This window comes from Centipeda artemidis DSM 19719 (genome assembly GCF_000426665.1).
In the GTDB taxonomy this organism is placed as follows: Bacteria; Bacillota; Negativicutes; order Selenomonadales; family Selenomonadaceae; genus Centipeda; species Centipeda artemidis.
The window spans coordinates 1-56552 of the sequence record NZ_AUFU01000015.1 but is presented as its reverse complement, the minus strand read 5'-3'; the positions used below and the strand labels follow the sequence as shown (position 1 = coordinate 56552).

General features: G+C 49.3%; 66 protein-coding genes and 2 pseudogenes. 59 read left to right on the top strand and 9 right to left on the bottom strand.

All coding sequences use genetic code 11. The annotated features are described in order from the left end of the window. Nucleotides 1-153: 153 nt before the first annotated feature. From K341_RS11775 to K341_RS0108970, 8 genes and pseudogenes are all read left to right on the top strand, one after another. Nucleotides 154-428: pseudogene (locus K341_RS11775) on the top strand (magnesium chelatase domain-containing protein); the annotation flags it as partial. Nucleotides 429-466: 38 nt separating this feature from the next. Next, nucleotides 467-2443 carry a DEAD/DEAH box helicase gene (locus K341_RS11770; protein ID WP_037349563.1) on the top strand — a complete coding sequence of 659 codons (1977 nt, stop codon included), beginning with the start codon at nucleotides 467-469 and terminating at the stop codon, nucleotides 2441-2443. A gap of 57 nt (nucleotides 2444-2500) precedes the next feature. Further along, the gene (locus tag K341_RS12940; RefSeq protein ID WP_037349561.1) at nucleotides 2501-2749 is read left to right on the top strand and encodes an HNH endonuclease; all 249 of its coding nucleotides are present in this window, start codon (nucleotides 2501-2503) and stop codon (nucleotides 2747-2749) included. Next, complete coding sequence (locus K341_RS0108985; RefSeq protein WP_021684428.1) at nucleotides 2749-3276, top strand: hypothetical protein; 528 nt, start codon at nucleotides 2749-2751, stop codon at nucleotides 3274-3276. The genes K341_RS12940 and K341_RS0108985 overlap by 1 nt, the downstream gene beginning before the upstream one ends. A gap of 160 nt (nucleotides 3277-3436) precedes the next feature. Next, nucleotides 3437-4534 carry a YifB family Mg chelatase-like AAA ATPase gene (locus K341_RS11760; RefSeq protein ID WP_081657295.1) on the top strand — a complete coding sequence of 366 codons (1098 nt, stop codon included), beginning with the start codon at nucleotides 3437-3439 and terminating at the stop codon, nucleotides 4532-4534. Between the two features lie 41 nt (nucleotides 4535-4575). Continuing rightward, nucleotides 4576-5484: a bacteriophage abortive infection AbiH family protein gene (locus K341_RS0108975; RefSeq protein WP_026762569.1), complete on the top strand. Its 909-nt coding sequence runs from the start codon at nucleotides 4576-4578 to the stop codon at nucleotides 5482-5484. 208 nt (nucleotides 5485-5692) lie between these two features. Beyond that, nucleotides 5693-5881 (top strand): hypothetical protein, encoded by a 189-nt coding sequence (locus K341_RS11755; protein WP_037349554.1) that lies wholly within the window; start codon nucleotides 5693-5695, stop codon nucleotides 5879-5881. Next, nucleotides 5878-7896, top strand: a complete 2019-nt coding sequence (locus tag K341_RS0108970; protein ID WP_211221213.1) for a site-specific DNA-methyltransferase — start codon at nucleotides 5878-5880, stop codon at nucleotides 7894-7896. Before K341_RS11755 ends, K341_RS0108970 begins: the two co-directional genes overlap by 4 nt. A gap of 225 nt (nucleotides 7897-8121) precedes the next feature. On the opposite strand, the gene K341_RS0108965 is transcribed toward K341_RS0108970, so the two are convergent. Beyond that, nucleotides 8122-8853, bottom strand: a complete 732-nt coding sequence (locus K341_RS0108965) for an MvaI/BcnI family restriction endonuclease (RefSeq protein WP_026762567.1) — start codon at nucleotides 8851-8853, stop codon at nucleotides 8122-8124. A 487-nt stretch (nucleotides 8854-9340) separates the two neighbouring features. Here K341_RS0108965 and K341_RS0108960 point away from each other — a divergent pair, with 487 nt between their 5' ends. From K341_RS0108960 to K341_RS0108930, 7 genes are all read left to right on the top strand, one after another. Then, nucleotides 9341-10147 carry a helix-turn-helix domain-containing protein gene (locus tag K341_RS0108960; RefSeq protein ID WP_026762566.1) on the top strand — a complete coding sequence of 269 codons (807 nt, stop codon included), beginning with the start codon at nucleotides 9341-9343 and terminating at the stop codon, nucleotides 10145-10147. A 15-nt stretch (nucleotides 10148-10162) separates the two neighbouring features. Continuing rightward, the gene (locus K341_RS0108955; RefSeq protein WP_037349552.1) at nucleotides 10163-10369 is read left to right on the top strand and encodes a hypothetical protein; all 207 of its coding nucleotides are present in this window, start codon (nucleotides 10163-10165) and stop codon (nucleotides 10367-10369) included. A gap of 386 nt (nucleotides 10370-10755) precedes the next feature. Continuing rightward, nucleotides 10756-11391 (top strand): sigma-70 RNA polymerase sigma factor region 4 domain-containing protein, encoded by a 636-nt coding sequence (locus K341_RS12090; protein WP_051217788.1) that lies wholly within the window; start codon nucleotides 10756-10758, stop codon nucleotides 11389-11391. A 38-nt stretch (nucleotides 11392-11429) separates the two neighbouring features. Continuing rightward, nucleotides 11430-11678, top strand: coding sequence for a hypothetical protein (locus K341_RS0108945; RefSeq protein ID WP_248676898.1), 249 nt, complete (start codon nucleotides 11430-11432; stop codon nucleotides 11676-11678). After that, nucleotides 11678-12805, top strand: a complete 1128-nt coding sequence (locus K341_RS0108940) for a DUF2800 domain-containing protein (RefSeq protein ID WP_026762563.1) — start codon at nucleotides 11678-11680, stop codon at nucleotides 12803-12805. The genes K341_RS0108945 and K341_RS0108940 overlap by 1 nt, the downstream gene beginning before the upstream one ends. A 1-nt stretch (nucleotide 12806) precedes the next feature. Beyond that, complete coding sequence (locus K341_RS0108935; protein ID WP_026762562.1) at nucleotides 12807-13364, top strand: DUF2815 family protein; 558 nt, start codon at nucleotides 12807-12809, stop codon at nucleotides 13362-13364. A 65-nt stretch (nucleotides 13365-13429) separates the two neighbouring features. Then, nucleotides 13430-15367 (top strand): DNA polymerase, encoded by a 1938-nt coding sequence (locus tag K341_RS0108930; RefSeq protein WP_026762561.1) that lies wholly within the window; start codon nucleotides 13430-13432, stop codon nucleotides 15365-15367. A 46-nt stretch (nucleotides 15368-15413) separates the two neighbouring features. Here the strand turns inward: K341_RS0108930 and K341_RS0108925 are convergent, their stop codons facing one another. The 3 genes from K341_RS0108925 to K341_RS0108915 form a co-directional block, all read right to left on the bottom strand. After that, nucleotides 15414-16250 (bottom strand): nucleotidyl transferase AbiEii/AbiGii toxin family protein, encoded by an 837-nt coding sequence (locus K341_RS0108925; protein ID WP_026762560.1) that lies wholly within the window; start codon nucleotides 16248-16250, stop codon nucleotides 15414-15416. Beyond that, on the bottom strand, nucleotides 16247-16840 hold the full coding sequence (locus K341_RS0108920; RefSeq protein ID WP_026762559.1) for a type IV toxin-antitoxin system AbiEi family antitoxin domain-containing protein: 594 nt from the start codon (nucleotides 16838-16840) through the stop codon (nucleotides 16247-16249). The genes K341_RS0108925 and K341_RS0108920 overlap by 4 nt, the downstream gene beginning before the upstream one ends. A 124-nt stretch (nucleotides 16841-16964) precedes the next feature. Beyond that, the gene (locus K341_RS0108915; protein WP_026762558.1) at nucleotides 16965-17378 is read right to left on the bottom strand and encodes a peptide deformylase; all 414 of its coding nucleotides are present in this window, start codon (nucleotides 17376-17378) and stop codon (nucleotides 16965-16967) included. Nucleotides 17379-17534: 156 nt separating this feature from the next. Between K341_RS0108915 and K341_RS0108910 the strand changes: the two genes are divergently transcribed. The 18 genes and pseudogenes from K341_RS0108910 to K341_RS12625 all read left to right on the top strand — a co-directional run bounded on the left by K341_RS0108910 (nucleotide 17535) and on the right by K341_RS12625 (nucleotide 29322). Further along, a complete protein-coding gene (locus K341_RS0108910; protein WP_026762557.1) occupies nucleotides 17535-18215 on the top strand; it encodes an ORF6N domain-containing protein in 681 nt (226 codons plus the stop codon). A gap of 83 nt (nucleotides 18216-18298) precedes the next feature. Beyond that, on the top strand, nucleotides 18299-18706 hold the full coding sequence (locus tag K341_RS0108905; RefSeq protein WP_037349550.1) for a DUF7768 domain-containing protein: 408 nt from the start codon (nucleotides 18299-18301) through the stop codon (nucleotides 18704-18706). After that, nucleotides 18697-20982 (top strand): phage/plasmid primase, P4 family, encoded by a 2286-nt coding sequence (locus K341_RS0108900; RefSeq protein ID WP_026762555.1) that lies wholly within the window; start codon nucleotides 18697-18699, stop codon nucleotides 20980-20982. Before K341_RS0108905 ends, K341_RS0108900 begins: the two co-directional genes overlap by 10 nt. 328 nt (nucleotides 20983-21310) lie before the next feature. Continuing rightward, entirely contained in the window at nucleotides 21311-21490 is a 180-nt protein-coding gene (locus K341_RS0108895; RefSeq protein WP_428829699.1) for a VRR-NUC domain-containing protein, read from the top strand. Beyond that, a complete protein-coding gene (locus K341_RS11745; RefSeq protein ID WP_037349546.1) occupies nucleotides 21480-22844 on the top strand; it encodes a DEAD/DEAH box helicase in 1365 nt (454 codons plus the stop codon). Before K341_RS0108895 ends, K341_RS11745 begins: the two co-directional genes overlap by 11 nt. After that, nucleotides 22834-23046 carry a hypothetical protein gene (locus K341_RS0108880; protein WP_026762552.1) on the top strand — a complete coding sequence of 71 codons (213 nt, stop codon included), beginning with the start codon at nucleotides 22834-22836 and terminating at the stop codon, nucleotides 23044-23046. Before K341_RS11745 ends, K341_RS0108880 begins: the two co-directional genes overlap by 11 nt. After that, the gene (locus K341_RS0108875; RefSeq protein WP_026762551.1) at nucleotides 23043-23483 is read left to right on the top strand and encodes a hypothetical protein; all 441 of its coding nucleotides are present in this window, start codon (nucleotides 23043-23045) and stop codon (nucleotides 23481-23483) included. The genes K341_RS0108880 and K341_RS0108875 overlap by 4 nt, the downstream gene beginning before the upstream one ends. 107 nt (nucleotides 23484-23590) lie before the next feature. Continuing rightward, nucleotides 23591-23947: an HNH endonuclease signature motif containing protein gene (locus K341_RS0108870; protein WP_026762550.1), complete on the top strand. Its 357-nt coding sequence runs from the start codon at nucleotides 23591-23593 to the stop codon at nucleotides 23945-23947. Between the two features lie 111 nt (nucleotides 23948-24058). Beyond that, nucleotides 24059-24619 (top strand): P27 family phage terminase small subunit, encoded by a 561-nt coding sequence (locus K341_RS0108865; protein WP_026762549.1) that lies wholly within the window; start codon nucleotides 24059-24061, stop codon nucleotides 24617-24619. A gap of 13 nt (nucleotides 24620-24632) precedes the next feature. Then, nucleotides 24633-25898 (top strand): site-specific DNA-methyltransferase, encoded by a 1266-nt coding sequence (locus K341_RS0108860; protein WP_026762548.1) that lies wholly within the window; start codon nucleotides 24633-24635, stop codon nucleotides 25896-25898. After that, nucleotides 25898-26437: an N-acetylmuramoyl-L-alanine amidase family protein gene (locus tag K341_RS0108855; protein ID WP_026762547.1), complete on the top strand. Its 540-nt coding sequence runs from the start codon at nucleotides 25898-25900 to the stop codon at nucleotides 26435-26437. The genes K341_RS0108860 and K341_RS0108855 overlap by 1 nt, the downstream gene beginning before the upstream one ends. Nucleotides 26438-26439: 2 nt before the next feature. Further along, entirely contained in the window at nucleotides 26440-26721 is a 282-nt protein-coding gene (locus K341_RS0108850) for a hypothetical protein (protein ID WP_026762546.1), read from the top strand. A 117-nt stretch (nucleotides 26722-26838) separates the two neighbouring features. Beyond that, on the top strand, nucleotides 26839-27666 hold the full coding sequence (locus K341_RS0108845) for a hypothetical protein (RefSeq protein WP_026762545.1): 828 nt from the start codon (nucleotides 26839-26841) through the stop codon (nucleotides 27664-27666). Further along, nucleotides 27650-27886 carry a DUF4314 domain-containing protein gene (locus K341_RS0108840; RefSeq protein WP_026762544.1) on the top strand — a complete coding sequence of 79 codons (237 nt, stop codon included), beginning with the start codon at nucleotides 27650-27652 and terminating at the stop codon, nucleotides 27884-27886. The genes K341_RS0108845 and K341_RS0108840 overlap by 17 nt, the downstream gene beginning before the upstream one ends. Beyond that, nucleotides 27883-28059 carry a DUF5049 domain-containing protein gene (locus K341_RS0108835; RefSeq protein ID WP_026762543.1) on the top strand — a complete coding sequence of 59 codons (177 nt, stop codon included), beginning with the start codon at nucleotides 27883-27885 and terminating at the stop codon, nucleotides 28057-28059. The genes K341_RS0108840 and K341_RS0108835 overlap by 4 nt, the downstream gene beginning before the upstream one ends. A 158-nt stretch (nucleotides 28060-28217) precedes the next feature. Beyond that, on the top strand, nucleotides 28218-28496 hold the full coding sequence (locus tag K341_RS0108830; protein WP_026762542.1) for an Nmad4 family putative nucleotide modification protein: 279 nt from the start codon (nucleotides 28218-28220) through the stop codon (nucleotides 28494-28496). Nucleotides 28497-28590: 94 nt separating this feature from the next. After that, a pseudogene (locus tag K341_RS12630) lies at nucleotides 28591-28833 on the top strand (terminase large subunit); the annotation flags it as partial. 57 nt (nucleotides 28834-28890) lie between these two features. After that, entirely contained in the window at nucleotides 28891-29322 is a 432-nt protein-coding gene (locus tag K341_RS12625) for a hypothetical protein (protein ID WP_026762540.1), read from the top strand. Nucleotides 29323-29376: 54 nt separating this feature from the next. Here K341_RS12625 and K341_RS0108815 read toward each other — a convergent pair whose 3' ends face one another. Next, nucleotides 29377-30774, bottom strand: coding sequence for an HNH endonuclease (locus K341_RS0108815; RefSeq protein WP_037349543.1), 1398 nt, complete (start codon nucleotides 30772-30774; stop codon nucleotides 29377-29379). Between the two features lie 258 nt (nucleotides 30775-31032). On the opposite strand from K341_RS0108815, the gene K341_RS0108810 reads away from it, so the two are divergent. Next, entirely contained in the window at nucleotides 31033-32634 is a 1602-nt protein-coding gene (locus K341_RS0108810) for a terminase large subunit (RefSeq protein ID WP_026762538.1), read from the top strand. Here K341_RS0108810 and K341_RS0108805 read toward each other — a convergent pair. Further along, a complete protein-coding gene (locus K341_RS0108805; RefSeq protein WP_026762537.1) occupies nucleotides 32631-32996 on the bottom strand; it encodes an ACT domain-containing protein in 366 nt (121 codons plus the stop codon). The genes K341_RS0108810 and K341_RS0108805 overlap by 4 nt on opposite strands. A 37-nt stretch (nucleotides 32997-33033) precedes the next feature. On the opposite strand from K341_RS0108805, the gene K341_RS0108800 reads away from it, so the two are divergent. The 20 genes from K341_RS0108800 to K341_RS0108705 all read left to right on the top strand — a co-directional run bounded on the left by K341_RS0108800 (nucleotide 33034) and on the right by K341_RS0108705 (nucleotide 49691). Next, nucleotides 33034-34287: a phage portal protein gene (locus tag K341_RS0108800; RefSeq protein ID WP_026762536.1), complete on the top strand. Its 1254-nt coding sequence runs from the start codon at nucleotides 33034-33036 to the stop codon at nucleotides 34285-34287. Next, nucleotides 34277-34966 (top strand): head maturation protease, ClpP-related, encoded by a 690-nt coding sequence (locus K341_RS0108795; protein WP_026762535.1) that lies wholly within the window; start codon nucleotides 34277-34279, stop codon nucleotides 34964-34966. The genes K341_RS0108800 and K341_RS0108795 overlap by 11 nt, the downstream gene beginning before the upstream one ends. Nucleotides 34967-34989: 23 nt before the next feature. Continuing rightward, nucleotides 34990-36165 carry a phage major capsid protein gene (locus tag K341_RS0108790; protein WP_026762534.1) on the top strand — a complete coding sequence of 392 codons (1176 nt, stop codon included), beginning with the start codon at nucleotides 34990-34992 and terminating at the stop codon, nucleotides 36163-36165. A 69-nt stretch (nucleotides 36166-36234) separates the two neighbouring features. Further along, nucleotides 36235-36510, top strand: coding sequence for a head-tail connector protein (locus tag K341_RS0108785; protein ID WP_026762533.1), 276 nt, complete (start codon nucleotides 36235-36237; stop codon nucleotides 36508-36510). Then, entirely contained in the window at nucleotides 36511-36849 is a 339-nt protein-coding gene (locus tag K341_RS0108780) for a phage head closure protein (protein WP_026762532.1), read from the top strand. Then, the gene (locus K341_RS0108775; protein WP_026762531.1) at nucleotides 36842-37240 is read left to right on the top strand and encodes an HK97 gp10 family phage protein; all 399 of its coding nucleotides are present in this window, start codon (nucleotides 36842-36844) and stop codon (nucleotides 37238-37240) included. Before K341_RS0108780 ends, K341_RS0108775 begins: the two co-directional genes overlap by 8 nt. Next, on the top strand, nucleotides 37237-37599 hold the full coding sequence (gene gp17 / locus K341_RS0108770) for a tail completion protein gp17 (protein ID WP_026762530.1): 363 nt from the start codon (nucleotides 37237-37239) through the stop codon (nucleotides 37597-37599). The genes K341_RS0108775 and gp17 overlap by 4 nt, the downstream gene beginning before the upstream one ends. Before the next feature lies 1 nt (nucleotide 37600). Then, nucleotides 37601-38206: a major tail protein gene (locus tag K341_RS0108765; protein WP_026762529.1), complete on the top strand. Its 606-nt coding sequence runs from the start codon at nucleotides 37601-37603 to the stop codon at nucleotides 38204-38206. An 11-nt stretch (nucleotides 38207-38217) separates the two neighbouring features. Then, the gene (locus K341_RS0108760) at nucleotides 38218-38532 is read left to right on the top strand and encodes a hypothetical protein (protein WP_026762528.1); all 315 of its coding nucleotides are present in this window, start codon (nucleotides 38218-38220) and stop codon (nucleotides 38530-38532) included. 185 nt (nucleotides 38533-38717) lie between these two features. Then, nucleotides 38718-41270 (top strand): hypothetical protein, encoded by a 2553-nt coding sequence (locus K341_RS0108750; RefSeq protein WP_026762527.1) that lies wholly within the window; start codon nucleotides 38718-38720, stop codon nucleotides 41268-41270. Continuing rightward, nucleotides 41242-41583, top strand: a complete 342-nt coding sequence (locus tag K341_RS0108745) for a hypothetical protein (RefSeq protein WP_026762526.1) — start codon at nucleotides 41242-41244, stop codon at nucleotides 41581-41583. The genes K341_RS0108750 and K341_RS0108745 overlap by 29 nt, the downstream gene beginning before the upstream one ends. A gap of 2 nt (nucleotides 41584-41585) precedes the next feature. Then, nucleotides 41586-41999: a hypothetical protein gene (locus K341_RS0108740; RefSeq protein WP_026762525.1), complete on the top strand. Its 414-nt coding sequence runs from the start codon at nucleotides 41586-41588 to the stop codon at nucleotides 41997-41999. A gap of 10 nt (nucleotides 42000-42009) precedes the next feature. After that, complete coding sequence (locus K341_RS0108735) at nucleotides 42010-42927, top strand: hypothetical protein (protein WP_026762524.1); 918 nt, start codon at nucleotides 42010-42012, stop codon at nucleotides 42925-42927. Further along, complete coding sequence (locus tag K341_RS0108730) at nucleotides 42924-44618, top strand: hypothetical protein (protein WP_026762523.1); 1695 nt, start codon at nucleotides 42924-42926, stop codon at nucleotides 44616-44618. The genes K341_RS0108735 and K341_RS0108730 overlap by 4 nt, the downstream gene beginning before the upstream one ends. Continuing rightward, on the top strand, nucleotides 44615-44836 hold the full coding sequence (locus K341_RS12365; protein ID WP_071604418.1) for a hypothetical protein: 222 nt from the start codon (nucleotides 44615-44617) through the stop codon (nucleotides 44834-44836). The genes K341_RS0108730 and K341_RS12365 overlap by 4 nt, the downstream gene beginning before the upstream one ends. 5 nt (nucleotides 44837-44841) lie before the next feature. Continuing rightward, nucleotides 44842-45915, top strand: a complete 1074-nt coding sequence (locus K341_RS0108725) for a hypothetical protein (protein ID WP_026762522.1) — start codon at nucleotides 44842-44844, stop codon at nucleotides 45913-45915. A gap of 2 nt (nucleotides 45916-45917) precedes the next feature. Continuing rightward, nucleotides 45918-46310 carry a phage holin family protein gene (locus K341_RS0108720; protein ID WP_026762521.1) on the top strand — a complete coding sequence of 131 codons (393 nt, stop codon included), beginning with the start codon at nucleotides 45918-45920 and terminating at the stop codon, nucleotides 46308-46310. Between the two features lie 111 nt (nucleotides 46311-46421). Then, on the top strand, nucleotides 46422-46607 hold the full coding sequence (locus K341_RS0108715; RefSeq protein ID WP_026762520.1) for an SHOCT domain-containing protein: 186 nt from the start codon (nucleotides 46422-46424) through the stop codon (nucleotides 46605-46607). Between the two features lie 34 nt (nucleotides 46608-46641). After that, the gene (locus K341_RS0108710) at nucleotides 46642-48135 is read left to right on the top strand and encodes a recombinase family protein (protein WP_026762519.1); all 1494 of its coding nucleotides are present in this window, start codon (nucleotides 46642-46644) and stop codon (nucleotides 48133-48135) included. Continuing rightward, nucleotides 48120-49691: a recombinase family protein gene (locus K341_RS0108705; RefSeq protein WP_026762518.1), complete on the top strand. Its 1572-nt coding sequence runs from the start codon at nucleotides 48120-48122 to the stop codon at nucleotides 49689-49691. Before K341_RS0108710 ends, K341_RS0108705 begins: the two co-directional genes overlap by 16 nt. 141 nt (nucleotides 49692-49832) lie before the next feature. On the opposite strand, the gene K341_RS0108700 is transcribed toward K341_RS0108705, so the two are convergent. Then, on the bottom strand, nucleotides 49833-50252 hold the full coding sequence (locus K341_RS0108700) for a pyridoxamine 5'-phosphate oxidase family protein (RefSeq protein ID WP_026762517.1): 420 nt from the start codon (nucleotides 50250-50252) through the stop codon (nucleotides 49833-49835). An 82-nt stretch (nucleotides 50253-50334) separates the two neighbouring features. Here K341_RS0108700 and K341_RS0108695 point away from each other — a divergent pair, with 82 nt between their 5' ends. Next, nucleotides 50335-51273, top strand: a complete 939-nt coding sequence (locus K341_RS0108695) for a helix-turn-helix transcriptional regulator (protein ID WP_026762516.1) — start codon at nucleotides 50335-50337, stop codon at nucleotides 51271-51273. On the opposite strand, the gene K341_RS0108690 is transcribed toward K341_RS0108695, so the two are convergent. Then, nucleotides 51274-52071 (bottom strand): SDR family NAD(P)-dependent oxidoreductase, encoded by a 798-nt coding sequence (locus K341_RS0108690; RefSeq protein WP_026762515.1) that lies wholly within the window; start codon nucleotides 52069-52071, stop codon nucleotides 51274-51276. It lies immediately after the preceding gene. A 66-nt stretch (nucleotides 52072-52137) separates the two neighbouring features. On the opposite strand from K341_RS0108690, the gene K341_RS0108685 reads away from it, so the two are divergent. The 4 genes from K341_RS0108685 to K341_RS0108665 all read left to right on the top strand — a co-directional run bounded on the left by K341_RS0108685 (nucleotide 52138) and on the right by K341_RS0108665 (nucleotide 56191). Then, a complete protein-coding gene (locus tag K341_RS0108685; RefSeq protein ID WP_026762514.1) occupies nucleotides 52138-52509 on the top strand; it encodes a MerR family transcriptional regulator in 372 nt (123 codons plus the stop codon). 199 nt (nucleotides 52510-52708) lie between these two features. Beyond that, complete coding sequence (locus K341_RS0108675; protein ID WP_026762513.1) at nucleotides 52709-53725, top strand: HNH endonuclease; 1017 nt, start codon at nucleotides 52709-52711, stop codon at nucleotides 53723-53725. Between the two features lie 155 nt (nucleotides 53726-53880). Further along, complete coding sequence (locus K341_RS11740; RefSeq protein ID WP_081657294.1) at nucleotides 53881-55026, top strand: YifB family Mg chelatase-like AAA ATPase; 1146 nt, start codon at nucleotides 53881-53883, stop codon at nucleotides 55024-55026. 49 nt (nucleotides 55027-55075) lie between these two features. After that, nucleotides 55076-56191, top strand: a complete 1116-nt coding sequence (locus K341_RS0108665; RefSeq protein WP_026762512.1) for an AbiH family protein — start codon at nucleotides 55076-55078, stop codon at nucleotides 56189-56191. Between the two features lie 97 nt (nucleotides 56192-56288). Here the strand turns inward: K341_RS0108665 and K341_RS11735 are convergent. Next, nucleotides 56289-56552: transposase (locus tag K341_RS11735; RefSeq protein ID WP_037349540.1), on the bottom strand; the 264-nt coding region annotated here is incomplete at its 5' end.

Genomic DNA, 56552 nt, shown 5'->3' with positions numbered 1-56552 from the left:
TATAAGGGAAATAATTGCGCTGCGATAGTCCCCCGTGTGTTTTCAATCAAAATATGATATAGGAATCTCTTTTTTGTTGCAAAGAATCATTAGGCAACATACCCTATCCTGTGTTATAATTTTCTTATATTTAAAACGTGGGAGGGAAGGCCGTTGTTTGCAAAGACTTATGGTGCGACGACCCTCGGGATAGATGGACGGATTATCGACGTTGAGGTGGATGTGTCTCCGGGGCTGCCGGGCTTTGAACTCGTAGGGCTTCCCGATACGTCGGCGAAGGAGTCGAAGGAGCGCGTACGTAGGCGATTCGCAATTCGGGCTTTCAGCTGCGGCAGGAGCGCGTGACGGTGAATCTTGCTCCTGCCGATGTGCGAAAGGACAGCGCGGGGCTTGATCTGCCGATGGCGGTCGGTCTCCTTGCATCCTATTGGAATTAAACTAAAATTGAAAGGCGGAACAACAAAACATGGCGCAAGAATATGTCGAATTTCCAGCAGCAGGAGAAGTGCATCCAATTCCCGGGAGTAATACTCGGTATCCATATCAACATCAGCTGGATGCGATCCGTGCCCTTGACCATATGGACGAAGAATATGCCAGTTATAGTACTCTTGTGGTACTTCCCACAGGTGGGGGAAAAACGTATACAGCTTCCACTTGGCTGCTTCGTCATGCGCTTGACAAAAGGAAAAAGATTCTCTGGCTTGCCCATCGTCAGACGCTTCTTGACCAAGCTGCTGAATCCTTTCAGAAATTTGCCTATTCCACAGAAATCCCCCACATATCGTTCTTCCGCTATCGCATTGTGTCCGGCTCATCGAATCATGATAAAACAGTCAACATTGATCCGAAGGATGATTTGCTTATCATAAGTAAGGACAGTATTGGCAGGAAGTCCAATCTGGAGCGTCTTGAGCCGTGGCTTGCTGGAGAGAAAGAAATTTTCCTCATAGTGGATGAAGCCCATCACTCGACGGCAAGAACATATCGGAGAGTCATTGATTTCGTCAAGGAAAAGGTGGAGCATGTTAAACTGATTGGTCTCACGGCTACACCTTTTCGTACTGCTAAGAATGAGCAGGGGCTTTTAGCGCATATCTATAAAGATGGCATGTCGGATGGCAAATCGAAGAAAAATGACATAGGCATTGTCTACAAAGTTGACCTCAAGGAGCTCATCAATCGGCAAATTCTCTCTCATCCTCATTTTGAAACATACTATACGGATGAGGAATATGGCAGAGATTTGGGGCTTGAAGCATGGGAAAGCATCCAGCATCTTGACACACTGTCTCCTGAACTGTCTCAAAGCATCGCGGAGAGCGGCCCACGCAACAAACTGATTGTGGATACCTATTTGAAGAAGGCTAACGAATATGGGAAGACCATTGTCTTTGCCGTCAGCGTTAACCATGCGATTGCTCTTGCAAAACTGTTCAACAAGGCGGGCATTAAGTCAGAGTACATCGTCTCTTCCATCAAGGATATGGGAACGGGTGCGACCATCAGCGCCAAGGAAAATGATCGTAAACTGGAAGCATTTCGTGCCAGTGATGTGCAGGTTTTGGTGAATGTAAATATTCTCATAGAGGGCGTTGATTTGCCTATGACGAAAACGGTGTTCCTCGCTCGCCCAACAGTATCTACTATACTTATGACACAGATGATCGGCCGTGCTCTTCGTGGCGAAAAAGCAGGCGGAACCAATATGGCCTACATTGTCTCTTTTGTTGACAACTGGAATGAACATATTGCATGGGTAAGCCCAGATACTATTTTTGTTGGAGACAGTGAATGGCCGTTAAAAGATAGTCCGGAGTATAAAAAGCAACAAATTCGATGGATTGCGATTTCCAAAATTGAGGAGTTTGCCGCCATCCTAAACGATGCCATTGACACGGAACAGCTTGAGGCGGTTCCTTTCTGGGAGCGTATTCCTGTGGGTATGTATGCGTTCCAATACATCAACGAGGAAGGGATCGACTTCTCTTATCAGGTCATGGTATATAACAGCACCCAAGACGCCTATGAGAAAATGATGCAGGCGCTTCCAGCTTTGTTTGAGGGCATCGATACCGATGACGAATATCTCTCCGACGACGTGCTGGGCAAATTGGAGTTGGCGTGCAAACAACGGTTTTTTAATCGCGAAATGGTGCCACCCTATGACCCCAGAGATGTGCGGCATATCTTGAAATATTACGCACAGAAGGAATCTGAGCCGAAATTCTATACGTTCGACCAAGTGGACAGAAGCAAGTTGGATGTTCCTGCGATTGCCAAGTATGTTTGGGATGAGGATCTTGGCCCAAAGAAGAAAAAGGACTATCTTGATACACTTTGGGAAGGCGTAGACGACAATCTTCTGCAGCTGTTCTTTTGTAAAAAGATCTATTTCCTTCGCATGGTGGATATTGAGCTTCTGAAACTTTCTGATCCGTAAATTTATGAGGCAGAGACAAATGTGACTTACGATAAAAGAACCTTGGAGTGCCTTCCTTTGGATAAAATCAAGGAAGTAGACCCGGCATTGGAAGAAGAGTTGCGGGAGGGGGCTTTTGCCAAGGCGAAATTTGATTCCGGCTATGTTTGTGCTCATTGTGGAAAAGTATTTTCCAATCGGCAATACCTTAATGTAGACCATATTATCCCCATGAACAAGGGTGGACGCTCTGTGCTCGAGAATTTGCAGATCCTTTGCCGTAGCTGCAACGGAAAGAAGGGCGATCAATCGGAAGGGGAATACTGATGGAGGAACTCCTATACACTGCCTTGGATGTAGCCTGCATTATTGCTATGGAGGGATTATCTACCAAGGAAGCGATCCAACTTGCTCATCGGATGCACACAGAGGATAAATCCTTTTTGTCGATGGAATATCGGCAAAACTATCGAAAATGGCTGTTGGACATCCTGTATTGGTCGGACTATATGCAGGATAAAATCATTCTTGATGCCGAGTTCCCGTCAGTGCAGAATCTATCTGACGGAAATTTGGATGTATCTGCATTGATGTATGATGATTTTAATACAGATCTCTTTTTCAAGAAACTGCGTGTGCAAATTCTTTATCTTGGAAAAAAAGATTACGCCCGCATGAAACTCAGGACGTTAATGGCGGAATATGGATATCAACGCCGCTCGAAGGAGTTTATACGCTTCCTAAAAATTCGGCTCGTTTTTTACCATATTCAAACGGCACTTCGAGGGAATGAGATCTGCGATGTGGAGACGATGGACTGCCTTGATGATATGATTACATTCCGTGTGATATAACGAGAGGGGCATTGTAGTATACTCCCGTAAACTCATACAACAGAGATTCCATTCGTCACCTCTGACGTTTGGAATCTTTTCTTTTGCAAAGAATCATTAGGCAACATACCCTATCCTGTGTTATAATTTTCTTATATTTGAAACGTAGGAGGGAAGGCCGTTGTTTGCAAAGACCTATGGTGCGACGACCCTCGGGATAGATGGACGGATTATCGATGTGGAGGTTGACGCTTCTTTTGGTTTGCCCGGATTTGAGCTGGTGGGGCTGCCCGATACGTCGGTGAAGGAATCGAAGGAGCGCGTGCGCACTGCGATTCGCAACTCCGGCTTTCAGCTCCGGCAGGAGCGCGTGACGGTGAATCTTGCGCCTGCCGACGTGCGAAAGGACAGCTCCGGACTTGACCTTCCGATGGCGGTGGGACTGCTCGTCGCCTATGGACTGGTGCCGGCAGAGTCTGTGGAGCACGCGCTCTTTTCCGCGGAGCTTTCGCTCGATGGGAACTGCCGTCCCGTGAGCGGCGTTCTGCCGATGGCGATTACAGCGCGGGAGCGGGGGCTGACGGATTTTTATGTTGCAGGCAAAAACGTGGACGAGGCGCTTCTCATCGACGGACTGCGCGTCTATGCCGTGGAAAATCTCGCACAGCTCATTCGCCATCTCACAGGGGAAGTCACACTGACGCCCGCCGTTCCCACACAAACGAAGCAGTCGGAAGACCCCATCTTTGCAGATGACTTCGCGGATGTGCAGGGACAGTATCAGGCAAAGCGCGCCTTGGAGATTGCGGCGGCAGGGGGTCATAACGTCCTCATGGTCGGTGTGCCGGGCTCGGGCAAGACAATGCTTGCACGTCGCATGAGTTCAATTCTGCCGGAGATGACGAAGGAAGAGGCCATCGAGGTCACGAAGATCTACAGCATCTCGGGGCTGCTCGGGAAGGAGGCGGGACTCGTCACGCACCGCCCGTTCCGCAGCCCGCATCACACCTCGTCAACGGTTGCAATGATTGGCGGCGGGAGCGTGCCGCGCCCCGGCGAGGTGACGCTCGCACATCACGGCGTTCTGTTCCTCGACGAGCTGCCCGAGTTTAGCAAGAAGACGCTCGAGGTACTGAGAGAGCCGATTGAGGACAGAACCATCACCGTAGCGCGCGCGAACGCAACGCTTTCATTCCCGTCGAGTATCATCCTCATTGTGGCGATGAACGACGTAACATCAATAACGATACAATGTAATGAGATTGGGAGAGTAGCTTGATCTCTTATGTGAAGCTGTGACATTTGTAGTATGGAGAGAAGATGAGTAATTTATTTATTATAGGGAATGGGTTTGATTTGTCACATGGTATAAAAAGCTCCTATAAAGATTTTCGTGAATATCTGAAGAGGAAATATGCTCCAACAGAACATGAAATATATGATATCCCAACGATTAATTTGGAGCATATCTATGATTATAGTGATATAGCAGATTTTTGGTTTAATGTTTTTGATGCAAATAATGATATAGAATGGAGCAAGTTTGAGGACTCTTTATATGGACAGTATTATGGTGATTGTTTCTCTGAAATGGTCATGGATAGAGATGGGGAAGAGAATCTCTTAAAGACTGCAGGAAACAATGAGCCATTATCGAAGTCAATAGTTAAGATTGTTCCTTTTATAAATCAATTCTTTACAGAGTGGATAAACCAAGTAGTAATTGATAATGTAAAGCCTAGAAAAGAATTTCAGGAGCTCATTGATCACAATAAAGATATCTTCTTTTCCACAAATTATACGCTCACGTTGGAGAATGTTTACAATATAAGAAAAGTATGTCATATTCATGGAAAACTTGGAGAAGATTTCATATTTGGTCATGGAGAAGATGATTCGCTTTACGAAAAATATGAGCAAGAAAATATTGGAACGGAGGGGTATCTTTCTGATATTGATAGGATGCTTAGAAAAAACGTACAGAACGCATTGAAAACTCATCATAGTTTTTTTGAGTTCCTTGGCAAAACTCCTGTTGAAAAGATATATTCGTATGGTTTTTCATATGGAAAAGCTGACTTAATATATGTGCAGGAGATAGCGAAGTCATTGAGTAGAAACGTAGTATGGTATTTAAATAGTTTTGATGATACAAATGGTCGCAATAGCACATTTGAATACTCCATAAGAGCGTGTGGATTTAGAGGAGGTTTCGATAGATTCGGTTGATGAGGGAGAATCCGAACTGTTACCCGGGGGAATTCGCCATAAATGTGCGAGTCCCCCTCGTTTTTTGTAAAAAACAGTGAATGAAGTATAGAATGTGTTCATAAGGGACTAGACCATCTACATTATGGAAATGTGTATGCTAACTAATTTGACGATAGACTAGTATTGTGCTATTATCAGACTAAAAATAGTCTGGAGGTAAATACTTATGGATCATAATCTTATTTATTTAGATACATATATTCTTCAACAGGATATGCGTATTAGAATGCCAAAGAGCATATTATCAAATTTAAATGTTGAAAAAGGGAAGTCAAAATTCAATATATTTTTTGATAAAAAAAACTCCTGTCTTGTACTAAAAGTGGATGAAGTGACCACAGAGGATAATAAATGAAAAAGGTGAATGATACTCATAATATACGAATTGAACGAATATGGTCTATGCCCAATAAGAATACCTTTGAAATGACGCCTATTAAAAAACTGCTGTCTGAAGAAGTTGACTTGACAAAAATGTGGGTAGACCCTTTTGCCAATCAAAACAAGATAGCAAGTATCACCAATGATCTAAGCAAAGAATATGATACAGATTATCATATGGATGCCTTGGATTTTCTCAATATGTTTGATTCCGAGTCTGTTGATGGTGTTCTTTATGATCCTCCATATTCTCCGCGTCAAGTCAGTGAATGTTATAATAGTGTCGGGTACAATGTCACATGGGATACAACCAAAGCTTCTTTTTGGGGAAATCATAAAAGAGCGATTTCTCGTATAGTTAAGCTTGGAGGAAAAGTTATTACATTTGGATGGAACAGTGGTGGAATAGGGTACAAATATGGTTTTGAGATAGAAAGAATATTACTTATTCCTCACGGTGGTTGGCACAATGATACTATTTGTACTGTGGAAATTAAAACCCATAAAGGTGACTATAGTGCTGTTGTAAAACCAGAAGACAAACAAATGAAGGCGGTTCCCATGCTTACATCACAGGACATGCAGCTAATTGAAGTTCTTCAAAAACTTCCGGCTAACTATTGGGATTTCAAGGAAGAAGACACAAAAACGTACACACATGGCATTCATAATTATCCTGCTATGATGGTTAGTCCGATCAGTAGAAATATCATAAAAATAGTACGTAATATTCAATCTGTAAAATCTATATTTGATCCTTTTGCTGGTTCGGGAACTGTACTCGTTGAAGGAATGCTGAGTGGTATGGATCTAGTTGCTGGTAATGATATAAATCCATTTGCATTGCTCCTTTGTAAGGTCAAAACGACTAGGTTAGATTATCCAAAGCTAAAGAGATCGTGTGAATTACTATTGGAAAATGTACATAATAGGCTATGCGCTAACAAAGAGGCCTTAGAAAAAGTCGATACATACATTTCTGAAACTCTTGAGCTTGATATTTCTGCAAAAAAGGGATGGGCTGACGATGCGCCATCATTACTGCTTGAATTTTGTAATATAAATAAACTGGATATCCAAATCCCCGACTTCAAAAATATTGGATATTGGTTTAGACCGCGTGTTATTTTAGAGCTGGCAATTATCAAATCGGAAATCCATAGAGTCGCTGATTTTGACATTAGAGACTTTATGTTTGTCGCTATGAGTGAATCCATACGTCTTGTATCAAATCGCCGCAATGGTGAATTTAAAATGTTCAGGATGCCAGCTCCAAAAGTGCTAACGTTCAAACCGGATGCTTATACCGAGTTTTCCTCTATTCTCTTACGCAATGTAGAAAAAATGAAAGATTTTTGCGATGCTTTAGACAAAAATGCAGTTGTACCGAAAACAACAATTTACAGTAACAATACTTGTACTTTAGAAGATGTTCCTGATAATTCATTTGACTTAGTAATAACCTCTCCTCCATACGGTGATAGTAGAACTACTGTCGCATATGGTGAGTATAGTCGGCTCTCGCTACAATGGATAAACCTACATAATCTTTCTGAGAAAGATATTATGGGGTTAGATAAAACATTGATGGGGGGAAATAAGTATCGAAATGGTTTTGAGTTTTCACTTCAAAGTGAAACACTGCGAGCATCTCTCTCAAAAATAAAAGACCTCGATATTGAACGAGCCGGTGATGTATACAGCTTTTATAAAGATTTAGATGCTTCGATAAAGAGCGTTGCAGTGAAAACTAAATCCGGTGGCTATCAGTTTTGGGTAGTAGGCAATCGTACTGTAAAAAATGAATTGCTAGAAACAGATGTTATCATTACAGAGCTAGCTTCACAGTATGGTCTAGTTCCTATTTATATAATAAACAGAAATATACCAAACAAAATTATGCCTTCGCGAAATTCGCCTACGAACGAAATAGGGAAGACCCATACGACTATGACCAAGGAGCATATTGTTATCCTTCGAAAAGAATAACCACTATCTCCTTGCTGTTTGAGCATACTGGACCCTAATTGAGATAATGGGAAGAGAAAAAGCCCTCTTGTCGTAAATTCAAGAACGAAACAAGAGGGCTATATTATGTCATGTCTAGTACTAAGTTTTATGGACTCAGCAAATCATAAATCAATCACTTAATGATGGGATATCTCCTGCAAAGGAGGCCACATTGGCCTCAGAAGGGGAGAATACGGACTATTTTTATACGATTCTGTTGTTGTTTTTAAATAACAGAGAATGATCATTTTCTTTGATTCGGAACGCCGTTCCATGATCATGAGTTTGTCCGTCTTTTTGATCATCGTGATATTGTCCTATTCTTAGATCTACGTATATTTTTCCTTGCTCAAGCAAAGTAACAAAAGAGTCATAGTTAAACCCAGAAACCTCATATGCCTCTACAAATTTAAACTCTTCATCTTTCCCAGAACCTTGTGCTTGTGCCTTAGCATAAATAAATTTATTCTTATACTTCTTTTGGAAGGCCGTTCTCAACGCCTCCCTTGTCCAGTACGCATGTTCTGTTTCGGCTCCGTCTATAATTGATATTTGGGTTGGGCTGCAAGAGATTTTAAGACTATGCCCCGTGTTTGCGATTGAGGTAAATCCAGCTGCAGATAGCGTTGCATGAAGAACCTTTTCGTCGTTATTATACGCATCACTTGAGTATCCGAATGTCATTCGCAAAGTATTAATTGCTCCTCGGGGTTGAGGTGTTTTTGTGAAGATAGTAAGCATACTATTAGATCCAAGACGACATGACTTAAGTTCATAGTCACCGAAGTCTGGACCATCGATGTTGTTTTCCTGAATTCCAAGGAGATCCTCTAATGTTTTTCCGATTCCCGTAGGTCCAGATCGGTGGGTTCGAATCCATCCCATATTGCAAATTTTATTATATTCACGAATAAAATCATCCAATGTATGAATCATTTATGATCGTTCCTTTCAGTTAACATCAACAATAACATCAACAACTATTAATGAATTTTCACATTACACATTAGAAGTATTCGACATTTACAGCCTTAGCTCCTGCATATTGATTTTTGTCATTTTTAGTATAGCCTTATCATCATCTCAAAAGAGGAGTTCTACATAGTAAGCCGCTCTCATGTCATGTCTTGATGACACGGGAGCGGATCCTTTATAGGATAAAAATGATCAGAATGAAATACAAATCGGATTATATTCGAATATTATGGGGAGAAATTTTCAACTTTATTGACATGACATCAGATATTTAATGAATATGAGTAGGGATATTACTTATAGGGGCATCTTAGGTGATAATATAGAAAATATTGTAGAGTTAATCATGCGACAAAGATTATTGATGAAAATATAAAAGCAATAAAAATAGTTGACGAGTACATAAATATTTGATAAAATGAGACCATACTTGAAAGAGGTGACAAAAATGCCAACAGATTTCGATAGAACCTTGTTTTTTGACAATATCTCCTATTTGATAAAGAAGCATGATCTAAAAATAGGTGAGATTGAGAACAGTGCAGGAGTTAGTGCCGGATATATTTCTCGTGCCAGCAAGGACGAAAAGTCAAAGCCGGGGGTCGAGTTTGTAATGAAGATCGCAGAGTTGCTGCAGATCAATGTCGACACTTTACTGCGGGCAGATTTGACAAATGCTACGCCGACCGAGAAGTATCTTATGTCGTTCTTGGGCAAGCTCAATAGTGATACCATCACAGATAGTCTTGACTGGATACGGGAATCGAAGGAGGAATTAAATCGGCTGCAGGAAAATCAGTATGGTGATACTGGGCATCCATTATTCAAATTACGTACGTACGATGCATCAAATGATTACGATGAATCAGTCGGAGAAGTTACTCAGGTTGTGTTCGCGTCTCATAACTTTGATTGCAATACGGGGGTGCATAAGGATTGTTATTCCTTACGAATGAAGAACGGTACACTTCTACATCTAATGAATATCTGTAAAACATACTCATCTTTTTCAGATCCTGATACCTTTGCCATAGAAATCTGGATGACCTCGCCGGGACAGGAACCTCAGTTCCTTTGCGATAATAAGGGAGAAGCTACGATTTCTCGCCTTATTGATGGCTTATATACAACCGTCAGTGAGAATATGAGGCATCCAAAAATTGACAAGAACATACGATACGTCATTGATGCATTTATGAAGAATGACTTGGAAGATGATCCACCGGTATTTGACGCAGATGATATCCCATTTTGAGGAGGTTCCTTGTGTATGAAGATACAAATTCGTAGCCTATGCAGCGACTGTGCCAATCCTCCACGCTTCTGCGATGCAATCCTTGAAGAGGATGAGCAAATTTATCTGGTTCGCAAGGATCAGAAAACAAATCGGTATGTCAAAATCCTTTGGGAAGATGTCGTTTACCAAGTGAATAAATTGAAACCACGAAACATGAAGCTACCGCAACATGCCCCGTAAATAACGTGGAGCTAACCGCCGGAGTTATCTGATTCAGCCATAAGGCTAAATGGATAACTCCGGCGGTTTTTTATTTGTCAAAAACTCGCGGCCTTCAATTGTAATTAAGCTAGGAGAGGGGAAGTCTTTTTGAGGAGGGGAAAATAATGAGGTCGTAAATTCTTATATCAAGTGATTCAGTTTAAAACCTCAAAGCCTTGAGATGGCCATTAAAGGCGGCGGGAACATACGAAGACCACATTGCAAAAAAATGCAATGAATACGGCACTTCGATGTCCCACCGTTTACCGCTATGTCCATTTTTAGGTAATTGCGGCCGGTGTACGTCAAGTGCATCGGCCTTCGTTGTATCCCGCTGACCTTGTCTTGTCAGAAAGGATACGACGATGAAGCAGTATTTCATTCCAATGGAAGTTACCTCCGAGACGATCAGGGATTTCGAGATTGATCCCCAAGATATCGAATGGTGGTGGATCGGCAATCGACGGGAAAGCGTTGTGAAGATTCCGGTGACGGAAGAGGTATACCGCGAATATATGCGCCCAATATGGCGTGAACAAAAGGAAGCAACGCGAGCGAAGAAGCTTTGTGTGAATCAGAGCCGTAAGGATGCATGCAACCATGACTGCGATCATTGCACACAGCCTGTGTTCAGGGAATCCTCTATTGACATGATGCCCGAGGAGGCGGTTTCTTCGATGAGCCTCGAGGATTTCTGCATCCAGAAACTCATGATAGAGCAGCTCCTTGAGGCGATGGAAGATCTCGCCCCGGAAGATCGACTGCTTCTCCAACTGATCGGAGAAGGCGAATCCGAGCGTACGATCGCCGACATTCTTGGTAAATCCAAGACCGCTGTTCACAAGCGAAAAGATAAGCTTTTTGCGATACTCCGAAATTTTTTTGAAAATACGGTGACCGTTTCGCCGGTTTCTGTCCGCTCTCCTGTGAAAGGAGGGAAGAGGAATGCGAAGCAAGGAAATCGCAGCCGTTCTCATGGTAATCAGTCTGATTGCCCGTAATGTCGCAAAGAAAATCTTGATGAAAGGAACTGATGGACATGGTTGATCTGAAAGATCTCCCCCAAATGCTGCGCGACGCAGCCGAAGCACTGGAAGCAATACAGTCTGGACAGACAGACGAAAAAGCCGTCTCACTTGAAGCTGTACGCGCTGTTCTCGTGCGTAAGAGTACGGAGGGAAAGCGTGAGGCGGTCAAGGCACTCATTACGAAGTATGGTGCGGATCGATTGAGTAACATCCCCGTCGATGCCTACGCCGGCATGTTGAAAGAAGCGGAGGATCTCTGATGGGGACACACGCATTGTTGTCGCCTTCGGCGGCACATCGGTGGATGAACTGTCCACCGTCCGCTTGCCTTGAACGTGAATTTCCATCTTCATCGAGTGAAGTAGCCGCCGAAGGAACAGCAGCGCACGCGCTCTGTGAGCATAAGCTGCGTAAACTTCTGAAGCTCCGCTGCAAGCGCCCGCACTCGGATTTTGAAGATGATGAGATGGATCGCTGTTCCGATGACTATGTTTCGTTCGTTCAGGAACAGATGGGAGAAATTCCTTCGCCGATGGTGCTTGTCGAGCAGCGTCTTGACCTCACACGTTATGTGCCGGAGGCGTTCGGAACGGCAGACTGCATCATCGTTGGTGGAGACAGGCTCCACATTGTTGACTTCAAATACGGTATGGGCGTACTCGTGGAGGCGGAACACAATCCCCAGATGATGCTCTACGCGCTCGGTGCATTGGATCTCCTCGACGGGATCTATGACATCCAGACAATCTCCATGAGCATCTTCCAGCCCCGCAGGGAAAATGTGTGCACATGGTCGCTCACAAAAGAAGACCTCATCCGATGGGCAAGGGACGACCTTGTGGAGAAAGCGCGTCTCGCTTATGCGGGCGAGGGCGCGTTCTGTGCGGGAGAATGGTGTACGTTCTGCCGTGCCGCTGTCCGCTGCAGAGCCCGTGCGGAGGAGAAACTTCGCCTTGCGAGGGAGGAGTTCAAACTCCCGCCGCTCATTACGGACGAGGAGATCGAAGAAGTCCTCGGCGAGATTCCTGACCTAATCAAGTGGGCAAATGCAATCCTCGTCTACGCAACGGATGCTGCCGTCAATCACGGTAAGGCTTGGAAAGGCTTCAAAGTGGTGGAAGGCCGCTCCGTCCGAAAGTACAAAGATGAAGATGCCGTTGTAAGGGAGGCGAAAGCGGCAGGTTATACGGACATCTTCGATAAGAAACTCATTCCACTGACGCAAATGGAGAAACTCATGGGAAAAGAAATGTTTGCAAAAACACTTGGCGGTCTTATTGAAAAGCCGCCCGGCAAGCCGACGCTCGTTCCGCTTTCAGACAAGCGTCCGGCGATTCACACAGGTAATGTCCGGTCAGAATTCAAAGCTATTACGGAGGTACAGTAAAATGGCAACAAAGAACAAAAACACGAAGGTCATCACGGGCAAGGTTCGTCTCTCCTATGCACATGTCTGGGAGCCAATATCCATCAACGAGGGCGAGGAGAAATACTCCGTCAGCCTCATCATTCCCAAGTCGGATACCAAGACCGTCAAGGATATCAATGCAGCGGTGGATGCGGCAATCGAAGCGGGCATCGGTAAGTTCGGCGGGAAGAAGCCGAACAAGGGAGCGATCAAGCTACCACTGCGCGATGGTGATGTCGAGCGTCCCGATGACGAGGACTACAAAGATGCCTACTTCATCAACGCAAACTCTCGGACGGCTCCGCAGATCGTGAACCGCAAGGTTCAGCCGATTTTGGATCGCGATGAGGTGTACTCCGGGTGCTATGCGCGTGTGAGCATTACGCTCTATGCATTCAACACCAACGGGAACAAGGGCATCGCATGCGGACTCGGGAACATCCAGAAACTCGAGGATGGCGAACCCCTCGGCGGGCGTTCATCGGCAGCATCGGATTTTGAGAGCCTTGACGGCGAGGATGAGGATTTCCTCAGCTGACCAATCGGAATTTGCAGGAATGGGCGGCGGCGCAAGCCGTCGCCTGTTTTTATGGGAGAACAGATATGAAGTCAATCAGTATCGATATTGAGACATTTTCAAGCGTCCCACTTGCAAAGGCGGGCGTATATAAATATGCGGAGGCAGAGGATTTTGAAATCTTGCTGTTCGGATATTCTGTGGATGGAGGAGAAGTGCAGGTTGTGGATCTGGCGAATGGGGAAGAGATCCCGAAAGAGATTCTTGCGGCACTAACGGATGAGACTGTCACAAAATGGGCGTTCAACGCCATGTTTGAGCGCGTATGCCTTTCACGGCATCTAGGCATTCACCTAAAACCGAACGCATGGCGTTGCTCCATGATCTGGGCGGCAACGCTTGGGCTGCCATTATCCCTAAAAGACGTAGGAACGGTGCTGCGTCTTGATCGTCAAAAAATGGAGGAGGGGAAAGACCTCATACGGTATTTCTGCGTTCCCTGCAAGGCCTCCAAAAGCAACGGGGGCAGGACGCGCAATCTTCCTGCGGATGCTCCCGAAAAATGGAAACTATTCACGGAATACAACAAGCGGGATGTGGAAACGGAGATGGCCATTCAAGCGCGGCTGAAGAAATTTCCTGTGCCGGAGAGTGAGTGGGAGAACTACGTCATCGACCAAGAAATCAATGACTGTGGGATTTTGGTAGATACAGTGTTTGTAGCACAGGCGATTCGTTGCGATGAGCGCAGCAAGGCGGTCTGCCTTGAACGGGCACAGAATCTCACGGATCTTGAGAACCCGAACTCTCCGCTTCAGCTTATGGACTGGCTGCACGGGAAAGGACTCTCGGTGGAATCTCTTGCAAAGAGTGAAGTGACCAAAATGCTTAAAACAGCAACGGGAGATGTGCGGGAGATATTGGAACTGCGGCAGCAACTATCCAAGACAAGCGTCAAGAAGTATATGGCAATGGAAGCGGTCACGGGAGCGGATCACCGTGCGCGTGGATTGTTCCAGTTTTACGGTGCAAACAGAACGGGGCGCTTCGCGGGGCGACTTATTCAATTACAGAATCTGCCCCAAAACCATCTCACGAAGCTGAAGGAGGTTCGCACGCTTGTCAAAGACGGTGATTTCGACCTTCTGGATATGCTCTATGACAGTACCTCGGATGTTCTCTCGCAGCTCATCCGCACCTCATTTGTGCCACGCCCCGGCTGCCGCTTCCTTGTCGCCGACTACGCTGCCATCGAAGCAAGAGTTCTCGCGTGGCTTGCGGGAGAGCAGTGGGTACTCGATGTGTTTCAAAAGAACGGAGACATCTACTGCGAAACGGCATCCCGCATGTTCCATTGCACTGTCGAAAAGCACGGCGAGAATGCGGAACTACGGCAGAAAGGGAAGCAGGCGGTTTTGAGCTGTGGATACGGCGGCTCCGTCGGCGCATTGATTGCGATGGGCGCGGTCGAGTCCGGCATGAAGGAGGAGGAACTTCAACCGCTCGTGGATTTGTGGCGTGCATCGAATCCACATATCGTACAATTCTGGTGGGATGTGGATCGTGCCGTCAAGACCTGTGTGAAACGACGCGTTGAAGTAGAAACACATGGCATTCGTTGTGCGTATAAGAGTGGCGTTTTGTTTATACGATTGCCGAGTGGCAGAGAACTTGCGTATGCGAAGCCACGCATCGGAGAGAACCGATTCGGAGGGGAATCCGTCACCTATGAAGGCCTTGGTATGACAAAGAAGTGGGAGAGGATAGAGACGTTCGGCGGAAAACTGGTCGAGAATATCACACAGGCGACGGCACGCGATCTGCTTGTCTGTGCAATGAAACAGTTGCGAAACAGGGGATTTGACATCGTGATGCACATTCATGATGAAATCGTGCTCGAAGTGCCGCATGGAGTCTCCTCAATCGAAGAGATATGCTCCATCATGGCAGAGAATCCACCGTGGGCGAATGGGCTGCCGCTCAAGGCGGATGGATATGAGTGTGAGTTCTATCGGAAGGAATGAAAAAAGCGGTATCTGCCTGACTGACAGATGCCGCTTGCTTTTCGGTTCAACGAAGTGAATCCATAATGTTGATAATGGTTTCGCAGGCCAAGGAAAAATCGACTTCTCTCGCATATTCATAATCGCGCTGATATGTTTTCCAGTGTTGCTGCATTGCTGTACTCTTTACAATCTGCCCCATGATACTGTGATACTGCGGGATTAGGTCACCGGAATTGCGCTTTTGCGAAGTTTCGGACAGTGCTTTATGTAAAGTGTCACGATCAATCTCATGTCCTTTCAGTTTGCTGAGGATGAAAATGTCATAGTAATCTCTTGGACGTGTGTTTTGGTCGCCGCGAGAGATTACTGTCTCCAATTTTTCGGCAAGGATTGTCTCAAGATTGTACGCAAAAATCTCAAACGTACCGTCGCTGAACATCATCGGATAGCTGTATTCGATTGCTTTGGGGGTAATCTTGTCGCCGGTTGTGATGTCCAGTTTTAGAGGAACTTTCATAGGGGGAAAGTTTGCGGTCAGTGAGATGCGGTATCCACCGTAGGCATCGTTTTTTCGGATTTCTCCTAAACCTTGGAAGCTGAAGCTTATATCATCGTCAATGGGGATGGAGATGATCTCCTCGAACATTGTCTTTATGCTGTTCTCGTTTACGGGATGATTTCGGATGGTGGCGTCCATATCCATCGTGGCACGTGAATGAAGACCAACCATCGAGGCAATCAGCAGTCCGCCCTTTAGGATGAAGTTTCCTTGATATCTTGAATGGGCGATGCGTTCCAGGAGTCGCTCCAACATATAGTTTTGCATCACTAGTTGGGCAGGAATGTGCTTTTCCTTTGCCATTTTGCTGATGGCAGCCTTTAATTGCATGGCATTCTTCAAAGCAGTACCTCCAGATACGGCCGTATCTTTTTCTCTACACCGAGATGCTGTGCGTACTCAGAGAGCAGAGGAATGTTTTTTTGCGGACTGTTCGTATAGCGTTTGAATGCTTTTGCGGTGACCTGAATGTCGCCGGTATGATGTGGGCGAAGAATGTCGCAGAGTGTCCGTTCTACGGAGTAGCAGTGCACCGAATTCCCAGCAGGTGACTTTACCTCTGTTATACCGAGCGCATACCACTCCGGCTTCACCTGCGCACAGCGGATTCCTTCCTTTTTTGGATTGGCCAGATTGTAGTTTGTTGGGAAGGTCATATGGTAGGAAATCGGCGTTCGATCCGTCAGATCCCAGAGGAAGAGAGCTGTTTCGTGTGAGAAGACGCCGCGTTTGAATCGTGTTTGCAGATTGAGGAATTCATCTTCCCATATTTCAGGCAGAGTGTATACGCCGCGGGACGGACGGAGCAACTGTCCCCGTTTGACGAGATGTGCCAGCATACTGCGGGACATGCCGGAAGACACAGCTTTCGCTGTTGTCAGCATACCGTTATTTTGATGGACGAGGTTCATGATAACAGCTTGTTGCGTCATGTGAATCACCTCCTAAAAAACTTTCTTGCTTGTATTATATAAATAAACAAGCAAGAAAGTCAATAAAATACGAATTACCATTATATGAAAACCTCGGACTGCGTTCATGTGCAGCCCGAGGTTTTCATATCAAGATTCCGTTGCAGTGATCCATCTCATGTTGAATAATCTGTGCCGTAAAGCCGGAGAACTTGTTTTTCTGCTTGCGAAATTTTATGTCGCGGTATGTGACTTCGACCCATTCATGCCGCATTGTTTTTCTCTGTCCAGGTAGGGAGAGACATCCTTCCTCTGCCTCGTATTGCTCGGAGGATGCTTTTACAATCTCCGGATTCAGCATGACGAGATGAGATTTACCCACGCATACGGCGATGATGCGTTTCTTCTCTCCAATCATGTTGGCGGCAAGTCCGACGCAGTGTCCAACATGGGCTTTGAGCGTATCGAGCAGGTCGTTGGCAATCGGGAGGTCGGATTTCACGGCCTCCTCGGATGGCTGCCCGAGAAACATTGCATCCTTGACGATAGATCGTACCATCTGCCTTATCCTCCTTTGCTTTAGAAATATTCGATTGAACAAATAAATTTTCCTGCAACGGGTGACCAATATGCCTCTTTCTGTCCGCTGTCTTTTGAGAAGGGGACGACATTTCCCCGTCATCGGAGTATTTACAGAGTATTGGAGGAATTTACCATGAAAGATTTGCAGGTTTTGGAACACAGCAGCATCCGGGTCATGACCACGGAACAGCTTGCCGAGGCGTATGGCTGTGATATCCAGCACATCAAACAGAATTTCAACAACAACAAAGATCGGTTTGCGGAGGGAAAACATTACTTCAGGCTTGAAGGAAGTGATCTCAAGGGATTCAAGAGGCAAGTCGAAAATTTCGACCTGCCTGTGAGCAAGTTTGCATCCACGATTTATCTCTGGACGAAACGAGGTGCGGCGCGCCATTGCAAGATGCTCGGGACGAATCGTGCATGGGATGTCTTTGAGGAGCTGGAAGAAAGCTACTTCAATCCTATGAGGAACATGACCCCCGAGGAATTTCTTCTGTACAGTGCGCAGCGTCTGGTGGAGCAGGCGAAGGCAATCAAGGCGGCAAATGAACGGATTGACAAGGTGGACGAGCGGCTTCTTGAGGTCGAGTCCAAGCAGATGACCATCGATCAGCACCACTACACCATCATTGGCTACACCAATCTTATGGGAATCCGTGGTGTGAGTCATGATGTTGCCGCCGGGCTTGGTCGCAAAGCGTCAGTAATGTCCAGAAAGCAGGGCTACCACATCGGTAAGGAGTACGATGCCAAGTACGGCATGGTGAATACCTATCATGTGGATGTACTGCAGGAAGTTTTCAGGCGGTAATGTTTTGTGGACGTATTGAGCAGTTTGTACGGACGTTCGCTCAGTTTTGAGCAAACGTCCATGTAGGCAGGGAGCGTAGTATCATGCAGTATTTCAATGAATCACATTATCCGGATCCGACGGCGGGAGCAGCAATGAGGACGCTCGAGAGGGAGATGAACGCCGCTTTCCCGATCATCTACATATGTTCGGCATACCGTAACAATCCGCGTGTCAATATCATGCGGGCGCGGGAGTATTGCCGCTTTGCCGTTCGGCGTGGGTGTATTCCTCTGGCACCTCATCTGCTGTTCCCACAGTTCATGGCCGAGGAGCAGGATCGCGCTCTTGCGATTCGCATGAATTTTGTTCTCCTGCGCAAGTGCAGGGAACTCTGGGCATTCGGTACGGAAATCACCGAAGGGATGGAGGAAGAGATCGCCAAGGCGCGTTCTCTTTGCATCCCGATACGGTATTTCAACACGAAATGCGAGGAGGTCGTATGGGGATGACCGTCGACGAACTCAAGAAAGAGAAAATCTGGGTCTGTTGGAAGTATGTCCAAAAGGATGGAAAGTCCACGAAGAAGCCCTGTGCCGCAGACGGCGGTATCACGGGATCGAATCATGCATTTCGGGCAAGTTGGGTGACGTTCGAGGAAGCCCGGCGTGCGGCAGAGGCATCGTCCTACAGCGGTGTCGGCTTCATTATCCCGAAGGGAATGTATTTCTTGGACATTGACCACAGGGACGAAGCGGATGCGATGGTGCAGCTGCAGATCCGCAGACATGACACCTATGCCGAGAAATCCGTCAGCGGCAACGGCATTCATCTTTACGGCTGCTGTGACTATGACCGCATTCCGAAAAAGAAGGATGCAGATGGCAAGGAGAAGCTCGACCCGAAATTTTATGTCAAGAATCCGCACAACGGCATGGAGCTTTACGTTGGCGGACTGACCAACCGATTTGCCGTCTTCACGGGGGATGTGCTGCATGGCGTACCGTTTGCCGACGGTACGGAAGCCGTGCTGACCACGCTGCAGAAAGATATGCTGCGGAAGCAGCCCGTGAACTATCGTCCAAATGAGGACGGCGACCGCGCCGTCTTCGACATCGTTTGTTCTTTGCGAAAAGCGAAGAACGGTGGGAAGTTTGCACGGCTCTTCGACCGTGGTGACATCTCGGAGTACGGCAGTGCCTCGGAAGCAGATGCCGCCCTCTGTGCCCTGATTGCCTTTCGGACGGGAGACGATGCGGAGATGATTGATGCGGTCTTTCGTATGTCTGCCCTTTACCGCAAGAAATGGGAGCGTGCGGATTACAAGGCAGCGACCATCCGTACGGGCGTGGAAGCGTGTCATGGCGTGTTCCATGCAGCAGCGATGGAACATCCGGACTTCATTCACTTCAACGCAAAGGGAAATCCCGTCATCAGCTGTCCGGCACTTGCAGATTACATTCGGCAAAACCTGCACTACATTTTCGTTCGGGACAGTGCACGGCATGGCGTGCTGCGTTATGTCTACGAGGGCGGTGTGTACCGTCTCTATGCGGACGATATGCTGAAAGGTCTCATCAAAAACTGCATTGCATCCTACGATTCAGAGATGATTGAGATGCGAAAGGTGGATGAGACGTTTCGCATCCTCACAACGGATCTGAACTACATCAAGGACTCTGACCTCAATGCCGACGAGGACATCATCAACTTCCAGAACGGGATTCTCCATCTCTCCACGATGGAACTGACCGAGCATGCTTCCGACCTGTTATCCACCATACAGATTCCGTGCGCGTGGTCAAAGGAGGAGATTGAGACTCCTGTGTTCGACAACTTCATGCAAACCCTCACGGACGGGAATTCGGAGATTCAGCAGCTTTTGCTCGAGTTCATCGGTGCGTGTCTGTCCAACGTCAAAGGATGGCGTATGAAAAAAGCTCTCTTTATGTACGGTGCGGGGGACACGGGAAAATCCCGTCTCAAATGTCTGGTGGAGCAGCTGCTCGGCAGAGGAAACTACGTCGGCATTGATCTGCGTGAGATCGAGGCGCGGTTTGGTACGGGGCTGATCTACGGAATGCGCCTTGCGGGCAGCTCGGATATGAGCTTCATCACCGTGGATGAACTTAAGACCTTCAAGAAATGCACGGGCGGGGACAGCATCTTCGCGGAGTTCAAGGGGCAGAACGGATTCGAGTTCACTTTCAACGGACTGTTCTGGTTCTGTATGAATCAGCTGCCGAGGTTCGGCGGCGATGACGGACAGTGGGTACATGACCGTATCATGCAGGTACATTGCAAGAATGCTATCCCGCTTGAAAAGCAGGACAGGCTTCTCGGAGAAAAGCTCTATGCCGAGCGTGACGGGATCGTTCGCAAAGCCATCCATGCGCTGCGTGCGGTCATCCAAAATGGTTACCGCTTTACGGAGCCGCAGTCGGTTCTGTCGGCAAGAGAGGAATATATGGTCGAGAACAACTCCGTGCTTGCCTTCCATGCAGAGTGCATGATGAAACGTCCCGAAGGTGCAAAATGCAGCGAGGTCACAACGGGCAAGGTCTACCGCATCTATCAGGCATGGTGCAGGGACAACAACAACGGCTTCGCAAAGACCGCACGGGAGTTCAGAACTACACTGGCTCGGTATTACCATACTGATTTCAGTTCCATGACCATACGGCGAAGTTATGGAAATGTCTATCGGGATCTCCTGCTGAGACCGGAAGCACTTCAGGAATATACAGGCTTCTGGAGTTCACCCGAAGATGATTTTTTGAAAGACTAAGATGCAGGTTGTGGCAGTGCGGTGAGTAAAAACCCACAAGGGTATCACCGTACTCCGCCCCTGTGGTTTTTGGGATACAGACCTTTGGTGACAGAAGTGATACTTCTTATACCCTTTATATATAGGAACAGAGAAAAGAGTGAAGAGTATAGGATATATAAATATATATTATATATATAGTATAGGTGGTGACACACAACACTATCACATGAAATCGGGAAAGCGAGGAATCTCAATGTGTGAATCGGATTTGGAGAAATTCACTAGGTTATACATAAAATTACACGGCGGGCTTGCACTGAAGTTCATATCTCCGGGATGTGCAGGTGTGCCGGATCGCCTTGTGCTCATGCCGGGCGGAAAGATGTGCTTTATGGAACTCAAGGCTCCGGGCAGGAAGCCGCGCCCCTTGCAGGTGCGGCGTATCGAGCAGCTGCGTGCGCTCGGATTCAAGGTCTATGTGGTCGATGGAAAAGAAGAGATTGGAGGAATTATCAATGCACTATGAACCGCATTTCTACCAGACATACGCCAAAGAGTTTATCCTTCATCACAAGGAAGCCGCGATTTTCTTGGATTGTGGGCTTGGCAAGACAGTCATCACTCTTACGGCAATCGAAGAACTCCTGCATGACTTCTTTGAGATCGGCAAGGTGCTCGTTATCGCTCCGCTGCGCGTGGCGCGGGATACATGGCCGTCGGAGATCATAAAGTGGGAGCATACGAAAAACATCTGCGCCTCTGTGGTTATGGGAACACCGAGGGAACGGACGGCAGCACTCATGCGGCGTGCGGATGTATATATTATCAATCGGGAAAATGTAAAGTGGTTGATCGAAGAGAGCGGCGCAGTGTTGGATTTTGATATGATCGTCATAGATGAGCTGTCATCGTTCAAATCTCATCAGGCGAAAAGGTTCCGCTCGCTCCTGAAGCTGCGTCCCTCGGTCAAGCGGATCGTAGGACTGACGGGAACACCGTCGGCAAACGGACTCATGGATCTCTGGGCACAGTTTCGTCTTTTGGATATGGGCAAGCGGCTTGGTAAATTCATCTCCCATTACCGCAATGACTTCTTCCTTCCCGACAAGAGGAACCAGCAGATGGTGTTCAGCTACAAGCCGCACGAGGGTGCAGAGGATGAAATCTACCGACGGATTGAGGACATTACGATTTCCATGCGTTCCAAGGATTATCTCAATATGCCGCAGCTCATCTCAAATAGCGTGTGTGTCGCTATGGATGAGCGTGAACGGGAACTTTATGACCGGATGAAGAGGGACATGGTGGTTGCCCTTGGTGGTGCGGAGATTGATGCCGTTAGTGCGGCGGCACTTTCCGGGAAACTCCTCCAGATGGCAAACGGAGCCGTCTATACGGAGGACGGGAAGTCCGTCCAGCTGCATGACCGTAAACTGGATGCACTCGAAGATCTTGTCGAGAGTGCGAATGGAAAGCCCGTACTCGTCGCGTACTGGTATCGACATGACCTTGAGAGGATCAAGGCGCGGATTCCTGTTCGAGAGATTCGGTCGAGCGCAGACATTGAGAATTGGAATGCAGGAAAAATCTCTGTCGCCGTGATTCACCCAGCATCGGCGGGACACGGACTGAATCTTCAATTCGGCGGCTCGACGCTCATCTGGTTCGGGCTTATATGGAGTCTGGAACTCTATCAGCAGACCAATGCGCGTCTCTATCGGCAGGGACAGACGGGGACTGTGGTTATCCACCATATCATCACGGCAGGGACGATTGATGAGAATGTTATGCAGGCACTTGAACGAAAGGACAAGACACAGACGGCTCTGATTGATGCCGTCAAAGCGAATCTGGAGGTGGCTTCCCATGATGAACTGTGAGGTTCTTGCCAATGCAATCATCGAACAGGCGGCAAAGGATTATCGGTGGGCGCGGACGGTTCTTCGCAAAGCGGCGGAGAATGTCGAGGCGATGGCGATGCGCAGCGACACGGAGCGGTTCTTTCGTTCCGCATGGTTTGGTCAGTTGACGAGTATAAACGGAGAATGGCTTCTGCAACAGTTAGAGGGGGAGTTTGAGTGACAGCAAAAGAGTATCTCAGTCAGGCATGGAACATTGACAATGAAATCCAGAGTATGTTGGAGGAGGTCTCAGTTCTTCGCAGTATGGCAGAAAAGACTACTGCCGTGATTACGGGAATGCCGAGCAATGCAACGAGGAACACGTCCCAACTTTCCGATACCATTGCAAAAATCATCGAACGTGAAGAAAAGATTGACGCTGAGATTGATCGGCTTGTCGATCTGCGTTCCGAGATTTACGAAACGATACAGCAGGTGGAGGACAAAGAAGCACGGCGAGTCCTGTATCTCCGTTACATGGGCTACCGTTCGTGGGCGGAGATTGCGACGGAGATGAAGCTCGGACTGCGACAAATCTATCGGCTTCACGGCGTCGGACTGAAAAATATTTCTCCGATGTCACTAAATGTCACTAAATGGCAGTCGATGTCGCCTTGATGTCACTACCTTGACAGTGATATGATATACTCAGCAAGAATAGGATATGGAATCAGCCTTCTCGGAGAAGCAATTCTCCGCGAGGGCTTTTTTGATGGAGGTGCGCGATGCCGAGAAAGCCGAAACGTCCCTGCCGCATGACAGGATGTCCGAATCTTACAGACCGAAAGAGCTGCTACTGCGAGGCGCACGAGAAAGTTATGCAGCGACACTACGAGAATTTTACGCGCGGGTACGATCAGCACGAGCGTTACGGGAATTCGTGGAAGAAAATCCGTGACCGTCACTTGGCGGGGCATCCGCTTTGTGAGTCCTGCAAGGAGCGGGGCAGATACATCCTCGCAACACTTGTGCATCATATCAGATCTCTCGCCGACGGCGGCACGCACGATAAGAGCAACTTGATGTCGCTCTGCGTATCCTGTCATGAGCGGATTCATCAGCGCGGCAGAGGCGACCACTAGACCCCTAGGGGGCGGTCAAATCTCTAAAACCGCGCCGTTACTGGACCGGGGAGGGGACGCACGCACAAAAACGTCGGTTCAAACAGGGTATTAAAGAATGGGGGCGAGAAGATGGCGCGTGACGGAACAAATCGCGGCGGACGGCGCATCCGGGCGGGAGACAAACCCGAAGCACTGGCAGACAAGATTGCGGGCGGGCGCACAGCGCACATCATGGAGTTCCCAATGACAGAACTGGACGGCACAGACCTTGTGGATGCCGCTGACCTCTACGGTGAGGAGATGCCAATTCCGAGTGAATTCCTGTCTGCACGGCAGAGGAACGGAAAGCCGCTCGGTGCGGATGAGATTTTTCGTGAAACATGGCTGTGGCTCAAGGAGCGCGGCTGTGAGCGTCTTGTGAATCCGCGTCTCATCGAAAGCTACGCACAGGCATTTGCCCGTTTCATCCAATGTGAGGAAGCAATGAGTCAATACGGGCTCATTGGCAAGCATCCGACCACAGGAGGTGCGATTGCAAGCCCTTTTGTTCAGATGGGACAGGCGTTTCAGAAGCAGTCCAATCTGCTCTGGTATGAGATTTTCGACATCGTGAAGCAGAACTGCACCACCACATTCGTCGGCTCTCCGCAGGAAGACAGAATGGAGCAGCTGCTCCGATCGAGGAAGTAAGGAGGGAAGTCATTTGAACAAAACGACATCCGAGATGAAGCTCGTTCCGATCAGCAAACTCGTACCGTATGCCAACAACGCACGGACGCATTCGCCCGAGCAGATCAACAAGCTGCGCGGCAGTCTGCGGGAGTTCGGATTTGTCAGTCCCGTCATCATCGACAAGGACTATGGCATTCTCGCAGGGCATGGGCGCGTTGCGGCAGCGCGGGCAGAGGGCATGGAGAGCGTGCCGTGCGTATTCGTCGACCATCTGACCGAGGCGCAGAAGAAGGCATACATCCTCGCAGACAACCGTTTCGCACTCGACGCAGGATGGGATGAAGATATGCTGCGCGTTGAGATGGAAGCCCTGCAAGGCATGGACTTCGACATCTCACTCACGGGCTTCGACGAGTCTGAAATCGCAGACCTGCTTTCATTGGATGATGCAGAGGCGCAGGAAGACGACTTTGATGTGGATGTGGAACTCGCTAAACCCTGTGTTGCCAAAACAGGCGATGTCTGGTATCTCGGAAAGCATCGTGTTATCTGCGGAGATTCCACACTGCCGGAGACGTACGAGCGACTGCTCGGCAGTGAGAAAGTCAACCTCGTCTGCACGGACCCGCCGTATTTTGTGGCTCTGGAAAGTTCCTCCGGGAAAATAAAGAACGACGATCTGAATGACAAGGACGCCTACGAGTTCCTCAAATCCGCTTTTACCGCCTTTCACTCGGTGATGGCAACGGACGCCTCCATCTATGTTTTCTACGCGACAGCAAAAGCCCGCATCTTTCATGACGCTTATGAGGATGCGGGCTTTAAAGTTGGCGCGGGATTGGTGTGGAAGAAAGATCGCCTTGTACTCACACGGACGGACTGGAAGTATATCCATGAGCCGATTATCTGGGGATGGCGCAAAGACGGACGGCATAGATGGTACGGCGATCAGAAGCAGACTACGGTGTTCTCTTTTGATCGCATCAAGGACTCGAAGAAGGACGGCTGCGGTCATCCGTCCTCGAAGCCCGTGCCGCTTATCGCGTATCTCGTCAAGCAGTGTACGCAGACGAATGGTATCGTTCTTGACGGCTTCCTCGGCTCTGCCTCAACGCTCATCGCTTGCGACCAGCTGGGGCGTATCTGCTATGGCGTGGAGCTTGAGGCGAAATTCGTGGATGTCGCTGTCGAGCGATACATTCAGAGCAAAGGCGGGAATGCCGAAGATGTGTTTTTGGAACATGACGGTGAGCGCATTCCGTATGCGGATGTGCCGAAACCAAAGGAGGAAGCATAATGCGTGTGTTTTTGAATCCGGGTCACGCCCCGAACGGGAACCCCGATCCGGGGGCGTGCGGCTATGGACTGCGGGAATGTAATGTGGCAAAGAATGTCGCTGATCTTGCGGCGGACTATTTGAGTGCCGCAGGTGTTGAGGTGGTCGGTCGTCTCCAATCCGACAGTCTGCATGAAGTTGTCTCAGCTTCCAACTCTGCGGATACCGATGTGTTTATCTCCATCCACTGCAATGCGTGCAACGGTGTGGCACAGGGGACGGAGGTCTGGCACTACTACGGCAGCGGCGAGGGGGAGAAACTGGCACAGTGCATCCAGAGCCAAATTGTGGATGCGCTCGGAACTGTGGATCGCGGCGTGAAGGGGGCAAAGCCCGGTGTCAACGGTTTGTACGTTCTGAGCAACACGGATGCGGTCGCTGTACTTGTGGAGCTTGCGTTTATTGACCATGCGAGTGACGCAGAATTGCTCCGCAGCCGGCAGGATGAATTTGCCCGCGCCATTGCGCGTGGGGTAACGGATTATGAAGGAGCGTGTTGAAGATGAAACTGGAACACATTCAAAATGAACTGAAGAATCATGTGGGAGATTTCGTGCGGACGGAGGCAAAGGAAGCGACCGTCCTCTGGATGCACGAGAAAGGGCTCCCGGCGGCGCGTGAAGTATCGGCGGCATATACGGCGGCACTTCGTGAGAGCGCAGAGAAGGAGACGGGATGGTGCAGATTCCGCGACCGCATCTTCCTGCCGCTTGTCATTGACGGGGCGATCTGGATGACGGGCAAGATGCTCGAGCGCATGACTGCTCCTCATTCTGTGAAATGATGACGCACTGCGGTTTATCTCACTGAGGCTATGGTGTATACAACACAATCCGCTTGCTAATTCTTCCCGTACGAGTGATGAATGTAATGACCAAAGTTCATAAAGGAGGAAACCACCATGAAGGTCAATTACAACATCCAGAAGGAAGAGCGCAAGGCGATGGTCGGGATTGTGGGAAAGGTGCTCGAGATGAAGCCCACCTACTGCGGCGCACCAAGCTTTTCCTACAAGGTCGGTGCGTTCGAAATCATGAAGGACGGTAGCCTTTGCTTCGACGATGCCACCGACGAAGCGACCGTTGCGCGTGTGCGCACGGCACTGCGTGAGGCGGGCTTCATGTCCAAGGGCGGGGAGAACGAGGCTTCCTGTGGGGACACAGGGGAAGACAAGCCGATCCAGACGGGCGTGGCAAACGACTCTGCTGAAGTAGCTTCGACAGAGGATGAGTCGATAACAACAGAAACGTCGGCAGAAGTTACCGCGATGGAGGAAGCCGTCGCAGCAACCGATGAGGATAGCCTTTCCATCAGCCTTCCACGCACCCTTTTCACCGAGACGGCACTGCAGAATCTCGATGCACTTCTTCTGAGCAAGGGACGGCTGATTCGCCACGCCTTTGACATCAGGGAAGCGACCTACACGCTGGAGGGCGACCGCATCACCTTTGCGTGGCTGCACGGCACGATCACCGACGAGACGGCAAAGGCATACGCTGAATTCATCAGCAAACTCTGTACGATGGCACGGACGCAGAAGCGCGTTACGGCAAAGGAAAAGATCGTGGACAACGAGAAATACGCATTCCGCTGCTTCCTCCTGCGCCTCGGTATGATCGGAAACGCCTACAAACAGTCGCGCAAGATTCTCCTGCAGAACCTCACGGGCAGCAGCGCGTTTAAGAGTGGACATCGGAAGGAGGCTGAGGATCATGCGGTTTCCGAGTAAGGACCAGATCGCCGCATTGCGGCAGAGATACCCGAGCGGGACGAAGGTGGAACTCCTCGGAATGGACGATCCGCAAGCCCCGCCGACGGGATCGATAGGCGAGGTCATGGGCGTCGATGACGCGGGACAGATTCTCGTTCGGTGGGAGACAGGCTCGTCACTGAACCTGATCTCCGGCATAGACTCCTTCCGTATCGTGCAGAAAGGCAGCAGATCATGAACGAGAAAATTTTCGCCCAGATCATGGACATCCGCGATTCGGGGCGGGTGAATATGTTCGATGTTCCCGGTGTTCAGCGGATGGCGTTCGAGATGGGCTTCTACGAACTGGTCTGCTTCATCGAGGAAGACCGCGTGGCGTATGTGCGATTTATCCTCACGGGTGAACAATAGGCGATAGTTTCACGACTTTTGCACAGCCTTTCGGGGCTGTGTTTCTCTTGAAATATAAGTGTAGTTTATCCAAAATATGACTTGCTATATTCTGTGTTTAGAGCAAATATGTAAATGACAAAGGGGACAACCTACACACAGAAAGCGAGGAACACAAAATGAAGAACGCAGAAGCAAGATGGCCGCAGACCACCACGATGGAGTACCTCGATGGGATGCGGTTTGGGACGAGCGGCGCGATCCTGCGCTACGGCGAGCAGATCCTTGTCGTCGGGATGGAATGCTGGGGATTCCACGCAGCCGTCTACGAGATGGTCGAAACGCCGGAGGAGACGGGACTGGCAGACATCGAATGCCGCCTGAACCTCGTCGAAGCCGCTACGGAGCTTTTCGAGGACGGCGGGCACGCGATGGCTTGGTGCATGAAGCGCATCTAAGCCGCGCCAAGAGGCAAAACAGCCCTTCGGGGCTGCTTCTTGTTTCAGATATTGTGAGTCGCTGACAGCGGCTTTTTTTGATGGGGGTGATTGCTTGCGGAAACTGACGGACTACACACCGACGAAGTTCATGGCAGAGGACGCGCACTATGACAAAGCCGCTGCGGACTATGCCGTGGGATTTATTGAGTGCCTGTGCCATACGAAGGGGACGTGGGCAGGAAAGCCCTTCGAGCTGATTGACTGGCAGGAACGCATTATCCGAGATATTTTCGGAATTTTGAAGCCGAACGGGTATCGGCAGTTCAACACGGCGTATGTGGAGATTCCCAAGAAACAGTGAAAACAGCTTGCTCTCGACACGAAAATCCCTACACCGAGCGGGTTTACAACAATGGGCGACATTCGCGTGGGAGATACCGTTTTTGATGAAAACGGACAGCCCTGCCGTGTTGTCGCCAAAAGCGATGTGGATGACACCGAGCAAGCCTATCGATTGACCTTTTGCGACGGATCGTCCATCGTCGCGGGAGAGCGACATCTCTGGAATGTGGATCACATCATCGGGAAGCCGCAATCCGTCCTTTGGACAACGGGCGAAATCTATCGCCGAACGATGAGGCACAGAGAAAAATATCGGGATAACGAGAAGGAGGCACGCCGCTCCATTATCCGTATCCCTGTGGCAAAGATGCTTAATTTCGGGGCGTGCGATCTTCCTGTTGACCCGTATCTTTACGGATACTGGCTTGGCAACAGATGTGCCAAAAAACCTGAGATCGCCATCTGCCATAAGGACGTACAGGCGGTTACGAAGAATGTATGACACCCCTTGCTTTCTTGGTGTAAATAAATAATTTACGAAAGACTATATACTTCATTACAAGCTATTCTTGTTTTGCTGAAAACGAAGATTCAACCTTGGTGTCACTGCTGTATTACGTGACAGATTCTCAAAGTTCCAGCCGGGAACTGCGCTATACAATGCAAATGTGCTCCAATATTTTTCATAGGCACAGGGCAATGCAAAATTTGTTCCATCAGATATACAAAACGGTATTATATAAACAATATCCATCCCACACATAGAAAGGAATGCGACGGCATAAGGAATGTCAGAAGGGGAGTCTTCCTTTCGCAAAAACAATGTGATCTCTGGTTGAGGGTTCATCACAGGTTTCGTGGACAGCATATAAGCAATCTTTGGCAGATCTCTGTTATCCTCTTTGTTCATTATCCAAGAAACAGTATTTTCGAACATTTTCATCTTTTCATCAGGAATAAAGGATAGGGCGATTTTTACCAATGCCTTATAGGCTTTGGAAGGAATGTATGGTGTTCCATCTCCGAGCTGAATCAATGGAATTTCTGCCTCTTGTCCATCCGTTTTAGGATCTTTTCCTGTTCCATTTCCTTTTTGGACGATGATGAACAGGTTTTTATCATTGTCGTACTTCATCATACCATTTTCAAATATCAAATCTGGTACACCTGATCGTCCACGTGTTCTAGAGAAGAAAATCATAGTCGCAATCCACTGCCTCAGATGCGGTTCTATTTCTTCACCGAAAAAATGATTGCAAGAGTCACACTCGTAGTTGTTAAAGAAAATATGGTTTCCAAGGGCTAACGGAATCGCATGTGCAGCATCCTTAAACGTAACTTTTGGCTTTGTCCTACCACAAAAACGGCAAACTCTTTTCGATTTTTCTTTCTCTCCAAGATACAGTTTATCTTGCCTACTCGTATAGCATTCAATTTCATACAGATTTTCCAAAGGTGCCAGATACATGTTGAGTCTTTCTCCGAACTCCTTCATGTATTCGCTTATTTTCTCTTCTTCTACCCCCATGTTCTTATAGCGAAGGTAAACCTGATGCCAATCCGCAAACTTTCCTCTGTTGTCCTTTTCTATGCAATGGAGTAGTTCTTCTGGAAAAATATAGAACCATTCTCCTTCACATATATTGTCAAAAAAAGAAAAATATCTATGGATTCGCGGTGGCAGATGATTGATATATTCTTGTTTTTGCGCATGAATCTTATCCATAATCTCTTTGGTCATCTGCAAAGGTAGGATGAGTTTGGGAGTCACTTCTTTTGTTATGAATGGGCGAAACAATACGTTTTCGTTAAAATTTTCAAACGCAATATCAATTATTCGACCCATGGTGCAGATAAGCATGGATATCATTCCTCTCATAATTATTAATGTGTAGGTAGAAAATTTGTGTAAAGCTAGTTGTTTATTCTGCTCGTATAGTGTATTTTCCTTCATAGGCATTTTTTTGAAAAAATCCTTTTTGCTATTTTATTCTCTAACACACGGTGATGGTATCAATATAGGATCTTGGATAAAGGAAAAATAACATTGTTGCCTGCATTATAGGCAAAATACACAGCATTTCAAGTAGTTGGGATTTCTGGTTTTACAAAAATCGCAGGACTTGATGCGCAGCTAAACGAATACGCAATCTGTCGAGAACCGCCTACGGGTGGTTTTCTTGTTTACATACATTTGGAGGGAGGTGATTTTATGCGGAAACTGATGGACTATAAACCGACAAAGTTTATGGCAGAGGACGCACACTATGACAAATCCTCTGCGGACTATGCTGTGGGATTCATCGAGTGCCTGTGCCATACGAAGGGGACGTGGGCAGGAAAGCCCTTCGAGCTGATCGACTGGCAGGAGCGCATTATCCGAGACATTTTCGGAATTCTGAAGCCGAACGGGTATCGCCAGTTCAACACGGCGTATGTGGAGATTCCCAAGAAAATGGGGAAGAGCGAACTCGCGGCTGCCGTCGCGCTTCTCCTTTGCTGCGGCGACGGAGAGGAGCGTGCCGAGGTTTACGGCTGCGCCGCTGACCGTCAACAGGCGAGCATCGTATTCGAGGTCGCAGCCGACATGGTGCGTATGTGTCCCGCACTCGGCAAGCGAGTGAAGATCCTTGCCTCCCAGAAACGGATGGTGTATCTGCCGACGAACAGCTTCTATCAGGTGCTTTCGGCAGAGGCATATTCAAAGCACGGCTTCAATATCCACGGCGTTGTGTTCGACGAACTGCACACGCAGCCGAATCGCAAGCTCTTTGACGTTATGACGAAAGGCTCCGGCGATGCGCGAATGCAGCCGCTTTACTTCCTCATCACTACGGCGGGAACGGATACGCAGTCCATCTGCTACGAGACACACCAGAAAGCAAAGGATATTCTCGAAGGGCGAAAGATTGATCCGACCTTCTATCCTGTGATCTACGGAGCAAAGGAAGATGAGGACTGGACAGACCCCGAGGTCTGGAAACGGTCGAATCCGTCGCTTGGCATTACGGTCGGCATCGACAAGGTACAGGCGGCCTGCGACTCTGCACGGCAGAATCCCGCCGAGGAGAACAGTTTTCGTCAGCTGCGGTTGAATCAATGGGTCAAGCAGTCCGTTCGGTGGATGCCAATGGACAAGTGGGATGCGTGTGCCATACCTGTGGATGCCGAGTCCTTGGAGGGGCGTGTTTGCTACGGCGGGCTTGACCTTTCCTCCACGATGGATATTACGGCATTTGTCCTCGTGTTTCCTCCGACGGAGGAAGATGAGCCGTTTGCCGTGCTTCCGTACTTCTGGATTCCCGAGGAGAATATCGAACTTCGTGTACGGCGCGATCATGTACCGTATGACGTGTGGGAGAAGCAGGGCTTTCTCATGACTACCGAGGGGAATGTTGTGCATTACGGATTCATCGAGACGTTCATCGAGAAACTGGGTGAGAAGTACAACATCCGTGAGATTGCCTTTGACCGATGGGGCGCGGTGCAGATGGTGCAGAACCTCGAAGGAATGGGATTCACCGTTGTCCCGTTCGGGCAGGGCTTCAAGGATATGAGCCCGCCGACCAAGGAGCTGATGAAGCTGACGTTGGAAAAGAAAATAGCGCACGGCGGACATCCCGTCCTGCGCTGGATGGCAGACAACATCTTCATTCGCACCGATCCTGCAGGGAACATTAAGGCGGACAAGGAGAAATCTATGGAGAAGATCGACGGTGTGATTGCGCTCATCATGGCACTTGACCGTGCGATCCGGTGTGGGAATGATACCTCCGCATCTGTCTATGATGAGCGAGGAATTTTGGTGTTTTAGATTATGGTGTATCCGTTTTTCCCCAATATTGTCAACGCGGCGTTGAAGTTCTCCTCCTTGACCAAAATATAATCGGTGTTGTATGTGGATATGGCGAAGATACCGATTTTGTTTTCAGCAAGGAGGGTGGAGATTTTGGACAATATCCCAATGAGAGAAAAATCCAAAGTACCCTGTATCCTGAAAGCCTTCCAACCATCATCGCGTTCTACGGTATTGTTCGGCGTGTCGGATGTTTTGCACACGAGGGATATTTCTTCATCGGTTTTTCCAACGAAGTAAAAGTCCTTATTCAAGTCAATCGTATCTGGTGATGTAACTTTGCATACGCTTAAAGCATAATCTATTTTTTGTAAGTTCATTTTTTTCCTTTCATAATTCCGAAGGAGCGTGATGCTCGTGAATTTCTTTACAAAAATCTTCCGTTCTCGGGACAAGCCCAGAAATCATATCGGCGGCTTGTCCTTTTTGTTTGGCCAGACGGCGGCGGGCAAGCCGGTCAATGAGCGTACTGCAATGCAGACAACGGCAGTCTATGCCTGTGTCCGTATCCTCGCGGAGTCCATCGCAGGGCTGCCGCTTCACGTCTACGCCTACCAAGGGCAGGGAAAGGAGCGTGTGCCGGAGCATCCGCTGTACTTCCTGCTCCACGATGCGCCGAATCCCGAGATGACCTCCTTTATATTTCGCGAAACGATGATGAGTCACCTTCTTTTGTGGGGGAATGCGTACGCACAAATTTTGCGGGATGGAAGAGGACGTGTTCTCGGACTTTATCCGCTCCTCCCGGACAAGATGGAGGTCAGCCGCGACAGCTACACGGGTGAGCTTTACTACACCTACACGAGAACCACGGAGGAGAATCCGAATTTTGCGGACAAGGGGCAGATTCGTCTGCGACGTGAGGATGTGCTGCATATTCCGGGACTCGGATTCGACGGACTTGTCGGCTATTCTCCCATCGCTATGGCAAAGAACGCCATTGGCATTGCGCTTGCAACGGAAGAGTATGGCGCGGCATTCTTCAAGAATGGTGCGCGTCCGGGAGGCGTACTCGAACATCCGGGGGTGCTCAAAGACCCGTCAAAGCTGCGAGAGAGTTGGCACGCCGTCTACGGCGGTACGATGAACACGGGCAGAATCGCCGTGCTCGAGGAAGGCGTGAAGTATCAGCAGATTGCCATTCCACCCGAGGAGGCGCAGTTCCTTGAGACGAGGAAGTTTCAGATCGACGAGATTGCACGGCTCTACCGTGTGCCGCCGCATATGGTCGGAGACTTGGAGAAATCCTCGTTTTCCAATATCGAGCAACAGTCCTTGGAGTTCGTTAAATACACTTTGAATCCGTGGGTGGTGCGGTGGGAGCAGTCCCTGCAGAAAGCACTTCTGACAGATAAGGAGCGGAAGGACTACTTCATCCGCTTCAACGTAGACGGGCTGCTGCGCGGAGACTACAAGAGCCGCATGGAGGGCTATGCTGTTGGGCGTCAGAACGGATGGCTCTCCGCGAACGACATCCGCAGTCTCGAGGACATGAATCCCATCGAAGCAGACGAGGGTGGAGATTTGTATCTCATCAACGGGAACATGACGAAACTGAGGGACGCAGGGCTGTTTGCCGGCAGACAGAAGGGAGTAAGTGATGAAACGTAAATTTTGGAACTGGGTGTGGAACGAGGGAGAGAAGCGTATCTTGCTTCTGGATGGTGAAATCTCGGACGAGACGTGGTGGGGCGATGAGATCACTCCCCAGATGTTCCGTTCTGAACTGAATGCCGCCGAGGGAGATATTGACCTCTGGATCAACTCGCCGGGCGGCGACTGCTATGCGGCGGCACAGATCTACAATATGCTGATGGAGTATAAGGGGAATGTCGCCGTCAAGATTGACGGGATTGCCGCGTCTGCCGCATCCGTTGTTGCGATGGCAGGATCAACGGTTGAGATTTCTCCTCTAGGTTTGTTGATGCTGCATAATCCCATGACCGTCTCCATCGGGGATACACATGAGATGGAGCGAACGATCACGTTCCTTGCCGAGATCAAAGAGAGCATCATCAACGCCTACGAGATCAAGACGGGCCTGTCCCGTGCGAAGATTTCACGGCTGATGGATGCCGAGACGTGGATGAATGCAAAGAAGGCGGTGGAGCTTGGATTTGCGGATTCTGTTCTCTACGAAAATAGGGAACATCTCACAGGCGAGGCAGCAGACGGGCTGATCTTCTCCCGTGCCGCCGTCACGAACTCTCTGCTCTCGAAATTCGGGCAGGGAACACACAATGTCGATGCAGAGCCGATCAAACGACGGCTCTTTTCTATTTCACATTAAGGAATTAACGGAGGGACAAACACATGGATAAGATCATGGCAATGCGCGAGAAGCGTGCAGAAATGTGGGAACAGGCAAAGCAGTTTCTGGATTCTCACGAAAAGGACGGGCATCTCACAGCCGAAGATGCCAAAGCGTACGAGCAGATGGAGAATGAGGTGCTTGCACTCGGCAAGGATATCGAGCGCATGGAGCGTCAGGCGATTCTCGACGCGCAGCTTGCAAAGCCCGTGACGGCAGCGATTACCAATATGCCGGGGGCTGCGCTCAATGTAGAAAAGACAGGACGTGCAAGTGAAGGCTATCGCTCGGCAATGCTCAAAGCACTGCGTACGAACTTCCGACAGGTGGAGAACGTCCTGCAGGAAGGCGTGGATGCAAACGGCGGCTATCTCGTTCCCGAGGAATACGATCAGCGTCTGATCGACGTTCTGAATGAGGAGAATGTCCTGCGTCCGCTTGCGACGGTGATTACCACAAGCGGGGAGCACAAGATCAACATTGCCGCCACCAAACCTGCGGCATCGTGGATTGAGGAAGGTGCGCCACTCACCTTCGGGGACGCGACCTTCGACCAGATCGTTCTTGACGCGCACAAACTCCACGTTGCGGTCAAGGTGACGGAGGAACTGCTCTACGACAACGCCTTCAACCTTGAGAACTACCTCATCGAGCAGTTCGGCAAGGCTCTCGGCAACGCAGAGGAGGATGCGTTCCTCAATGGAGACGGCACGCACAAGCCCAAGGGTCTTCTCACCTCGGCAAAAACATCTGTCACCACGGCGGCGGCAGACCTCAAGGCGGATGAACTCGTGACGCTCGTCTACAGCCTCAAGCGTCCCTACCGCAAGAATGCGGCGTTCATCGTCAACGACCAGACGCTTGCAAGCATCCGAAAGCTCAAGGACGCGAATGGGGCGTATTTCTGGCAGCCGTCCTACCAGATGGGCGAACCCGACCGTCTGCTCGGCTATCCTGTGTATTCCTCGGCGTATATGCCTGCCGTCGAGGCGGGCAAGACCGTCATCGCGTTCGGCGATTACTCCTACTACAACATCGGCGACCGTGGCACGCGCTCTCTGCAGGAACTGAAGGAGCTGTTTGCGGGCAACGGTATGGTCGGCTACGTTATGAAGGAGCGCGTGGACGGCAAACTCGTCCTCGAGGAAGCCGTGCAGACACTCAAGATGAAGGGCTGATAAATCGTCCACTTATCCATTTTATCAGTAATTTCATTGGTTTTGCGGCAAAAGAAGGGAGGTGGTTCTATGCTTGTGCCGCTTGCAGCAGTCAAGCAGTATCTTAGGATTGACGGGGATGAGGAGGATGATCTCATCACGAGCTTTACGGAAACGGCAGAACAAATCTGTACAGCGTTACTGCGCGTGAAGAAGCTGTCCAAGGTTGAAGATCAGGCGATTGTGCGCGTTGCAATTCTCTACGCCGTGTCCTATCTATACGAGCACCGGGAGGAAGCGGATCATAGAGGGCTTGCGCTGACACTCCGGTCTCTTCTCTTCGGTGTGCGGAAGGAGGTCTTTTAGATGCAGGTGTCTATGAGCGAACTGCGTCATCGAATCTCCATCCTGCGCCCCGTGACGGATACGGATGATGAGGGGAATATCCTCGCGCAAACAACGCAGGAGATTGCAAAGGCATGGGCACTCGTTCTGCCCTTTGCCGCAAAAATCTCGGACGGGTATGCGGAGAAGGTGCAGGAGGTAGATTACCGCATCGTCATTCGTTACCGCATGGATGTGCGCGTGACGGATCGTATTCGTTGGGGTGACAAAACGCTCACACCTATCGCGCCGCCGTATCCGCTCGGCGGGAAGAAACAATGGCTTGTTCTGGAATGCAGGGAGTTGATGGAGGATGGCTAGATACCGAGGATTCATTTCTGCCGAGAAGATCCTCTCGGAACTCGGTGCGGAGACCACGGCTGCGGCAAAGGCAGCACTCGCGCACGGAGCGGACGATGTGGTCGCGGAGGCAAAGAACCGCTGTCCCGTCTATACAGGAACAGATAAGCGCGTGGTCAAGGGCGCACTCCGTGACTCCATCCACAAGCGGCCGCGCAGGAGGGATGGCTCCGTTTGGAGGATCGCAGCAGATGCAGAGTCGCAGGATGGCGTTCCCTATGGCGTACTCGTCGAGTTCAGTCCGCGCATCAACCGTCCGTTTCTCTATCCCGCGCTCGACGCTAAGAAGGACAGTATTCGTTCTGCCATTGTTGATGCTGTCCGAGCGGCAATACGGAGGAGAGGGAAATGAGCACGGCGCGGATGGTGTATCAGGAACTTGTGCGCTCGAAGGAGCTGACGCAGCTTCTCGCTCACGGAAAGAAGAGCATCTACCACGGACGCAGTCCCAATGCGGGGACATACCCGATTATTGTCTACACCGTCATTTCCGACGTTCCTGCGCTCTCAGCCGATGGTATGGAGTTGGAACGGCGCGTGACGGTGCGTATCCATATTCTGACGAAGGATGGGAGATTCGGAGAGATTCATCACGCCGTGCAGAACGCGCTTTTGCCACTCGGCTTTGTGCGTGCGCAGACCCAGGAACTGACAGAGAAAGATATTTTCGTGGAAATCACAGATTACAGAACAGCAGTGGAGGGAGAATAAAATGCCAAGTCCAACACCAACACCAACAGGAAAGCCCGCCGCGAATCTTACGAGCGGGCAGTTCATCAATATCCAGAAACTTCATATCGCCAAGATGCTCACCGATGTGGCAGGAGGAGCGGCGACCTACGAAGCTCCGATCCCGCTCGGGAAGCTCCTGCGCAAGGTGGACATCAAGCCACAGACGAATCAAGCGGAGCTTTTCGCCGACGGGCAGTCCGTGGATACAGCATCCAATACCGCATCCTACGATTTGACCTTCGATACTGCCGCGCTTCCTTTGGAATACACAGCGTATCTTCTGGGACACAGTATCGAGAACGGCGTGATGAAGGCGGGCAAGGATGACGTTGCGCCGTACTTTGCTGTTCTCTTCCAGTCGGATAAGCGCAACGGCAAGAAGAGATACACCAAATTCTACAAAGTCCAATTCACAGAACCCTCGGAGAGCGGCAATTCGAAGCAGGAGAGCATCCAGTTCGACACGCCGACGCTGACGGCAAAGGCGATCTACCGACTCTCGGACGGGCTGTCCTACGCCAAGGCGGACGAGGAGGCGGCGGGCTTTGCCGCTGAGACGGGGACGAAGTGGTACGAGCAGGTCTGAGGGAGGTTACGATGGATACACCGATACTGCATATTGCGGGCAGGGAGATCGTGCCGAATCCTCCGAAGATGAAGGTCTGGCGCGAGTTCCTTGCTTTTTTTGATGCAGAGAAACAGGACATGGATCTTGAGGACTTTCTGGACGAGCACGTCCGTCTAATCGTTCTCGGATTCGGACGTGATGATGTCACAAAAGAAGTCATCGACGAAAATGTGGATGTCGCGGATATCGTACCACTGACACGCGCACTATTCCGTTGGATTCAGTCGCTGACGTTTTCCAAACTGGTGAACCTCCCAAACGAGGAGACGGGGAAAGAGGCGTAGTTCTTTCTCCGTACCAGAACTTACTGCGCTACTACGAGCGGCTGCAGTCCGCCTATGGGTGGACGATGCAGGAGATTGATTCACATGAGATTGCGTTCCTGCTCGATCAGCTTGTGGTAACGGCGATCTGCGAAGAAAGATTGTCCGAGCGATTTATTGACGACGTGATGTAGGGAGGGGATAGGGTGGCACAGCGCGGACAAAAGATTGATGAACTCTATCTCGACATCGGTCTCAACATCGCACAGCTGCAGCTGGACTTCGACACGGCGGGCAAAACTGTGTCCGACTCCATCGCGCGGCTGAACAGCAAAGCAAACAACATCCATCTGAAACTGGATGCCGACCTCGCGAAACTCGATGGCGTGGGGACGGAACTCGACAAGATCAAGGTGCGCTATCAGGCGATTAACCGCGAGCTGGACATTCAACGGCAGAAGGAACAGATTCTTGCCGCCGTTTTGCAGTCTGCGAAAAAGAATGATGGTGTGGACAGTGCCGCCTATCGCCGTGCCGAGAGCAATCTCCTGCGGCAGCAGCGCACTGTTGCGCAGACCGAAGCCGAGGTGCGGAAGCTCAACAATCGCCTCAAGGAGAGTGCGGTTCTCTCCGGTACGCTCGGTGGGCGCATCACAGCGGGAATGACAGCGGCACAGGCGGGTGTCAAGAATCTAACGAGCGGATTCAATGTCCTCTCAACGAAGATGGCTGCCGTTATGGCTGTTGCTGCAACAGGCGCAGGGCTGTTCAATATCACCAAAGATGCGATGCTTGCGGGTGAGAACGTCTACAAGCTGACGCAGCGTCTCCACGTCTCGGCGGGTGAAGCCGCTGAACTTGGGCGTATGTTTCAGCTTGCGGATACGGATATCAAGAGCGTCATTCCGCTGATTGCACGACTCGACAAGCAGGTATCCGCTGCAGGAGAGAGCGGGAATGATACAACACGCGCACTCTCGCGCTTCGGCATCGCAATCAAAGATCAACAGGGGAATCTCCTGCCGCTCAACGAGCAGCTGGCACAGCTCGCCAAAGGGTACAAGACCGCAAGCGAGGCTGGGATGGAGGAGGCGTATACCGCCGAGGTGCTCGGTGCGCGTGGTGCGGCACTCATCCCGATTCTTGAACAGTATGACGACCTGATGACGATTTCCTCGCGTGTCAAGACCACGGGGCTGCTCGACCCGGAGCAGGCACACGAGACCTATCTTAAATGGCGTGCGATGGAGATGGAAGCGGGGCAGCTGAAACTTGCCCTCGGTGCGGCTCTCCTTCCTGTCGCCGAGGAACTCATGCCCGAGATCAATGATGGGTTTCAGACATTCATCGAGACGATTCGGGACAACAAGGACGAAATCAAGGATGCCGTTCTCGGATGGGGTGAGGCACTCAAGACCGTTGCAGAACTTGCGGGCTTTGTTGGTGAGCAGATTCATAAGGTAAACGAACACGCCGAGGCGAACAGCTGGCTCATGAAGAATCATCCTGTGGCTGCGCCCCTTATCCCGATTCCGTTCCTCGGCGGTGCAGTTCTGGACGCGCTCTATGGTGATGAGTACAAGCAGTTCCAAGAACAGCAGAAACTCGCCAAGGAGAAAGCGGCGGCAGAGGAGAAGGCGCGTGCCGAGGCGGAGAAGAATGCCAAGGCGCAGGAGCAGAATGCCAAAGCTGCGAAAATCCGTGCGGCGGCAGAGAAAGATGCCGCAAAGACGGTCAGCGAGTCTGCAAGGGCGACCGCACAACTGACGGATAATTTATATACACTGACGCACACGGACATCCAGAACAGCCTTCATGCGTTGGATCGTGAGGCCTTCGACTCCTTTCAGAAGGGGGCAGATCCTCACCTCATTGACGAATACCGTCTGGCAAAAGAAGCGAAGATTTACGCTGACTTTCAGCGGGACGTTGTGGACAAGGCGAATGCGCTCTACAAGACTGATCTCCAAAACAAGCTAGATTCCATCGCCCGTGAAGCCGATGCGTTTCGTCAGAAGGGACTAGATGAAGTCCAAACGCAGAACTGGCTCAGTGAGAGCAAGGCACGAGTGATGGAGCAGTGGGAGCGGGATGTCGCTTCCAATATTGACTCCATCTGGAAAACGGAACTCGAAAATCGCCTTGCGGAGATCGAGCGAGAGAAGGATGCGTGGGTACAGAAGGGACTGGATGAGGTCGAAGCGACACGCTGGGCGGAGAAGGAAAAGCTCGATGCCAAGCGTAATGCCGCTCTGGAAGTCCTGCGCTCCCAGAAAGAGGAACTGCAGGTATTCAAGAAATTCGGACAGGTCGGATTGATGGAGTACCTGCGCAAAAAGAACAAGTTTACGGCAGAGGATCTGAGGCTGACGCCGGAACTCCTGCAGCAGTTCCAAGAGGGGCGCAAGTGGTCGATGGAAAATCTGCTGCCGAATTTTGCTCCCGAGAAGCGTGAGGACAGTTCCCGCATCCGTGTCAACGGGCAGGAGTTTTCGTATGCGGAGCTGATGGGAGGGCTTGGACGGCAAGCGCAGATTGTTTCAAGCGGGGGACAGAATGTCCCTTCATCGAGAAATGGGGAGCAAACTGCGCCATCCATGACGGACAATCGGCAGATTCACATACAGGTACAAATCGAGAACGCTGTTACGGAGGACAACGAGGGGATGCGTATGCTTGCCGACCACGTCGCCGACCGCATCCGCCCTGCCGTTGAAAATGCCCTAGGGGGTGATTCCAATTCATATTCACATTGGTGAGGTCAGAACACTGAGTGTCGAGAACTGGCAGACCGTTCCCGACGATCGTCAGCAAATCATTGAAATCGTCGGCGGTGCGGTGGTTCAGGATTTCGGGCATATCACAGAGGGCGACCGCATTTCCTGCTCCGTTATTGTAACGGCTCGTGACTGGGAGAAAATCAAAGGCTATTGGGACAGCCGCACAATGGTGTCCGTGACCGATGAGGGCGGGAACATCCTGTCCTCTATGCGTGTTGTGGTGAAATCCTACGAGTATATGGCGCATTTCCCGAAGGCATATAAACTGTCTCTGGAATTTTGGAGGGTGTGACAATGGCAGAACTCTTGCATATCTATACGAACAATCCGACAGAGGGTGGGAAAGACGGGACGGAGGTCAGCTCCGGTACAGAGCTTTCTCCGATCTCCGTCCTCCTTGATGCGGGCAAGGCAGAGGAGAAAGCCGTCAAATGCGCCATGCGCTGCGAGAGCGGCTTCCATATCGACGGAGCCTTGACGATCAAATTCGTTGGAGATCATGCGGATAAGTGGAAAGCGGCAATCAACAATGGATACACTGCCGAAACAGTATTGGAGTCCGCCGAGTGGAAAGACAGTATCTCATTATCCAATGTTGCTGATAAGAATACGATTTTCTGGGTCAAGGCACTCAGCGGTGTCGATGAGCCGCCGCAGCAGGATACGAGCGTGGACATTCAGGCAGAGGGACTCCTAGTCTCGAATTGAGGAGGTTCGTATGGCGTTCAAATACATCAATCCGGGCTATGCGGAGCTGCTCTCAGTTCGTGGCGGCACGACGGTGACGGGCGAGCAGTACAGTAAGACGGGCGTATCCTTCTGGCAGCCGGAAGAATATAAAGGGCTTCCCCTTTCCGAGGCACCTAACGAGGTTTATGTAAAACTCGATATGTACCTCAAGAATCCAAAAAATGCATCGGATTCCCGTCTTGAAATCGGTATTGGATTTGCCAACTGGGTCAGAGTGTACCCGCACCGAGGGCAGTGGGATATTGAGGGGCATGATGACAGCACTGTGTTCGATATTTACGAAACTGCTGAATTTGTGCGCCCGGATGCAATCAACAGCTTGTGGTTCCACATCAAACAGGGAAAAAACAATGACGGAATCTTTCATGTGATAGTAAATGAGCGCGTACTTTGCAACAAGCGGGATAGAAATATCTGGTACGCCAATGATACACACGCGAAGATTCTCATGGTACTCAGCAAGAATGATAATATCCTCATCTCGAATCTTATCCTATCGGATGAGGAAATCAGTCCGAGAGAGCAGGTCGTTATGCTGCCGATTAAGGAAACGCAAACGACCATGACCGACTCCGGGGATGGAAGTTATGAAGCGACGGCTGCGAATCAGGAGCTTCTGCAAACGGTTGATGTCACCGCACTGTCCACGCAGTATGGTGCAGATTCTCGTGTGACAGGAATCGCGCTCATTGGGAATCCTGCCTATCGGACGGCGGAGGGACTGTGCGCTCTGACGGCACTTGAAAAGAGTGGCGGGAATGTTACGGCGTATGGCAGACATATCGCCGCGCAGAATCCGACTTCTGTCATTATGGACGGGCGAACTACATCTATGACGATTGCGGAACTCTCAGGACGGCAGTTCGGATGGAGAGCGGGGACATGAGCATCAAGCTGAAGCCCGGCATCTGCATTGCGTGGCTGCCGATGGGGCGTGTTCACATCAAGCCAGTCATATACGTCAGTGTGATTCCCGTATTTCGTCAATCCGTACAGGTGAGCGGAGATACGTCACGTAAACTTCAAGTTGTTTTCACTCTTCATGCAGATACGGTGCGCCACATCCGAATCACGCAGAAGATTGTTGTCAAGGCAAAAACCATACGCCGCATTGGTCGTGGGGATAAGGTTCTAGCAGATACAAAGCGAACTCTCATCAAGCAGTCGCACATCCTTGCAGATACGAGGATTGAGATTCCGCACACGCTTACCTACGCTGCGTTCAGAGAGCGGGGCATTCGCTCCTTCTCCGTGACACTCGGGGAGCTTACGCTGTCCGATACGATTCAGATTGAAACTGTGCATCCGCTCTCCATCGGCGACAGCGTTCAGGGGCGCGTACTGGATTATGCCTTTCGCTTTCTCGTCGAGGAAACGAGTCAGCGGGGCATCGTGCAGTCCGTCAAGGGAACGTATAGCAGGGATTCTCTCCTCTATACGGCAATCCACATCTATGTCGAGCGGGCAAAGGTGTCACGCTATGTCGCCGAGATCGCGGGGGCACTTGGCTTGAAACTGCATCGTCTGACCGATGATTTCACCCCATCCCAGAACTTCGAGGGCAGTGGGATGACCTACCATGATTTCATCGTGGCACTTTTCGGATGGACGGCGAAATTGCCCCAGAGGCAGATCAACGTGTTCATACGGGGAGATACGCTTCATATCATTCAGCGCGGTATGGAGGAATCTGTCATTGACATTACGAACTGGCCGCACGCGCAGCCGACCATCGAACGGAAACTCGTGCGCTCCGTCTGGCACAGCGCGAACAACAATCATGAAAGTGGAGCGCACAACGAGGAGGATACCGCTCCCGTTCCTTTCACCGGCACAATTTCCTTCAAAGAAATCAGCCGCACTTACTCCAACGGCTTTCTCGTCCGTGAGACGAATGAGAACGGTTACAGCACCTACACATACGATGGGGAATACCTCGCGGAGAAGCGCACGCACAATGTGGGCGGCTCGACCAGCCGCACGGATTACGCCTACGCCTCCACAGGTCGCGACGTTTACCTCTTCAAGGAATGGGAGCGTACAACAGAACCCGTCAATGATGGGAAGAAGCACACGGAATATGACTGGGAAGATTGGAGCAATGAGAAGGGAACGGAGCGCATCACCTACCACGCGCCGCTCGGCTACGGATGGTATGCAACCACGGTTTATGTCGATGGCGCATTGGAGGGGAGCAGTTTGTCGCAGGGAAAGCCCGGCGGCAAGGCGAGTCAGTTCACCGTCGAGCAGTCGAATCTCAGCCTTGGTGCAAGTTACGCGAGCGATGATGAGCTTCCGTATTCCTCGCTCATCGACACCGAGTTTCCCGTTGTGGGCGCAGATTATCTGCGAATGCTGACGAGAGAAATCGAATGGCTCAATCGCAAGACGCAGGAGACAGTCACGGTGGAGATTCGCGCACGGATTCGTAGCGGCGTTCCCGACATTGACCACATCGTCGATTTTACCGAGCGCATCCGATTCGAGGGACACGAATACTTCCTTCAGTCCAATACGGTAGAGCTTACGCCGCGTCTTTTGCGGCAGACAATCAAGATGGTGAGGTGGTACGGATGAATGGAGTTGTTGGGCTTGCGGCAGCAATCCAAGCAGGACTGCGTAATGGACAATCTCAGGAATCTCGCGCCCAGCGCGGTATCATCCGTAACGGACGTGTCCATATCGGGGAGCGCTCCTATCCCTTCCGTGCGGCGGTGGACTGCAATACGTCAGAGGGGAGTTTGGTGTGGGTACAGATTTCAAGGGGCGGTATCGCCGTCATTGTGGGAGCGTGAGGGATATGCACAGGGCGCGAGTGAAAGCTGTGAGCGGGAATCGGGTGCTTGCGGATGGCGCATGGCTTACCTGCATAGGGAATCGAACCGTTCGTGAGGGAGAGTGGATCTGGACGGACGGTCGCTGCGTCTACGGGCATGAATCCGAGGGTGGCATCAGTTATGTTCCGACGAATGTCCTTTCCGGCATCCCACTTCTCCAAATAAAGTGGAAGGATCAAAAAAACCAGATGCTCCATTCGTACTACGCAAAAGGAAAGATTCATCCGCTCGGCTTTTCCCAAGAGGATATATGGATGGTCAACAGCAGTCGCCACTTCGCGTATGTCTCAGGCTATGGAATGCTCGATGCCGAAATGGATGAACGGGGAAATCTCTATACCCTCGAAGCTGTAAATGTCCTCGTGTTCCCGCTCGTCGGGGCGGATCAGCGTGACAGTATTCTCGCTGTTAAATGCAACGGAGAGATCATCGCCGCATACGATCTTGTGCAGATATTTGGTGCTCCCGCCGTATCCGGTCCCACTGACCTCTATAGCTGTCAAACAGAAGGCGGGCGGGTGGATAAAGAAGGGAACTTCAAAGTGATGATATGGCACGCAACATCAGAGCATGGGGGAGACGGAAGCCATGTCAGCACCGACCGATATGTGTTCTTCGACGGTCAGAACATGGAACCTTGGATGGAGAAAACCAAAACAACGTCAAGAGACTCTGTTACAGGGGAATCTTATACTTCGGAAAGCAGATGGAGCGCACCGGATTACAGTGTCCGCTATCCGCTCCATGACGGAATGTATATGCGCTTTCCCGCAAATCTGGATTATCTTATCTCCGGGAAAAAATATATCTCAAAGATTTACAGTGCAAAGGATGAGCTACTCATGGAGATTCCAACAAATCCAACGGCTCGTACCAGTCTCTGCCCTCTGGGACAAGGGAAATACCTAATCAACACAGGATCGCCCTTATATTTATGGAAAGATGGGCAGCTTACGGAACTGATGCGCGGATGCTATAACTACCGTCTGCGCAGGATGAATCATCTCAGTAAATGGAAAAAGGCAGGAGGTCTTTGATTATGGATCAGATTTTGACAATACGCCTCTATGCGGCGGGCATCGGCATCGTTGTCGGGGAGTTTCTCGGCAGCTTCGATGATCTGCTCTATGCCCTCGTCGCATTCGTGGCAACGGATTATGTCACAGGAGTTCTGCGTGCCGTCGTGGAGAAGAAGCTGTCCAGTGCGATAGGATTCAAGGGCATTTGCAAGAAAGTCTGCATCTTCACCCTTGTCGGCGTGGCGAATGTCCTTGATGTCCACATCATCGGGAGCGGCTGTGTCCTGCGCTCGGCTGTGATCTTCTTCTACATCTCGAATGAGGGAATCTCGATCATCGAGAATGCAGCGCGGATGGGGCTTCCCGTTCCGCAGAAATTGCAGGACATGATGGACAGCCTTAAAAATCAGTAGGATACATAACAACTTCAACGCCCGGCGGCTTATCGTCGGGTTATTTTTATGCCTACAAAGGTGACCACAAGAGCCATTTTTGTCTGCTGCTTCATGAAGGGAGATGTTGAAATGAGCAAGGGAGATGGACTTCGGGAAATGACGTATCAGATGGTGATGCGTGCTTCATGGAAAATGCTGCAGAGCGGGCTTTTGTCAGAGGACGAGTATCTTGCGTTTGAAGCGAAAATGCGCGAGAAATATCGCCCCGTCATCGGCGTACTATTTTCAGATATTGACTTGCTATCGTGCGGATAGTACGGGAATATAGGACTGGAAAGGAGGGAGCACCATGAAGATACGAAGAGTCCAACAAACTCAGACATTGCAGAAAAAACTGCGTGTGGCTGCCTATGCCCGCGTCTCTGTGGATACACTTCACCACTCCCTTGCGGCGCAAGTCAGTTACTACAGTACCCTCATCCAGAATAATCCCGAATGGGAATACGCAGGCGTGTATGCGGACGAAGGTATCACAGGCACAAGTACCACGCATCGGACGGAGTTCAAGCGCCTGATCGCCGATTGCAACACCGGGAAGATTGATTTGGTGCTTGTCAAAAGTATCAGCCGTTTTGCCCGTGACACCGTGGATTGCCTTCATACCGTCCGACGGTTGAAAGAGAAGGGGATCGCCGTTCGTTTCGAGCGAGAGAACATTGATTCCACATCCGAGGACGGAGAGCTGCTCTTGACACTGCTCGCATCTTTTGCCCAAGAGGAGAGCAGAAGCATCGGCGACAACATCCGATGGGGTGTGCGGAGGCGTTTCAGACAGGGGGTTCCAAACGGGCATAAAGCACCGTACGGCTACCAATGGGATGGTGAGATGTTCCGCATTATCCAAGCAGAGGGCGAGATTGTAAAGGAGATTTACCAAAGATACCTTGCCGGGGAATCTGCCTACGCCATCGCAAAGACACTCGCGGGGCGCGGAATCAGAGGTAGGCAGGGGAGACCCATCGAGCAGACCACGGTCAAAGACATCCTCTCCAACATTTCCTACACGGGCACAATGGCATTGCAGAAGAACTACATCAGTGAGGGGCATATCCGTAAACGGAATAAGGGAGAATTGCCTATCTACATGGTGGAAGGAATGTTCGAGCCGCTTGTGAGCAAGGATGACTTCGACAAGGCACAAGAGATACGAAAAATGAGAGCCGAACGGTCTGCGAATCGGAATCCTGTTCTTCTTCCGTTTTCCGGCATGGTGAAATGCGGGTGCTGCGGAAGTGGATTCAGCAGAAGAACTGCAGGGAAGTACAGACGGTGGGGCTGCAACACAAGAGAGCGGAAGGGCAGCACAGCATGTGATAGCCGTCCGATCAAGGAGGAGGAGCTTGTTGCTGCAGTCAGAGCCCTCATGGAGAAGGATGATTTCGATGCCGCAGAACTCAGGCATAAGGTGTCAAAGATCGTGATTCATGGTGATCGAATCGACTTCCATCTCGTCAACGGGCGCATAAAAAAGACTGCCCGAATCTACAACGGGCAGCGCGGAAGCAATCCCTTCACGAACAAAGTGTACTGCGCCTCCTGCGGCAGCAAGTGTGAACGTGATACTTGGACGAGGGGAACTAAGGTGTGGGCTTGCAGTCAGCCGCGCACAAAGTGCCGACTGAAACGGCTGCCCGAATCCGAACTAAAGGAAGCGGCAACATTCTTGTTCGGTGATGGCTATGAGGGTAAGATCGTACAGAACGTCGAGCGGATTGTTATATCCGATGATGAGGTCATATTTCAATTCAAAGAAGGAGGCGCATACCGATGGCAAAGACAGTGAGAGTCATCCCTGCAAGCCCTAAAATCTTTCGGCCTGAGGTTACGGAAGAACCCAGGCGGCGCAGAACGGCAGGATATGCCAGAGTTTCGACCGATCATGAAGAACAGGCTTCCAGTTACGAAATGCAGATGGCACATTACAAGAACTACATCGAAAGCCGCGCTGACTGGGACTTCGTCGGCATGTATTCGGACGAGGGGATAAGTGGAACCAACACAAAGAAGCGTGACGGCTTCAACCAGATGATCGAGGATGCCCTTGCCGGCAAGATCGACCTCATCATCACGAAATCGGTCAGCCGCTTTGCGAGAAACACAGTGGATTCGCTCCAAAACGTCCGCAAACTCAAGGAACATGGCGTAGAGATCTATTTTGAAAAAGAGAACATCTGGACGTTCGACACACGCGGAGAACTCCTTATCACGATTATGTCCAGCCTAGCTCAGGAGGAGAGCCGCAGCATCTCGGAGAACACCACATGGGGCAAGCGCAAGCAGTTCGCCGAGGGCAAGACCAGTGTGGGCTACAGTACATTTCTCGGCTATGACAAGGATTTCAAAATCAACGAGGAACAGGCGAAAATCGTAAGGCTCATCTACAAACTCTTCCTTGGCGGGCGATCCTTCTATGCCATTACCAAGGAACTGGAGAAGCGTGGCATCAAATCTCCGTCGGGAAAGGACAAATGGTACATCTCCACAGTGCGTTCCATCCTTACAAATGAGAAGTACCGTGGCGATGCGCTGATCCAGAAAGAGTACACGGCGGACTTCCTCGATAAGACGCGGCGGAAGAACACGGGCGAGATTCCGCAATACTATGTGGAGGAGCACCACGAGGCGATTATCCCGCCGGACTTATTCGATTTTGTGCAGACAGAAATCAAGGCACGGGAAAACGGCGGCAAGCACAGCGGTGTGAGCATCTTCGCGAACAAAATCAAATGTGGCTGCTGTGGCGGTTGGTACGGGGCGAAGGTGTGGCACTCCACGGATAAGTACCGCAGGGTGATCTACCGCTGCAACAAGAAATATTCCCAAAAGGGAAAGCCGTGCAGCACGAGGCATCTGACGGAAGAGGAAATCAAACGGATTTTCGTCAAAGCACTGAACTCCTTGGTGGAAGTCAAAGAGAGCGTGATTGCGGAACTCAGATCCCTGATTGACGGCATTTGCCAAACGGGGGAGTTGACGGAGGAGCGTAACGGTATAGAGCAGGAACTCGCTGTTTTGACAGAACGGCTCGAAATGCTGATTCACGAGAATGCACGGGTGGCACAGAATCAGACAGCGTATCTGAAACAGGAAAATGAGATTCGCGCACGCTATCTGGAAAAGCAGGGGCATATAGCGAGGTTGGGCGAGCGAATTGCCGAGAGGGAGAGTAAGAGAAAGACCTTGGAGGGCATGATTCAAGTCGTATGTGGGATCAATGGAGAGTTAGTTGAGTTCGACGAGGATTTGTGGAGCGGGCTGCTCGAGCACATTGTGGTTAAGGAGGGCGGAGCGGCAGTCGTTGTTTTCAAGGGTGGGGTTGAAATTGGTGTTTATGGATGAAGATATAAATTCAAGAGATCACCTTTCACGCAAAAGATTCCATTTACCAGAAGCAGCCTCGCAACAGACACAGCAAAAAGGACGACCTTTCAGTCGCCCTAAGAAAGATGCCCTTCAATCATCGGTATGGGGCAGCAACACTCAAATCGTCACCGTTCCACTGTGTTCCATATCGACGGTCACTGTCGCAGTGGGAAATGTGATCTCGTAGACAATGAGTGCGTCACCGACCGCAGCAATTGTTTCGTCGTAGCCCGGAATCTTTGCTGTGAATGTATCAGCGAGGTCGAAGATACTGCGCTTGCTCTTCGCGGCAGTGCCGACGGCACGGACGTGTTCCGTTCCCCCGTCATGAGGGATCGTGGTGAACGAAACTGTATGGTTTGCGTCAATTTCACCAACCTTTGCATTGTCTGGAAAGGTTGCGAAGTAGACGAGCTTTTTCTCCTCTGCATAGACAAAATTCACAATGCGCACATGGGGCGTATTGTCCACCGATGTTGCAAGTGCGAGGTCTTGATGTACTGCCATCAGGCGCAGAAATTCGTTACTCAGGTTCATATCCATACTCCTTTTCTTTGTGTAGTAGTTGTAGTATAGTATAAAAAGGTGTCAATTTGCGGCACCTTTATGGAGGATGTGTATGAATAAATCCGAGCGTCTGAACGATATGATACGTTATCTTTCGGGAAAGAACTCTTTTCGACTGCGTGATCTGATGGAGCGATACAGTATTTCGCGCAGTTCCGCTCTGCGCGATGTGCGTGCACTTGAGGAGTTGGGACTGCCAATTTTCACACGCGTAGGACGCGGCGGGTCATATGGGATTCTACCGAATCATCTACTTACGCCGATCCTTTTTACAGTAGATGAAATGTATGCGCTCTACGTTGCCATGCGTACGCTCGACTCATATCAGACCACACCGTTTCATCTGGATGTGGTGCGTCTGCGGGAGAAATTTGAGGAGTGCGCCCCTCTCCACAGGACATCCCTGCAGCGTATCGCGGATATTTTACGCCTTGATGTAACGAAGCACGCGAATGAGAGTGCATGTTTGCGGGATATTTTACAGTTTGCTGTAAAGGAGCAGCCCTGCGTGATTTATTATCAAAAGAAAGAACTGCGCCGCTATACAGTGCAGTTCTTCGAGATTCGCGCAGCGTATGGGCAGTGGTATGGGACGGCACACGATTTCGAGATGGGGCAGACGCGTGTCTTTCGGTGTGACCGCATCACTGCGGTGGAGGAGTGTATGGATGTGGCGGGGATGCCTCTCTCGTCCTTTGTACGCCCCTCAGAGGAACTTTATCGCCGTGCAGATGCTCTCTCCTTTGTTGTCGAAATTACAGCAAAAGGACGAGATTTTTTTTATAAAGAACACTATCCATCCATGCGACTTGTGGAGGAGAATGGGCGGTACTATATCCATGGATTTTACAATGTGGGCGAGGAGGAGTTTATCGCGGATTACTTTATCCACTATGGAGATGAAGTTCAAACGGTCGAGTCTATGGCACTCAGAGAGGTGATCCGTACACGGCTACGTACGTTGACGATGCATTATAAGGAGATGGCTTAATTACTCATCGACTACATTTTGATTATGTGCAGAACCTCCCGCATAAGGAAACTGTGGCAGGCACAAACGAAATGCGAAGGTCTCGCGATCAACGATACCGATTGTCTGGTCGCTATCGTATAGGGCGAGCAGGAACTCTGCCATTTGGTTGCTTGTGTGATAGGTGCCGAACGCCTTGTCATAGTCATAGGCGGCGTTGTTGTTCGCGACTGCGCCGAACTCGGTCTGCGTTGCAGCGGGGGCAAGGAGCTTTGCACGGAGCTTCGCGCCGCGTGCTATGAGTTCATGTGCGAGTCCCTCGGTGAATGCACTGACATAGAATTTTGTCGCGCAGTAGGTGACAGCAGTTGGGACAATGGTGTAGCCGCCGACGGAGGAAATGTTGATCAGCTGCGTATCTTCTATCTCAGCGAAGTCTCGTACGAAGAGTGTGGAAAAGACGGTCAGTGCCTCGATGTTTAGATGAAGCATTTGCCTGATTTTGTCAAGGTCGGATGTGCCGACTGCGCCATAGCTTCCAAAGCCCGCATTGTTAATCCACGTCCCAATAGGTAAGGTTTTTATTGTATCATAGACTTGTGTGACGTTCTCGACAGAAGAGAGATCGGCAGTTTTGATAACGATGTCCAGCGCCGGATGTGCGGCAAGAATCTCTTCCTTTAGGGCATTTAGTCGCTCTGTGCGCCGTGCAATAAGGATGAGGTTGTGTCCGCGCTCAGCGAATCCTTTTGCTGTCGCCGCTCCGATGCCGGAGCTTGCTCCCGTGATGACGGTGTATCTGTTGTTTTGTTTGCTCATGATGAAATCCTCCTTCTGGCACTACTTTACAATGTAGAGTATACTCTATGTCAAGGAGAGGGGTTTATGGAATATAGTATTGGTGAATTTTCACGGAAAACGGGGCTGGGAATTCATACGCTGCGTTACTATGAGCATGAGGGTCTGCTCCTGCCGGAGCGTACGGCGGCGAATCGGCGGTGCTACTCTGAACGAGATGTTGCGTGGGCAGCATTCATCCTGCGACTCAAGGAGACGGGGATGCCAATTCGGGAGATTCGGCGCTATGCTGCGTTGCGGGCAGAGGGCGACGATACTCTTTCAGCGCGGATGGAAATGCTCATAGGGCACCGTGCCAATCTTGCGGCAGAGGTGGAGAAGCTACACGCACATATGGAGGCACTCGATGCCAAGATCGCATTTTATTGTGAGGCGATCGAGGAGTATGGTAAAGAATGATTTGATGCGGAGTGAGCCATGTCATATAATCTGCAAAAAAGTGTTGAAGTCATACATGGTCAGACCCATATATTGAAGAAGGTTTGGGAAAGACGTATTTTCTGTGTTATACTCTTTTTAAGAAAGCTAGTCATAAGGGAGAATGATGAAAATATAGAGAAGCAGTTGAACTTTACTTGCCAATAAATGGGGGATTGTTATGCAGATTGGTGTTAGAGATTACATCGATCCCAAAGCAAAAAAATATTATGAGTCATACTATGATGTCCTGCGGACGCAGAATTTCGACGATAAATCAAGATTGTTGAAACCAGGATATGGGAAAAAGATTCTAAGGGGATCAGAAAAAAGATGTAGATTTTGTGGTAAAGGGGGAGAGGCGGTAACTTTTAAGAAAATAGCTCACGCTTTTCCAGAATCAATTGGAAATAAAACTCTAGTATCAAACTATGAATGTGATGTTTGTAACCAGTACTTTGGAAATACTATTGAAAATGATTATGCGAAATTTTTTTCCTTGTATCACAGCATTATGCAAATAAAAGGAAAAAAAGGTCTACAAAAATGTGAATTTAAAATACCTTGCTCAAAACGTACTATTGAATGTGCTGACTATTGTATAAAAATTTCCTTTAAGGAGGATGAACCGGCTATTTGTTGTTGTAAAGAAGTCAATAAACAATATCTGGATTTATCGTATAATGCTATTACAATTGCACGGCCAATAGCTAAGTGTAGCCCCATTGCTGTGTTTAAAGCCATCGTAAAAATGGCGATAACGGTTATGCCAACTGAAGAGTTGCCATTATTTACTGATGCTATAAAATGGATTCTTGAATCAGAGCATAAAAATTTTTATAAAAATAGAAAATTACTTGTTAGATATAAAATGATTCCTGGATTTAATGTAACGAAATATCCGCATTATATATTGTTTCGTCGAAAAAGATACATTTGGAATAAACCATATGTGCTTTTTAATTTGACGTATGGTTGCTTTTCCTTATTTGTAGAAATTCCAAGGATTGGCGGGGAGGATAATGAATCTGAGTTTAATTTTATGCCATTTCCTTCTATCCCTTTTTATACATCGACAGAAGGCTTTTGGGATCTTTCGGAAATCGAGACACATAAAGGAGATAAGCATAGTATAACATTGAATTTTGACTCCATTATGGACTATGATGAAAATATAAAGACTGAAATACCTATATGACTTTATCATTTATGAAATAATATTTCACGCCAAAGAGATTTCCACTCGCCCCACCTAGCATTTTGAATCTCTTTTTCTTTGCAAAGAATCATTAGCCATCTTCCCCTCTCTTGTGTTATAATTTTCTTATATTTGAAACATGGGAGGGAAGGCCGTTGTTTGCAAAGACTTATGGTGCGACGACCCTCGGGATTGACGGACGGATTATCGACGTGGAGGTGGATGTGTCTCCGGGGCTGCCGGGCTTTGAGCTGGTGGGACTTCCCGATACGTCGGTGAAGGAGTCGAAGGAGCGGGTACGGACGGCGATTCGCAACTCTGGCATCCAGCTGCGGCAGGAACGGGTGACGGTGAATCTTGCGCCCGCCGATGTGCGAAAGGACAGTTCGGGGCTTGATCTGCCGATTGCCGTTGGCCTCCTTGCATCCTACGGTATGGTTCCCGAGACAGCGGTGCAGAGTGCACTCTTCTCTGCGGAACTCTCCCTCGATGGAAACTGTCGTCCGATCAGCGGCATTCTCCCGATGGCGATTACGGCGCGTGAGCATGGGCTGACGGAGTTCTATGTTGCTCCCTCCAATGCAGATGAGGCACTCCTCATTGATGGACTGAAGATCTATGCAGTCGAGAATCTGGCGCAGCTTGTGCGCCATCTGACGGGCACGGAAACGCTCACGCCCGCCGCACCCAAACCCGTCAAAGACGCAAAAGACAATGCCTTTACCGATGACTTTGCGGATGTGCAGGGACAGTATCAGGCGAAGCGTGCGCTTGAGATTGCGGCGGCGGGAGGGCATAATGTCCTGATGGTCGGCGTGCCCGGTTCGGGCAAGACGATGCTGGCACGTCGGATGCCTTCGATTCTGCCGGAGCTGACGAAGGAAGAAGCCATCGAGATCACAAAGATTTACAGTATCTCTGGGCTGCTCGGCAAGGATACGGGGCTTGTGACGACGCGCCCCTTCCGCAGTCCGCATCATACGTCCTCGACGGTGGCGATGATCGGCGGTGGGAGCATCCCGCGTCCGGGCGAGGTGACGCTTGCCCATCACGGCGTGCTCTTTTTGGATGAGCTGCCGGAGTTCAGCAAGAAGACACTTGAGGTTCTGCGCGAGCCGATTGAGGATCGCCAGATTACGGTGTCGCGTGCGAATGCAACGCTGACGTTTCCCTCTAGTATAATTTTGGTAGCCGCGATGAACGAAGTAACGTCGATAACGATACAATGTAATGATGAACGAGAGGCGATTGTCACAGACAATACACAAGCTAATATATCTTCCCTGAGATCAACTGCGTGAGGTCATTCGTTTTTGTTGTTATTTAGAGAGTTTGAGGAAATAACAGTATATGTTCAAAAAGTATGACACTGAGGTGTTTGAAAAATTTGATAATCAAAAAAATGTACAGCATAATATATTTGTGTTGGTTGGCAATGGGTTTGATATATCAGTTTTGAACAAATTTAAAAAAGGGAAAATGAATGGAAAAACAACAAGTTATGCAGATTTTTATGACTACATAACTTACTTTAACTTATCCGATGATACGAACATTTTATATGAAAAAATGAAAGAAGACAGAAGGAGAGGGAAAGAGAATTGGAGCGACTTTGAAAATACTATCAGTGAATTATTCAATGAACATGTTTCTATTAAAGAGTTAGAGACTTGTATAGATAAGTTTCAGGCATATTTTACAAAATTTCTTAATGAATTAGTTGATGCAGAAACTTTGCTAGAGTTGAGTAAATTTGTAAGTAAAAATCATTTGTCGATACAATCTATGGCAAGCTTTTTAAAAGATCTGGGATCTCCAGATAGCCTTAGATTTATATCAAAAACGAGGCACTATGATTTATTCTATTATGTATTTGCCAATTTTAACTATACTTCACTATTAGATAACTACTTGTATTTAGATAAAATACAATTCGACCCTCATTGTTATAGAACGGTTGATACACATTTATCTTTTGGTGTAAATAAGAAAAAATTTGGCTCCGATACAAGATGGTCATCGTATCTTGTTTCTGAGATTATACATCCCCATGGAACACAAGATATACCTAGATCAATTCTTTTTGGGATTGATCTTCCTGAATATGATAAAGGGGAATCACAAGAAAAGAGATTGGTCAAATCATATTGGAGTCAATATGACGTAAAGTATAAATCATATATGGAAGAAGCCGAGCTGTTTATAATATATGGGATGTCATTAGGAAGAACAGATGCTTGGTGGATGGATGAGATATTTCAATCAATTTTAGATAGAGATGTAGAGCTTATAATTTATAAACATGGAGATGAAGACAGAGATTCTATCAAAAAGATGTTTATTGACTGTTGCATAAGACATGTTGATTGTAGTGAAGAAACCAAGAAAAAGGTTGAGGATAATATACATGTAGTCACGTTCGACAATAATGATACATATTTTCTTGGATTTAAAGTTAAGGAATAAGGATCGTTGGGGGAAAAAGTTGTAGGGTCGAGTGCATGGGAAATCGAGTCTGTGAAGAAAAGTCTGTAAATCGGATCTTCTATGATGTGTGCAAGTGTTAATCAGGCAATCTGTTAGGATACATAATCGCCAGTTCGCCTCGGATTTTACCCCAGTTCTTTATCGGCATCGTCCATTTCTTAGTGGCTTCAAACGTCGTCAAATAAAGAACCTTTAATAACGCTTGTGCACTAGGAAATACGCTCCGTTGTCGATTTAATCTGCGGTATGATGCATTAAGACTCTCTATGATATTCGTGGTATAAAATGCGGTGCGAACACCCATAGAGAACTTGAATATCGGTGTTATGACGTCCCAATG

Coding starts and splice junctions, on each gene's coding strand:
- K341_RS11770 (WP_037349563.1), top strand. CDS start 467: ATGGCGCAAGAATATGTCGAATTTCCAGCAGCAGGAGAAGTGCATCCA.
- K341_RS0108985 (WP_021684428.1), top strand. CDS start 2,749: ATGGAGGAACTCCTATACACTGCCTTGGATGTAGCCTGCATTATTGCT.
- K341_RS0108975 (WP_026762569.1), top strand. CDS start 4,576: ATGAGTAATTTATTTATTATAGGGAATGGGTTTGATTTGTCACATGGT.
- K341_RS11755 (WP_037349554.1), top strand. CDS start 5,693: ATGGATCATAATCTTATTTATTTAGATACATATATTCTTCAACAGGAT.
- K341_RS0108970 (WP_211221213.1), top strand. CDS start 5,878: ATGAAAAAGGTGAATGATACTCATAATATACGAATTGAACGAATATGG.
- K341_RS0108965 (WP_026762567.1), bottom strand. CDS start 8,853: ATGATTCATACATTGGATGATTTTATTCGTGAATATAATAAAATTTGC.
- K341_RS0108960 (WP_026762566.1), top strand. CDS start 9,341: ATGCCAACAGATTTCGATAGAACCTTGTTTTTTGACAATATCTCCTAT.
- K341_RS0108955 (WP_037349552.1), top strand. CDS start 10,163: ATGAAGATACAAATTCGTAGCCTATGCAGCGACTGTGCCAATCCTCCA.
- K341_RS12090 (WP_051217788.1), top strand. CDS start 10,756: ATGAAGCAGTATTTCATTCCAATGGAAGTTACCTCCGAGACGATCAGG.
- K341_RS0108945 (WP_248676898.1), top strand. CDS start 11,430: ATGGTTGATCTGAAAGATCTCCCCCAAATGCTGCGCGACGCAGCCGAA.
- K341_RS0108940 (WP_026762563.1), top strand. CDS start 11,678: ATGGGGACACACGCATTGTTGTCGCCTTCGGCGGCACATCGGTGGATG.
- K341_RS0108935 (WP_026762562.1), top strand. CDS start 12,807: ATGGCAACAAAGAACAAAAACACGAAGGTCATCACGGGCAAGGTTCGT.
- K341_RS0108930 (WP_026762561.1), top strand. CDS start 13,430: ATGAAGTCAATCAGTATCGATATTGAGACATTTTCAAGCGTCCCACTT.
- K341_RS0108920 (WP_026762559.1), bottom strand. CDS start 16,840: ATGACGCAACAAGCTGTTATCATGAACCTCGTCCATCAAAATAACGGT.
- K341_RS0108915 (WP_026762558.1), bottom strand. CDS start 17,378: ATGGTACGATCTATCGTCAAGGATGCAATGTTTCTCGGGCAGCCATCC.
- K341_RS0108910 (WP_026762557.1), top strand. CDS start 17,535: ATGAAAGATTTGCAGGTTTTGGAACACAGCAGCATCCGGGTCATGACC.
- K341_RS0108905 (WP_037349550.1), top strand. CDS start 18,299: ATGCAGTATTTCAATGAATCACATTATCCGGATCCGACGGCGGGAGCA.
- K341_RS0108900 (WP_026762555.1), top strand. CDS start 18,697: ATGGGGATGACCGTCGACGAACTCAAGAAAGAGAAAATCTGGGTCTGT.
- K341_RS11745 (WP_037349546.1), top strand. CDS start 21,480: ATGCACTATGAACCGCATTTCTACCAGACATACGCCAAAGAGTTTATC.
- K341_RS0108880 (WP_026762552.1), top strand. CDS start 22,834: ATGAACTGTGAGGTTCTTGCCAATGCAATCATCGAACAGGCGGCAAAG.
- K341_RS0108870 (WP_026762550.1), top strand. CDS start 23,591: ATGCCGAGAAAGCCGAAACGTCCCTGCCGCATGACAGGATGTCCGAAT.
- K341_RS0108865 (WP_026762549.1), top strand. CDS start 24,059: ATGGCGCGTGACGGAACAAATCGCGGCGGACGGCGCATCCGGGCGGGA.
- K341_RS0108855 (WP_026762547.1), top strand. CDS start 25,898: ATGCGTGTGTTTTTGAATCCGGGTCACGCCCCGAACGGGAACCCCGAT.
- K341_RS0108850 (WP_026762546.1), top strand. CDS start 26,440: ATGAAACTGGAACACATTCAAAATGAACTGAAGAATCATGTGGGAGAT.
- K341_RS0108845 (WP_026762545.1), top strand. CDS start 26,839: ATGAAGGTCAATTACAACATCCAGAAGGAAGAGCGCAAGGCGATGGTC.
- K341_RS0108840 (WP_026762544.1), top strand. CDS start 27,650: ATGCGGTTTCCGAGTAAGGACCAGATCGCCGCATTGCGGCAGAGATAC.
- K341_RS0108835 (WP_026762543.1), top strand. CDS start 27,883: ATGAACGAGAAAATTTTCGCCCAGATCATGGACATCCGCGATTCGGGG.
- K341_RS0108830 (WP_026762542.1), top strand. CDS start 28,218: ATGAAGAACGCAGAAGCAAGATGGCCGCAGACCACCACGATGGAGTAC.
- K341_RS12625 (WP_026762540.1), top strand. CDS start 28,891: ATGGGCGACATTCGCGTGGGAGATACCGTTTTTGATGAAAACGGACAG.
- K341_RS0108815 (WP_037349543.1), bottom strand. CDS start 30,774: ATGAAGGAAAATACACTATACGAGCAGAATAAACAACTAGCTTTACAC.
- K341_RS0108810 (WP_026762538.1), top strand. CDS start 31,033: ATGCGGAAACTGATGGACTATAAACCGACAAAGTTTATGGCAGAGGAC.
- K341_RS0108805 (WP_026762537.1), bottom strand. CDS start 32,996: ATGAACTTACAAAAAATAGATTATGCTTTAAGCGTATGCAAAGTTACA.
- K341_RS0108795 (WP_026762535.1), top strand. CDS start 34,277: ATGAAACGTAAATTTTGGAACTGGGTGTGGAACGAGGGAGAGAAGCGT.
- K341_RS0108790 (WP_026762534.1), top strand. CDS start 34,990: ATGGATAAGATCATGGCAATGCGCGAGAAGCGTGCAGAAATGTGGGAA.
- K341_RS0108785 (WP_026762533.1), top strand. CDS start 36,235: ATGCTTGTGCCGCTTGCAGCAGTCAAGCAGTATCTTAGGATTGACGGG.
- K341_RS0108780 (WP_026762532.1), top strand. CDS start 36,511: ATGCAGGTGTCTATGAGCGAACTGCGTCATCGAATCTCCATCCTGCGC.
- K341_RS0108775 (WP_026762531.1), top strand. CDS start 36,842: ATGGCTAGATACCGAGGATTCATTTCTGCCGAGAAGATCCTCTCGGAA.
- gp17 (WP_026762530.1), top strand. CDS start 37,237: ATGAGCACGGCGCGGATGGTGTATCAGGAACTTGTGCGCTCGAAGGAG.
- K341_RS0108765 (WP_026762529.1), top strand. CDS start 37,601: ATGCCAAGTCCAACACCAACACCAACAGGAAAGCCCGCCGCGAATCTT.
- K341_RS0108760 (WP_026762528.1), top strand. CDS start 38,218: ATGGATACACCGATACTGCATATTGCGGGCAGGGAGATCGTGCCGAAT.
- K341_RS0108740 (WP_026762525.1), top strand. CDS start 41,586: ATGGCAGAACTCTTGCATATCTATACGAACAATCCGACAGAGGGTGGG.
- K341_RS0108735 (WP_026762524.1), top strand. CDS start 42,010: ATGGCGTTCAAATACATCAATCCGGGCTATGCGGAGCTGCTCTCAGTT.
- K341_RS0108730 (WP_026762523.1), top strand. CDS start 42,924: ATGAGCATCAAGCTGAAGCCCGGCATCTGCATTGCGTGGCTGCCGATG.
- K341_RS12365 (WP_071604418.1), top strand. CDS start 44,615: ATGAATGGAGTTGTTGGGCTTGCGGCAGCAATCCAAGCAGGACTGCGT.
- K341_RS0108725 (WP_026762522.1), top strand. CDS start 44,842: ATGCACAGGGCGCGAGTGAAAGCTGTGAGCGGGAATCGGGTGCTTGCG.
- K341_RS0108720 (WP_026762521.1), top strand. CDS start 45,918: ATGGATCAGATTTTGACAATACGCCTCTATGCGGCGGGCATCGGCATC.
- K341_RS0108715 (WP_026762520.1), top strand. CDS start 46,422: ATGAGCAAGGGAGATGGACTTCGGGAAATGACGTATCAGATGGTGATG.
- K341_RS0108710 (WP_026762519.1), top strand. CDS start 46,642: ATGAAGATACGAAGAGTCCAACAAACTCAGACATTGCAGAAAAAACTG.
- K341_RS0108705 (WP_026762518.1), top strand. CDS start 48,120: ATGGCAAAGACAGTGAGAGTCATCCCTGCAAGCCCTAAAATCTTTCGG.
- K341_RS0108700 (WP_026762517.1), bottom strand. CDS start 50,252: ATGAACCTGAGTAACGAATTTCTGCGCCTGATGGCAGTACATCAAGAC.
- K341_RS0108695 (WP_026762516.1), top strand. CDS start 50,335: ATGAATAAATCCGAGCGTCTGAACGATATGATACGTTATCTTTCGGGA.
- K341_RS0108690 (WP_026762515.1), bottom strand. CDS start 52,071: ATGAGCAAACAAAACAACAGATACACCGTCATCACGGGAGCAAGCTCC.
- K341_RS0108685 (WP_026762514.1), top strand. CDS start 52,138: ATGGAATATAGTATTGGTGAATTTTCACGGAAAACGGGGCTGGGAATT.
- K341_RS0108675 (WP_026762513.1), top strand. CDS start 52,709: ATGCAGATTGGTGTTAGAGATTACATCGATCCCAAAGCAAAAAAATAT.
- K341_RS0108665 (WP_026762512.1), top strand. CDS start 55,076: ATGTTCAAAAAGTATGACACTGAGGTGTTTGAAAAATTTGATAATCAA.